The sequence below is a fragment of the Pseudomonas sp. AK-TSAG1-1 genome, assembly GCF_056821665.1.
Map to the genome: position 1 here is coordinate 966998 of NZ_CM165965.1, position 57671 is coordinate 1024668.

The 57671-nt window shown below is 59.8% G+C and carries 48 protein-coding genes (2 of these 48 running past the window's edge); 30 read left to right on the forward strand and 18 right to left on the reverse strand.

Annotated features, from left to right (window positions below; all coding sequences use genetic code 11):
* The 15 genes from AC1UK9_RS04330 to AC1UK9_RS04400 form a co-directional block, all read left to right on the forward strand.
* Nucleotides 1-658: the 3' portion of a PBSX family phage terminase large subunit gene (locus AC1UK9_RS04330; protein WP_482579565.1), read on the forward strand. Its footprint begins 650 nt before the window's first position; the window shows 658 of its 1308 coding nt (coding positions 651-1308); its start codon lies beyond the left edge, outside the window; it ends in the stop codon at nucleotides 656-658.
* Between the two features lie 3 nt (nucleotides 659-661).
* Nucleotides 662-2746: a portal protein gene (locus AC1UK9_RS04335; RefSeq protein ID WP_482579566.1), complete on the forward strand. Its 2085-nt coding sequence runs from the start codon at nucleotides 662-664 to the stop codon at nucleotides 2744-2746.
* A gap of 47 nt (nucleotides 2747-2793) precedes the next feature.
* Complete coding sequence (locus tag AC1UK9_RS04340; RefSeq protein WP_482579567.1) at nucleotides 2794-3555, forward strand: hypothetical protein; 762 nt, start codon at nucleotides 2794-2796, stop codon at nucleotides 3553-3555.
* 12 nt (nucleotides 3556-3567) lie between these two features.
* A complete protein-coding gene (locus AC1UK9_RS04345; RefSeq protein ID WP_482579568.1) occupies nucleotides 3568-4788 on the forward strand; it encodes a P22 phage major capsid protein family protein in 1221 nt (406 codons plus the stop codon).
* 63 nt (nucleotides 4789-4851) lie between these two features.
* Nucleotides 4852-5280, forward strand: coding sequence for a hypothetical protein (locus AC1UK9_RS04350; RefSeq protein ID WP_482579569.1), 429 nt, complete (start codon nucleotides 4852-4854; stop codon nucleotides 5278-5280).
* 6 nt (nucleotides 5281-5286) lie between these two features.
* Nucleotides 5287-5994, forward strand: a complete 708-nt coding sequence (locus tag AC1UK9_RS04355; RefSeq protein ID WP_482579570.1) for a hypothetical protein — start codon at nucleotides 5287-5289, stop codon at nucleotides 5992-5994.
* A 1-nt stretch (nucleotide 5995) separates the two neighbouring features.
* On the forward strand, nucleotides 5996-7408 hold the full coding sequence (locus AC1UK9_RS04360; RefSeq protein ID WP_482579571.1) for a hypothetical protein: 1413 nt from the start codon (nucleotides 5996-5998) through the stop codon (nucleotides 7406-7408).
* Entirely contained in the window at nucleotides 7405-8235 is an 831-nt protein-coding gene (locus tag AC1UK9_RS04365) for a hypothetical protein (protein ID WP_482579572.1), read from the forward strand. The genes AC1UK9_RS04360 and AC1UK9_RS04365 overlap by 4 nt, the downstream gene beginning before the upstream one ends.
* Before the next feature lie 4 nt (nucleotides 8236-8239).
* Nucleotides 8240-8572 (forward strand): hypothetical protein, encoded by a 333-nt coding sequence (locus AC1UK9_RS04370; protein ID WP_482579573.1) that lies wholly within the window; start codon nucleotides 8240-8242, stop codon nucleotides 8570-8572.
* 31 nt (nucleotides 8573-8603) lie between these two features.
* On the forward strand, nucleotides 8604-9158 hold the full coding sequence (locus AC1UK9_RS04375) for an aspartyl/asparaginyl beta-hydroxylase domain-containing protein (RefSeq protein WP_482579574.1): 555 nt from the start codon (nucleotides 8604-8606) through the stop codon (nucleotides 9156-9158).
* Nucleotides 9155-9610 carry a GNAT family N-acetyltransferase gene (locus tag AC1UK9_RS04380; RefSeq protein ID WP_482579575.1) on the forward strand — a complete coding sequence of 152 codons (456 nt, stop codon included), beginning with the start codon at nucleotides 9155-9157 and terminating at the stop codon, nucleotides 9608-9610. The genes AC1UK9_RS04375 and AC1UK9_RS04380 overlap by 4 nt, the downstream gene beginning before the upstream one ends.
* 3 nt (nucleotides 9611-9613) lie before the next feature.
* Nucleotides 9614-10351 (forward strand): hypothetical protein, encoded by a 738-nt coding sequence (locus AC1UK9_RS04385; RefSeq protein WP_482579576.1) that lies wholly within the window; start codon nucleotides 9614-9616, stop codon nucleotides 10349-10351.
* A gap of 16 nt (nucleotides 10352-10367) precedes the next feature.
* Nucleotides 10368-11840, forward strand: coding sequence for a hypothetical protein (locus AC1UK9_RS04390; protein ID WP_482579577.1), 1473 nt, complete (start codon nucleotides 10368-10370; stop codon nucleotides 11838-11840).
* Complete coding sequence (locus tag AC1UK9_RS04395) at nucleotides 11837-14374, forward strand: lytic transglycosylase domain-containing protein (protein WP_482579578.1); 2538 nt, start codon at nucleotides 11837-11839, stop codon at nucleotides 14372-14374. Before AC1UK9_RS04390 ends, AC1UK9_RS04395 begins: the two co-directional genes overlap by 4 nt.
* A 104-nt stretch (nucleotides 14375-14478) precedes the next feature.
* Entirely contained in the window at nucleotides 14479-16374 is a 1896-nt protein-coding gene (locus AC1UK9_RS04400) for a hypothetical protein (RefSeq protein WP_482579579.1), read from the forward strand.
* Here the strand turns inward: AC1UK9_RS04400 and AC1UK9_RS04405 are convergent, their stop codons facing one another.
* Entirely contained in the window at nucleotides 16375-16590 is a 216-nt protein-coding gene (locus AC1UK9_RS04405; RefSeq protein WP_482579580.1) for a hypothetical protein, read from the reverse strand.
* Between the two features lie 195 nt (nucleotides 16591-16785).
* The gene (locus tag AC1UK9_RS04410) at nucleotides 16786-17280 is read right to left on the reverse strand and encodes a hypothetical protein (protein ID WP_473014450.1); all 495 of its coding nucleotides are present in this window, start codon (nucleotides 17278-17280) and stop codon (nucleotides 16786-16788) included.
* Between the two features lie 276 nt (nucleotides 17281-17556).
* Here AC1UK9_RS04410 and AC1UK9_RS04415 point away from each other — a divergent pair, with 276 nt between their 5' ends.
* On the forward strand, nucleotides 17557-17856 hold the full coding sequence (locus tag AC1UK9_RS04415) for a DUF6388 family protein (protein ID WP_473014451.1): 300 nt from the start codon (nucleotides 17557-17559) through the stop codon (nucleotides 17854-17856).
* Between the two features lie 51 nt (nucleotides 17857-17907).
* On the opposite strand, the gene nadC is transcribed toward AC1UK9_RS04415, so the two are convergent.
* Nucleotides 17908-18756, reverse strand: a complete 849-nt coding sequence (gene nadC, locus AC1UK9_RS04420; RefSeq protein ID WP_025110448.1) for a carboxylating nicotinate-nucleotide diphosphorylase — start codon at nucleotides 18754-18756, stop codon at nucleotides 17908-17910.
* A 387-nt stretch (nucleotides 18757-19143) separates the two neighbouring features.
* Here nadC and AC1UK9_RS04425 point away from each other — a divergent pair, with 387 nt between their 5' ends.
* The 5 genes from AC1UK9_RS04425 (at nucleotide 19144) to AC1UK9_RS04445 (ending at nucleotide 25645) form a co-directional block, all read left to right on the forward strand.
* Complete coding sequence (locus AC1UK9_RS04425; RefSeq protein WP_482579581.1) at nucleotides 19144-21330, forward strand: DUF1631 domain-containing protein; 2187 nt, start codon at nucleotides 19144-19146, stop codon at nucleotides 21328-21330.
* Between the two features lie 64 nt (nucleotides 21331-21394).
* On the forward strand, nucleotides 21395-21955 hold the full coding sequence (gene ampD, locus AC1UK9_RS04430) for a 1,6-anhydro-N-acetylmuramyl-L-alanine amidase AmpD (RefSeq protein ID WP_473015964.1): 561 nt from the start codon (nucleotides 21395-21397) through the stop codon (nucleotides 21953-21955).
* Nucleotides 21952-22791, forward strand: coding sequence for a regulatory signaling modulator protein AmpE (gene ampE / locus AC1UK9_RS04435; RefSeq protein ID WP_482579582.1), 840 nt, complete (start codon nucleotides 21952-21954; stop codon nucleotides 22789-22791). Before ampD ends, ampE begins: the two co-directional genes overlap by 4 nt.
* Nucleotides 22792-24313: 1522 nt before the next feature.
* Complete coding sequence (locus AC1UK9_RS04440; protein ID WP_482580451.1) at nucleotides 24314-25018, forward strand: methyl-accepting chemotaxis protein; 705 nt, start codon at nucleotides 24314-24316, stop codon at nucleotides 25016-25018.
* Nucleotides 25019-25255: 237 nt separating this feature from the next.
* Nucleotides 25256-25645 (forward strand): hypothetical protein, encoded by a 390-nt coding sequence (locus tag AC1UK9_RS04445; RefSeq protein ID WP_025110443.1) that lies wholly within the window; start codon nucleotides 25256-25258, stop codon nucleotides 25643-25645.
* Here AC1UK9_RS04445 and AC1UK9_RS04450 read toward each other — a convergent pair whose 3' ends face one another.
* On the reverse strand, nucleotides 25646-26422 hold the full coding sequence (locus AC1UK9_RS04450) for a TatD family hydrolase (protein ID WP_482579583.1): 777 nt from the start codon (nucleotides 26420-26422) through the stop codon (nucleotides 25646-25648). It abuts the gene before it with no gap.
* A gap of 3 nt (nucleotides 26423-26425) precedes the next feature.
* On the reverse strand, nucleotides 26426-27421 hold the full coding sequence (gene cra / locus AC1UK9_RS04455; RefSeq protein ID WP_025110441.1) for a catabolite repressor/activator: 996 nt from the start codon (nucleotides 27419-27421) through the stop codon (nucleotides 26426-26428).
* A 306-nt stretch (nucleotides 27422-27727) separates the two neighbouring features.
* Between cra and ptsP the strand changes: the two genes are divergently transcribed.
* From ptsP to AC1UK9_RS04475, 4 genes are all read left to right on the forward strand, one after another.
* The gene (ptsP, locus tag AC1UK9_RS04460) at nucleotides 27728-30589 is read left to right on the forward strand and encodes a phosphoenolpyruvate--protein phosphotransferase (RefSeq protein WP_482579584.1); all 2862 of its coding nucleotides are present in this window, start codon (nucleotides 27728-27730) and stop codon (nucleotides 30587-30589) included.
* Entirely contained in the window at nucleotides 30589-31530 is a 942-nt protein-coding gene (pfkB, locus tag AC1UK9_RS04465) for a 1-phosphofructokinase (RefSeq protein WP_482579585.1), read from the forward strand. The genes ptsP and pfkB overlap by 1 nt, the downstream gene beginning before the upstream one ends.
* An 11-nt stretch (nucleotides 31531-31541) precedes the next feature.
* Nucleotides 31542-33275, forward strand: coding sequence for a PTS fructose-like transporter subunit IIB (locus AC1UK9_RS04470; RefSeq protein WP_482579586.1), 1734 nt, complete (start codon nucleotides 31542-31544; stop codon nucleotides 33273-33275).
* Between the two features lie 168 nt (nucleotides 33276-33443).
* Complete coding sequence (locus tag AC1UK9_RS04475; RefSeq protein ID WP_482579587.1) at nucleotides 33444-34985, forward strand: alkaline phosphatase D family protein; 1542 nt, start codon at nucleotides 33444-33446, stop codon at nucleotides 34983-34985.
* Nucleotides 34986-35112: 127 nt separating this feature from the next.
* Here AC1UK9_RS04475 and AC1UK9_RS04480 read toward each other — a convergent pair whose 3' ends face one another.
* Nucleotides 35113-37641 carry a PepSY domain-containing protein gene (locus AC1UK9_RS04480; protein WP_482579588.1) on the reverse strand — a complete coding sequence of 843 codons (2529 nt, stop codon included), beginning with the start codon at nucleotides 37639-37641 and terminating at the stop codon, nucleotides 35113-35115.
* A 251-nt stretch (nucleotides 37642-37892) separates the two neighbouring features.
* Entirely contained in the window at nucleotides 37893-40238 is a 2346-nt protein-coding gene (locus AC1UK9_RS04485; RefSeq protein WP_482579589.1) for a TonB-dependent receptor, read from the reverse strand.
* A gap of 206 nt (nucleotides 40239-40444) precedes the next feature.
* Between AC1UK9_RS04485 and AC1UK9_RS04490 the strand changes: the two genes are divergently transcribed.
* Together AC1UK9_RS04490 and AC1UK9_RS04495 are read left to right on the forward strand one after the other, a co-directional pair.
* A complete protein-coding gene (locus AC1UK9_RS04490; RefSeq protein WP_482579590.1) occupies nucleotides 40445-41125 on the forward strand; it encodes a Fe2+-dependent dioxygenase in 681 nt (226 codons plus the stop codon).
* The gene (locus AC1UK9_RS04495) at nucleotides 41122-41898 is read left to right on the forward strand and encodes a tetratricopeptide repeat protein (RefSeq protein WP_482579591.1); all 777 of its coding nucleotides are present in this window, start codon (nucleotides 41122-41124) and stop codon (nucleotides 41896-41898) included. The genes AC1UK9_RS04490 and AC1UK9_RS04495 overlap by 4 nt, the downstream gene beginning before the upstream one ends.
* A gap of 16 nt (nucleotides 41899-41914) precedes the next feature.
* On the opposite strand, the gene AC1UK9_RS04500 is transcribed toward AC1UK9_RS04495, so the two are convergent.
* From AC1UK9_RS04500 to AC1UK9_RS04530, 7 genes are all read right to left on the reverse strand, one after another.
* Complete coding sequence (locus AC1UK9_RS04500; protein WP_482579592.1) at nucleotides 41915-42916, reverse strand: alpha-xenorhabdolysin family binary toxin subunit B; 1002 nt, start codon at nucleotides 42914-42916, stop codon at nucleotides 41915-41917.
* A gap of 29 nt (nucleotides 42917-42945) precedes the next feature.
* Nucleotides 42946-44010 carry an alpha-xenorhabdolysin family binary toxin subunit A gene (locus AC1UK9_RS04505; protein WP_482579593.1) on the reverse strand — a complete coding sequence of 355 codons (1065 nt, stop codon included), beginning with the start codon at nucleotides 44008-44010 and terminating at the stop codon, nucleotides 42946-42948.
* 293 nt (nucleotides 44011-44303) lie between these two features.
* Nucleotides 44304-45467 (reverse strand): type III PLP-dependent enzyme, encoded by a 1164-nt coding sequence (locus AC1UK9_RS04510; RefSeq protein WP_025110430.1) that lies wholly within the window; start codon nucleotides 45465-45467, stop codon nucleotides 44304-44306.
* Between the two features lie 642 nt (nucleotides 45468-46109).
* The gene (locus tag AC1UK9_RS04515) at nucleotides 46110-47267 is read right to left on the reverse strand and encodes an osmoprotectant ABC transporter ATP-binding protein OsmV (protein WP_025110429.1); all 1158 of its coding nucleotides are present in this window, start codon (nucleotides 47265-47267) and stop codon (nucleotides 46110-46112) included.
* On the reverse strand, nucleotides 47264-47917 hold the full coding sequence (locus tag AC1UK9_RS04520; RefSeq protein ID WP_025110428.1) for an ABC transporter permease: 654 nt from the start codon (nucleotides 47915-47917) through the stop codon (nucleotides 47264-47266). The genes AC1UK9_RS04515 and AC1UK9_RS04520 overlap by 4 nt, the downstream gene beginning before the upstream one ends.
* 12 nt (nucleotides 47918-47929) lie before the next feature.
* Entirely contained in the window at nucleotides 47930-48823 is an 894-nt protein-coding gene (locus AC1UK9_RS04525; protein WP_473014465.1) for a glycine betaine ABC transporter substrate-binding protein, read from the reverse strand.
* Between the two features lie 21 nt (nucleotides 48824-48844).
* On the reverse strand, nucleotides 48845-49534 hold the full coding sequence (locus AC1UK9_RS04530) for an ABC transporter permease (RefSeq protein WP_172667905.1): 690 nt from the start codon (nucleotides 49532-49534) through the stop codon (nucleotides 48845-48847).
* 357 nt (nucleotides 49535-49891) lie between these two features.
* On the opposite strand from AC1UK9_RS04530, the gene AC1UK9_RS04535 reads away from it, so the two are divergent.
* The 3 genes from AC1UK9_RS04535 (at nucleotide 49892) to AC1UK9_RS04545 (ending at nucleotide 54362) form a co-directional block, all read left to right on the forward strand.
* On the forward strand, nucleotides 49892-51475 hold the full coding sequence (locus tag AC1UK9_RS04535) for a peptide chain release factor 3 (protein ID WP_025110426.1): 1584 nt from the start codon (nucleotides 49892-49894) through the stop codon (nucleotides 51473-51475).
* A gap of 1245 nt (nucleotides 51476-52720) precedes the next feature.
* Nucleotides 52721-53950, forward strand: coding sequence for an MFS transporter (locus tag AC1UK9_RS04540; RefSeq protein WP_482579594.1), 1230 nt, complete (start codon nucleotides 52721-52723; stop codon nucleotides 53948-53950).
* Between the two features lie 157 nt (nucleotides 53951-54107).
* The gene (locus tag AC1UK9_RS04545) at nucleotides 54108-54362 is read left to right on the forward strand and encodes a hypothetical protein (protein WP_025109500.1); all 255 of its coding nucleotides are present in this window, start codon (nucleotides 54108-54110) and stop codon (nucleotides 54360-54362) included.
* Between the two features lie 200 nt (nucleotides 54363-54562).
* Here AC1UK9_RS04545 and AC1UK9_RS04550 read toward each other — a convergent pair whose 3' ends face one another.
* The 4 genes in view from AC1UK9_RS04550 to AC1UK9_RS04565 are tightly spaced (at most 10 nt apart) and all read right to left on the reverse strand, a layout consistent with a single transcriptional unit that may run on beyond the window.
* Nucleotides 54563-55543 (reverse strand): peptide ABC transporter ATP-binding protein, encoded by a 981-nt coding sequence (locus AC1UK9_RS04550; protein WP_025109499.1) that lies wholly within the window; start codon nucleotides 55541-55543, stop codon nucleotides 54563-54565.
* On the reverse strand, nucleotides 55543-56511 hold the full coding sequence (locus AC1UK9_RS04555) for an ABC transporter ATP-binding protein (protein ID WP_025109498.1): 969 nt from the start codon (nucleotides 56509-56511) through the stop codon (nucleotides 55543-55545). The genes AC1UK9_RS04550 and AC1UK9_RS04555 overlap by 1 nt, the downstream gene beginning before the upstream one ends.
* 10 nt (nucleotides 56512-56521) lie before the next feature.
* The gene (locus AC1UK9_RS04560; RefSeq protein ID WP_003221608.1) at nucleotides 56522-57448 is read right to left on the reverse strand and encodes an ABC transporter permease subunit; all 927 of its coding nucleotides are present in this window, start codon (nucleotides 57446-57448) and stop codon (nucleotides 56522-56524) included.
* A gap of 10 nt (nucleotides 57449-57458) precedes the next feature.
* Nucleotides 57459-57671: the final stretch of an ABC transporter permease subunit gene (locus AC1UK9_RS04565; RefSeq protein ID WP_025109497.1), read on the reverse strand. It continues 798 nt past the right edge of the window; the window shows 213 of its 1011 coding nt (coding positions 799-1011); the start codon falls outside the window, past its right edge; it ends in the stop codon at nucleotides 57459-57461.

A 57671-nucleotide genomic window follows, 5' to 3' on the forward strand; every position in this document is an offset into this window, starting at 1 on the left:
CTGGGAAGGCGCCTACCGGGGCATCGTTCGCGGCGCTGTGTATGGCGACGAGATCAAGCGCTTGGACGCGTCTGACCGGGTAACCAACGTCCCGTATGACCGCACAAAGCCAGTTCTCACCGTGTGGGACCTGGGGCGCGCAGACAAGACAGCTATCTGGTTCGTCCAGCTCGTGCCGTTCGGCTTCGCGATCATCGATTACTACGAGATGTCCGGCAAAGCTCTCGACCACTTCATCAGGGAGCTGCAGACCCGCGCCTACGTCTACGGCGACTGCTGGTTGCCACATGACGCCGAGAACGAACTGCTTGTCTCCAGGCTGACCGTGGCCCAGCAGATGCGCGACGCGGGTTTCAAGGTGCGGATCGTCAAGAAGATCAAGGTCAGCGAGGGCATCAACGCCGCTCGCATGATCTTCGACCGCTGCTACTTCGACAGGGTGAAGACCGAGGAAGGCCTCGATGCCCTGCGCAGCTACAAGTACGAATACAACGAAGACACCAAAGAATTCAAGAAAGAGCCGCTGCACGACTGGGCGTCTCACGGAGCCGATGCGTTCCGATACCTGGCGGTTTCGATCTGCGAGCCCGCACCCAAGAAAGCCCCGATCAAACTCAAAGAGCGGACACGTTCCGGCTCCAACTCGTGGATGGGATAGCCCGTGTCCGACAAAACTGACGACGAAATCCTGATCGAGGCCAAGGCCCGGTATCAGCGTTGCGAGGACTTCGAGGCGGACTTCCGCAAGCTGTTCAACGATGACCTGAAGTTCTGCAATGCGGACTCGGACAACGGCTATCAGTGGCCGGACGCAATGCGCAAGCAGCGCAACGAAGACGCCCGGCCTTGCCTGACCATCAACAAGACCCGCCAGCACGCCCTGATGGTCATCAACGAGGCCAAAGAGAACAAGCCTTCGGTGAAGGTCAGCGCGGTGGGTGGTGACGCGAGCTACGAGTCCGCACAGGTGTACGAGGGCGTAATCCGCCACATCGAATACCAGTCGAACGCGGCAGATGCCTATGACACCGCGCTTGAGTTTCAGGTGAAGGGCGGAATCGGTTACTGGCGCGTGGTCACTGAATACGCCGGCAATGACTCGTTCGACCAAGAGATCTTCATCCGGCGCATCCGCAACCCTCTCTCCGTGCGTCTCGACCCGGACATCAAGGAGGCTGATGGCAGCGATGCGAAGTTCGGCTTCATCTTCGACGACATGAAGCGCGATGACTTCAAGCGCAAGTATCCGAAGCACAAGGACGACGTGGCTACCGGCACTTTCGGCGAGCACAACGGCTGGTGCACCGAGGACACCATCCGGGTCGCCGAGTACTACTACATCACCTACGAGAAAGATTGGCTGATCGCGCTGCCGATGCCGGCCGAGGATGGCGGCGAGCAGATCACCATGGTCACGCATTCGGAGCTGGTGAAGTCCATGCCTGACCTTGCGAAGGTGGTGATGGCCGACAAGGGCATCCAGCGCCGTGAGATCCAGGAGCAGCGCGTCGCCTGGTGCCTGATCGCCGGCGACAAGATCATCGACAAAAGCGAATGGCCGGGCACCACGGTGCCTATCGTGCGCGCCGTCGGCGAAGAGATGCTGATCGACGGCAAGCTCGACCGCAAAGGCCATGTGCGCAACTTGAAAGACCCCCAGCGCATGTACAACTACTGGTCGTCATCCGCTGTTGAGCATGTCGCGCTTCAGTCGAAGACGCCTTACATTGCCGGCGCGCGGGCAATTGAGGGTTACGAACCAATTTGGGAGACCGCCAACGTTGAAAACGCTAGCGTTCTGACTTTTAACGACATTGACGATCAGGGCAACCCGCTCGCCGCCCCAATTCGTCAAGAGCCTCCAGTCATGAGTGCCGCCTACATCCAAGGCATGCAGGTTGCCGCCGAAGAAATGAAGATGGTGAGCGGCCAGAACGACCCTTTGATGGGCGCCCCGTCGAACGAGATCTCCGGCGTTGCCATTGGCAAGCGCGCCAAGCAGTCCGACCGCTCGACCATGCACTACCGCGACAACCTCGCGAAGGCCGTGCGCTATACCGGCAAGATACTGATCGACATCATCCCGAAGATTTACGACACGCCGCGCGTGATCCGCATCCTTGCCGAGGACGGCAGCGACGACACCGTAAAGGTTGACCCGAACCTTCGCCAGCCGATGCAGGAGCAGCCGAAGCCCGGCGGCGAAGGCGTAGACCGTATCTTCAACCCAGCCATGGGCAAGTACGAAGTAGTCGCAGAGAGCGGCCCGAGCTACGCGACCAAGCGCGAAGAAGCCTTTGAAGCAATGTGTCAACTCGCCATTGGCGACCCGACCTTCATGCCGAATGCCGCTGACCTGTTCTACAAGGCTGCCGACTTCCCGCTGGCTGATGAGTTGGCTGAGCGCTTCAAGAATGTCATCCCGGCCAACATCCGTGGCGAAGGTCCGTCGCCCGAGCTACAGCAGGCCCAAGAGCAGATCCAGCAGCTCCAGGCGCAACTTGCCGCCGCGATGCAGGCCGCAGCCGACAACGACAAGAAAGCTGACGACAAGGACAAGGCCAACGAGATCAACGCATTCAAGGCCACCACAGACCGCATCAACGCACTGATGGACAAGCTGGGGCCGCTCGAGGCCTCGATTCTCGCCTCTCAAGCAGTGAGCGCGGCACTTTCTGACCCAACCCCAATTGATGCTCAGCCGGAACAGCCGGCGCCGCAGCCAATGCAACCACTCATGCAGTAAACCGACTCTGGGCGGCTCCCCAGTGCTTTCACTTGGAATCCAAGGCCATGTCAGACGAAGAAGTTCAGGTGCAGTCCACCCAACAGGATGTTGAAGAGACGCAGCCGGTCGTAGATGCATCGCAGGAATCGGCCACCAGCGAAACCGGGCAGCAAGCCTCCGACGAAACTACCAGCCAAGAGCAGGAAGGGAAGGATCCCAACGGTTGGGCGCTGAAGCGGATCGGCGAACTTACCCGTCAGCGACACGAGGCGGAAAGAAAAGCTCAAACCATGTCGGGCGAGGCCGAGCGCTATCGCCTGTTGGTCGAGCAAATGCGAAGCGGCGACACGGAACCCCAGCCACAGATGCCCGGTGAACAGCCGAACATCGATGAACTGGTCGACAAGCGCGCCAAGGAACTGGCCAGCCATCAGGCAGCCGCTGAGCGCGGTCGCTCGGTAGCCACCGTCGGCGCGCAGGAATACCCAGACTTCCAGCAAGCAGTCGTAACTCTGGATGCACTGGGCATTTCGCAGGAATCCGTTCAGTCGATCCTGGGGATGGATGACGCTCACAAGGTCCTGTACACCCTCGGGAAAAACCCGGAAGAAGCCGCCCGCATTCTTTCACTTCCAGCAATTCAGCAAGGCCGGGAACTGGAACGGCTCGCCCTCAAGGCAGGCCAGCCAGTTGCCAAGGCTGTGTCAAAAGCACCTGCGCCAATCACCCCTGTCGACGGCTCAACGACGGTCGAGACTGACCCGTCGAAGATGTCCATGGCCGAATGGGCGAAGTGGCGCGAAAAGAACTCAAAATCTCGTCAATAAGGAATCGCCACCATGGCCAACAGCTTACTCACCCCCAGCATGATCACGCGCGAAGCACTGCGCCTGTTCAAAAACAGCAACCTGTTCCTGCGCAATATCGACACCCAATACGACGACAGCTTTGCCAAGACCGGCGGCAAGATCGGCGATACCCTGCGTATCCGTCTGCCGAACGACTACACCGTTCGTTCCGGTCGTGTCGCGGTTGTACAGGACACCAATGAACGCCAGGTGCCGCTGACCGTTGCCACCCAGAAGGGTGTGGACATGGGCTTCAACTCGGCAGAGCTGGCCCTGTCCATCGACGACTTCAGCGAGCGCTTCATCCTGCCGGCGGTTAACGCACTGGCCGGCGGTGTTGCGGTCGATGTGATGCAGTCCGTTGAAAGCTTCTCCAACCTGACGTTCCAGGGCATGGCATCTGACGGTACCGGCACCATCGTCACCCCGACCTCCAGCACCTGGCTCGACGCAGGCGCTCGTCTGGACATGACCGGCACGCCGCGCATGAACGCTCGAGGCCGTCGCAAGACTATCCTCGATCCGCGCACCCAGGCGCGCACCGTTGACAGCCTGAAAGGCCTGTTCAACAACACCCAAAAGGTTGGCGATCAGTACAAGAGCGGTGAAATGGGCATGGACACCCTCGGTTTCGACTGGGGTATGGATCAGACCGTCATCAAGCACACCAACGGCACCTATTCGGCCGGCGCGGTGAACGGTGCAGGCCAGACCGGTTCGAGTCTGACCGTTACCGCGATTACCGGCACCTTCAACAAAGGTGACGTGATCACGATTGCCGGCGTATTCGGCACCAACCCGGTTACCAAGCAATCCACCGGCGAGCTGCGTCAGTTCACTCTCACCGCCAACGTTGGTGCTGGTGCAACCACGCTTCCGATCTATCCAGCCATTGCGGTGGGTAACGTCGCGTTCGGCACCGTGACCGCTTCGCCTGCAAACGGCGCGCTGATCACCCTGGTCGGCGGTGCTGGTGTGACTTTCCGCAAGAACTTCGCAATGGACCCGATGGCGCTGACCATGGCCACTGCCGACTTGCCGCTGCCGAAGAACATGGACATGGCGCACCGCGAGACATTCGACGGCATCTCCATGCGCTTCCTGCGCGGTTTCGACATCACCAACGACGTGTTCATCAGCCGTCTGGACATCCTCTACGGCTATGCCGCGCCGCGTCCAGAGTGGGGTATCGGCATCGCCGACATCCTGTAACCGGAAGCACAAACCTCAAGGGCCCAATTGGGCCCTTTTTTGTTCCCCAAGAGGTAAGAAACCATGGATTTCCCAAAGTGGAAGTACCACCGCACCGAGCCTGCGCGCACCGTTGAAACCGAAGATGAAGATCGTGCGCTGGGTGATGAGTGGGCAGACACACCGTTTCCGAAGGCGCAAGTTGAGCCCGGCCATAATGTGGGCGCGACCATGCTGCCAGAAGACCACCGCGAATCCTTCACCAAATGGCTCAGTGATGAAGACCTGGCCGACCAAGAGCCGGGCGTGCTGAATTTGCTGTTCAACGCCTTCACTGCGCGTGGTCGCCAAGGCGCTGTGGAGCAGTTCGTCGCTGAAGAGCCGACGGGCGATGCTGAAGCCGAGCGCCAGAAGCTGCTGGCCGAAGCCAAAAGCCTGGGCCTGGACCTGCACCACCGCACCGGCGCCGAAAAGATCCAGGCTGCAATCGACGCCAAGCTGGCCGAGGAGTAATCGGCCATGACGACCCCGGTAGAAATCATTAATCTCGCGCTCAAGCAGGTCGGGGTGCTCGGGGTCGGTCAAACCGCGTCAGCTGAAGACGTCACGGACTGTTTCGCAATTCTCAACATGATGATTGCCCAGTGGTCCGTTAAGCGGAACATCGTGCATCAGATCCTTGATGTACCGTGCGTCGCGACCGGCGCACAAACCTATACCGTGGGCGCCGGTTCTGACTTCAACACTCCGCGGCCATCGAAGATTTTTGGCGCTTACTGCCGGCAAATGAGCTCGCCGTCGCAGCCAGTCGATTACCAGCTTGAGGTGTTGCACTCCCAAACGGATTGGGGGCGCGTATCCACCAAGAGCATGGGGTCGATGCCATCTTTGGTCTATTACGACCCGCAGTTTCCAGTCGGCGTTCTCCATGTCTGGCCAGTTGCTACGAATGGTTACGAAATCCACATTCAGGTTCTGTCGCCAATCGCGCAGTTCGCCACGGCTTACGACGACATCCAACTCCCGAACGAGTACATGGAAGCGCTCATGTGGAATCTGTCCGGCCGCCTATATCCGATGTACGGCCTGCAGCCCAATCAGGTCGTCATCAAGCTGGCAGACGCCAGTCTGGCCACGCTGCGCCAAGCCAACAGCCAGATCGGCAAGCTCTACATGCCAGCAGCAGTAATCGGGCGCGGCGCCTACAACGTTTATTCGGATCGCTGACATGAAAGTACCGCTCATGACCGGGTCTTATCAGGCGCGCAGCCTGATTGCGGCCGCACAGCGCTGCGTCAATCTGTACCCAGAAAAAAACCCGGAAGGTGAAGAGTTCCCGGCAGCGCTTTATCCAACGCCTGGCCTTGTGAAGATCGCCGAGTCCACCCAAAAAGTCTGGCGCTGCCTGTATACCGCTACCGACGGCAAGCTGTTCGGTGTTGTCGGTCAGTCCGTGGTGCTGATCACTGACGATGAGGCGTTTTACGAGGTCGGCACCATCTCTTCGCTGGAGTCGCGCTGTTACATGCTGGACAACGGCGAGACGGTTGTCCTGGTTGACGGGACACCGAACGGTTACACCATCGACCTGACGTCGCTGACGTATGGGCCGATCCTCGACAGTTCGTTCTACGGCTCGAACCGCATTGATCTGGTGGACGGGTATTTCGTCTTCAACCGTCCCGATACAAAGCAGTGGTATATCTCGCTGATCAACCAGGTGGCATTTGACCCGCTGGACTTCGCCAGCAAGGCCGGCTCGCCTGATCTTCTGGTTGCAGCCATGGCCACACGCCGCAACGTCTTCCTGTTCGGCGAGCAAACCACAGAGATCTGGACGAACACCGGTGGGACCGATTTCACGTTCAGCCGGCTATCCGGGGCATTCATTCAATTCGGTTGCGCATCACACGACAGCCTCGTCCAGGCCGACGGATCGATCTACTGGCTCAGCAAGTCACCGCAAGGCGAATGCATGGTGTTGCGCACGGTGAACTATGACCGCGAGCGCATCAGCACCTTCGCGATAGAGAACGAGTTCCAGACCTACGAGCGTGTAGATGACGCCTTCGGCTACATCCACCAAATGAGCGGGCATTACTGGTATGTCCTGACCTTCCCGACGGCGAACAAGACCTGGGTCTATGACGCCGCCACCAATGAGTGGCACGAGCGCGCATCGCTGAAAGCGAATGGCGATCTAACCCGGCACCGGGCAAATGCCTATGCGAACTGGAAAGGGCGGCACATCGTCGGAGACTTTGAAACCGGTGCGCTTTACGAAATGCGGCTTGATGCTTACACCGACGACGGCGCCGAGGTTCTGCGCATCAAGTCCTTTCCGCACCTGGCTGACGATGGAAATCGCCTGATTTACCGAAAGTTTCAGGCTGCCATGCAGGTCGGTGACGCGTCCTATACGCAAGAGGCCGAACTGCGCCTGCGCTGGAGCGACACCAAAGGGGCGTCCTGGTCTACGCACATAAGCTCAACACTTGGTGCGCGGGGTGAATACCTGAAGGACTGTTTGTTCCTACGCCTCGGTACCGCGCGCAGCCGGGTGTTTGAACTGTCATGGTCTGCCGACTGCCCGACCGCGCTGAATGGCGCTTACATCCAAGTCGAGCGGTGCTCCTCATGAGTGTATCGACGAACGTTCCAGATGCTGGCACACCGATCTTTGATGCGCGAGGCTTCATCAATCCGGTTTGGCACCAGTTCTTCTTCGACTTGCTCCGCCGAACCGGTGGCGCGGTAGGTGTCGATGCTCAGGATCAGTCGGCGATTATTCAGGCGAACGCCAAGCGGCTTCGTGACACCGAGGCAATGGATTCTGCGACCGTTCAATCTCGCCCGATTCCCGAAGATCCTGAGCCGGTGCTTGCCATCAGCCATGGCATTCAGACAGACCCAATCCTTCATGACCCCGTAACCCAATTGGCCAATGGCTTCATGCAGGCGGCGGACAAAATCCGGTTGGATGCCCTGCGTAACACGCTGCCCCCTGCGACCATCATTGCAAGCGTCCCTGCCAACAACACGACCGCCGACGTCGCAATAAATCAGATCGTTGCTCCGGCTGGATCACTGCCGGTTGGCTCGGCCATAAGGGTCAGGTGTTACGTGCTGGTAGTAGCCGCTGCCGTGGCGCAGACGCTCAGCTTCTGGATAAAGATCGGCGCAACCAAGCTCATCATCAACACGGTGACGCCTCCCGGCGCGGGCATGGCAAGCACTGGGCTTCGGATTGATATGTCGATGACTGTTCGGGCCGGCACCCTTGGGCTGTTCACGAGCGAGGTGATTTCGCAAGGAAACCTCGTAACCCCGATCAATTCCATCGCAACCGGTGCAGCAGCCTTCGATCCTTCGATCTCAAACACCATCGTCTTCGGCATGAACTGGAGCATTGCCAACGCTGGTAACACCGCCTCCGCTCAAAGCTGCGTCATCGTCCAGGAGAATTGATTCGATGCTCAAGTATTCCGAGCTGGTAGCAAGCGCAACGCTTACCGGCGTTGCAGTATCGTATTACATGGCCCCCGGCTCTGTTCAGGTCGCAATCCACGCTGTGAGCGCGGCAAACCCAACCGGCGGCGCCGTGACGGTGAACATCTATCGCGTATCCACCGGTGGCGTTGCCTCGGCGGCAAACCGTATCGCATCACGCATCATCCCGGCCGGCGGCACAGCGTCGATCCCAGACGCGGTGAATCACAAGCTTGCTCCAGGCTCCCAAATCTTCGCTGACGGCGCCGGCTGCGCGCTGAACATCAGCGGCGTCGAATACACCCCAGGCACCTAAAAAGGCACAAACAATGCGGAATTTCCTGAAGATGGCTCACGGAGTTGACGTGATGCCGCTGATGCATGCGCTCGCCCGTAATCCAGCCCTGTGGCACGAAGACACCTACATGCGGGATTACCCGCAAGGGCCGTTCGGCGAGACCGATTCGGTGCTGCTGCGCTTCCCGGTCAAGTCCGTCAAGGAAACCCAGGCCGAGGTTGAAAACCACCTCAGCACCTATGACCAGCATGAGTGCATCGACTACCCAGCCTACGCCTCACTGCCAGAGGCGCGCCCGCTGATCATGAACCTGATGACCTACGTCGGCGGTACCCGTCTTGGTCGCTGCGTGATCAATCGGATCAAGCCCGGCGGCGTGATCTACCCCCACGCCGACACCCCGGCGCACGCCGAATACTGGGAGCGACATCACATCGTGATCCAGGCCGCACCGGGCGTTGATTTCCGCTGCGGTGATGAACATGTGCTGATGCTGCCCGGCGAGATCTGGTGGTTCAACAACTCGATCGAGCATGAGGTCATCAACAACAGCGGCATCGATCGTATTCACCTCGTCGTTGACATCAAGAGCAGCCGCCCATGATCACTGCACACATTGAAAGCTTCGCGGCGAGCATCGACGAGCTGAAGGAAGTCATCCCGCTTCATTACGAAGAGTTGGCGCTGAACAAGGACAAGGTACCGCTATCGCCGCAGTGGGAAATCTACCTTGCGCGGGAGCGTGCCGGTGAACTGCTGTTCGTCACCCTGCGCGATCAGGGGAAGCTGGCCGGCTACTTCATCGGCTTTATCGCCCCGGGCCTGCATTACTCGACCTGCCTCACCTGCACCATGGACATCTTCTACGTGAAGCCGGACGAGCGCGGCCAGGCCGCTGGCAAACAGCTTTTTGAGTTCACCGAAAAGGAACTGCGCCGGCGCGGCGTGGATCGCTTGTTCGTTGGCTCGAAGTGCCATATGGACGCCTCGTGGCTGTTTGAGCGCCTCGGGTACGAGCGCTGCGAAGTCACCTACACCTCTTGGCTTGGAGCATAAATCATGGTTGCAGCAGCGGTAGTGGGCAGCGCCGTCGTTGGCGGTGTCGCCTCGAACATGGCGGCGAGCAAGCAGGCCGGCGCCGCCAATAAAGCGGCGGAGATGTCGGCTGAAGCTGCTGCGCAGATGCGCGAAGACCTCAGCCCCTATAACGATCTTGGGCAGCAGGCTATCAACCCTCTGTGGGCGGCGATGGGCTACAACGTCGGAAAAGACGGAAAGCCGGTCATCAACCCTAATTCAACGCTTCAGCAGCAGTTCAACTTCGACGCGTCGAACCTGCAAAACACGCCTGGTTATCAGTTCGCTCTAGGACAGGGCCTGAAAAGCACAAATAACTCACTGGCGGCGCAGGGCCTCGGCCTGTCTGGCGCCCAAGCGAAAGGTTTGAGTCAGTATGCCACCGGCCTTGCGGACCAGACCTACGGCAACCAGTACAACCGTGCACTCAGCACCTACAACACGAACTATCAGGTAGCAGCGAACAACGTCAGCAACCTTCAGAACCTCGTGAACACCGGGCAGAACTCCGCCGCGCAGACCGGTCAAGCAGGACTTGCCTCGGCGAATAGTGCGGGCAACTACCTGACGCAGGCTGGCAATGCCCAAGCATCCGGGATCATGGGGGTGTCCAACGCTGCGAATGCCGGGACACAAAACTACATGCTCTACAACGCCCTGTATCCAAAAACGCCTCAATCGAGTTTTGGAGCAACCGCCGGCAATTACCTAACTTCCTAAGGTAGAGGTTTGAACAATGGCTATTGACGCAAGTATTGCGGTCGGCAAAGAGCCCGGAAGCCTTTTGAGCGCTCTGGCTGGCGTAACTCAGCTCCGAGGCGTTCAACAGCAGCAACAAGCAAATATTGCTGCATCTCAGGCTTATAAAGATGCGACAGATCCGACCACTGGACAGATCGATTACAACCGGCTGACTGCGGCGCTTTCGCAAGGGCCAGCAGCATACAACCTTCCGCAGATCCAAGCCCAGATCAACGAGGCTCGAAATTCGGCGCTGAATTACGACAAGGGCAAGCTTGAACTCGCGCAGAAGCGCACGGACCTGCTGTCTGGCGGCTTCGGCGGTCTGCTCGCCTCCGGCAACATCACGCCGCAGGCCGTAATGCAGATTGCCAGCCAGGGCATCAGGCAGGGGCTGTTCACACCCGAGGATGCCGTCAGCTTCACCGCCGATATGCCGACCGACCCCGCGCAGCTGCAGAACTGGGCAAAGCAGAAATACGTCGGCTTCAGCACCGATGCCGAACGCCTGAAGGCCCTGATGCCTCAAACCCAGACCATCAACACCGGCGCCCAGCAGATTGTCTCCGCTTTCGACCCACTGACCGGCGCGCCTACAGGGCAGAACACGGCATTCAACAACCAGATGTCGCCGGAAGCAGCTGCGCAACCGACGCAGGTGTTCGATCCAGCCACCGGCACTATGCGCAACGTCACCCGCCAGCAGTTCGCGGATATGGCGACCGGCGGTGGAACTGGCGCTGCACCGAATGCCCAAGGGCAGGGTGGCGGACTTGGAACTGGTCGCCTACAGCCAATCACCCAGGCACCTGGGCTGCAAGCTGCGCCAGCACTGGGCGCCGCTGAGGCTGCGCAGGCGGTAGGCAAGGGCTCGGCAGAGAACTCGCTCGCACTCCAATCTCAGTCCGAGAATGCTCCTCAAGCCATTTACCAGCTCCAGAATATGCGCACGGCTTTGTCTGACATCAACACCGGCCCCAATGCTGACTGGCAGGGCAAAGCGCAAGCGCTCGCGCTTCAGGTCGCTCCGGGAATCTCGGAAAAGCTGGGCATTGACCCTCACAAGGTGGCCAGCCTTGAAGAGTTCAAAAAGTTCTCCACGCAGCTGGCGCAAAGCGTTGCCGGCTCGCTTGGCGAAGGCACTGACAGCAAGCTTGCTTCGGCAGTGGCTGCCAACCCGAACAGCAGCCTTTCCAAGTTGGGCAACCAACAGATCATTGATGTCCTGATCGCCACTCAGCGTGGGATTCAGGCCAAGAATCAGGCTTGGCAGAACAGTGGCCTGCCACCGGAGCAGTACAACAAGTTCTCCACCACCTGGAACAAGGAGATTGATCCTCGGGTTTTCGCCGCGCAGGACATGGATCAAAACGCTCGCTACAAGATGCTCGACAGCCTAAGCCCCAAAGAGCAGGCCGCGTTCAAGGCTTCATGGGTCAAGGCCCGTAACGCCGGGTTCGTACAGTGAGCCAGTGGGATGGCCTTGTCCAGCAGGCCGCACAGCGCTGGAACGTCGATCCCAAGCTGATCGCCTCGGTCATTCAGGTGGAAAGCTCGGGCAACCCCAATGCTGTTTCTGAGGTCGGCGCCGTCGGCCTCGGTCAGCACATGCCAGCCACTGCAAAATCCCTTGGCATCGATCCGAAAGATCCCGCTCAGTCGATCGATGGCATCGCGAAGCTGTTGGATGAAAACCTGCGCCGCTACGGCAGCCCAGAACAGGCAATCCTTGCTTATCACGGCGGCACCGACCAGTCCAATTGGGGGCCAAAAACTCAGGATTACCTGAGGAAGATCTCCGGCCAATATGGAGCAAGTCAAGTGGCGAAAACATCACCGAAGGACGATGAGTTTGAAGCCAGCTTTGGCACTCGTCCGCAATCAGCAGCCGCGCCGGAAGTCGCCGGCGATGCCTTTGAAGCATCGTTTGGCCCGCGACCAGATACCGCACAAGCGATTCAGGCAAGTGCACCTGTAGACGCACAACCTGTGAATGTTGCAAATGCTCAGCCTGTCGGGGAACAACCAGGTCTATTGAGTCGCGGCGCGGATATGGCATGGAACGGTCTACAGGCACTGGGTGAGCAAGGGTTGAAGAACGCCAATGCTGTTGGGCGCGGGATCAGTGATGCTTTTGACGCCCCATCAGAGTGGCTTGCCTCTGGCGCCGAAGCCTCTGGATTGACTGGGTTGCTGGCGAAGGGCGGGATCAACATGCCCTCGACTCAGCAGCAGAAGGAAATCAATGCCAAGTCACGCGCCGATTATGAGGCGCGTAACCCCGATTCCGGTGTGGGCGAATTCCTCAGCCGCATGGGCGGTAATGCAATCGGCGTGATGGTTCCCGTGGCTGGCGTAGAGGCCGGCCTGACCCAAGTTGGCGGGAAGCTCAGCGCTGCGCTGGGCAATCCTGAAGCGCTCGCAACTGCCGGAAAGTTCCTGAGCGGGCAGGGCGGACTGGCTTCGAAGACTGCCTACAGCTCAGCTCAGGGTGGCGCCGGCGGAGCGATCCTCTCAGGCGGGCAGCCCGGCACCGATACTGGTGATCAGGCGGCGCTGGGTGCAGCGCTTGGCGCTCTTGTGCCGGGTGGTGCCGCAGCAATCCGATATGTCGGTAACGCCGGGCAAGCACTCACCGCCCCGTTTACCGCTTCGGGACGAGCTGGCATTGCCGAAAGGGCAATTCAGGCTGAGGCCGCGAAAGACCCGCTGAATCAGGCCCAGAACATCATTGGCCAAAATTCTGTTCCCGCGCTCACTGGTACCGCCGACGACGCGCTCGGTCGTGCGGCAGCAAATGGCCGAATTTACGCGAACTTCAGCGAGATCGTCCCGGGCTCCACGCCAACACTGGCGCAGGCCACCGGTAACGCGGGGGTAGCCGCCCTTGAGCGTGCAGCTATGAGCCGGGCTCCCAATCAGTTCGCCGAGCGGCAGCTGTCGAACTATGCCGCGCGCAACGCATACCTCGGTGAGATCAAAGGCACCCCGGAGACATTGTCGACGGCAATTGCTCAACGTGATGCACAGGCGCTGCCATATCTGCGTGACGCACTTGAGAATGCCCGCCCGGCCAACGCCAACCCAGTGGTGAGCGAGATCGATTCGATCCTTGCCGGGCGCGCCGGCCAGCGTGACGAAGTCGTGAAAGCACTGGGGCGCGTGAAGGACAAGCTCGACCTGGGCGAAGGCCAAGGCGTGCAGTCCAGCGTTGAGCAGCTTTATGGCATCCGCCAAAGCATCAACGACCAGCTCGCCACAGTCGCCGGTCGCGATAACTCGGCTGCGCAATTGGCTTCGAAGGAATTGATCCAGGTGCGCGACAAGCTCGACGATTCCATTCAGGCCGCCGCGCCGGGGTTCAAAGAGTTTCTGAAGACGTACAGCGAACTATCCCGCCCGGTAGATGCGCAGCGATACCTGCAAGGCCTTGATCTGACCGACCAGACCAGCCAGAGAATCACCCTAAATAAGGTGAAGAACGCGCTCACCCGGATCGAGAAGCAACGGGCCGCACCAGGTGCAAATGAAGCCAAATCGATCAGCGATGATCAACTCTCCATGCTTCGAAACCTGCAGGCGGATCTGCAGCGTGAGGCACACAGTTCGCGCGGCATGTCGATCGGCTCCAACACGTTCCAGAACTTCGCGACCAATCAACTCATCGACTCGATGTTGCCCGGGAAAGCCGGGGCCATCGCGCCGGTTACACCGAGCGCCATAGGGGGAGCCCTTGGTTATGCGCTTGGCGGAAATCTTGGCGCCGGGATCGGTGCGGTTGGCGCGCAGCAAGCCGCCGGGATCGCTGGCCGGGCAATGAATGCCCAAGGCCCAGAGATTGAAGCGCGCTTGATTGATTACCTGCTGAATCCGAAGGGCGCCGATATCCTCCGGAAAGGATCAGTCAACCCTGGTCCCCTTGACGTCCTTCTCCGTCGCGGAGGCTCTACTCCCGCGAGCGCTATCAACTCCGGGTCTTCTGGCAGCAGCAACAACCGATAGCCAGAAAAACCAAAACCCCGCTTTAGACCAATCGGTCACCACATGAAACGCCTTGATGCAAATCAGGGTGATGGATTCCATTCGTCCTCCAGGAAGTAAAACATATGAGCGGATTGCTAATGCAAAACGGGAAACAGTCGTTTTCCGATGCAAACGGGCGCCCATTGGTTAATGGCAAGGTGTTCTTTTATGTCATTGCTACCAATACACTTAAGGACACTTGGCAAGATAGCGCCCAGACCGTTCTAAATACCAATCCTGTGATTCTTGATGCAAGGGGTGAGGCGTCTATCTATGGCTCTGGTGCATATCGGCAAGTTCTTAAAACTGCCGATGATGTGTTGATCTGGGATCAGATTATCCCAGATTCTCAGCAGAACACCGCCGCAAATATCAGCATTTCAGACTTCAACGGAGTAACGCGTAGTCTACAGCAGATCACCAGCGCTTTCGGCGGGGTGATGGTTGGTTACAAAGCCCCGTTTGTGGGTTCTGTCCTCCAACCGCTCGATGACAAACTTTCGCAAACCTGCCACATCGATGACTTCCCTGATACTCCGGCGGCCACATGGCTGGAGCGAGCAATCGCCGGAACGCCGGCAGGCTGGACGCTCCAACTTGGTCCGGGGCCATATATCGGCAAGCCTGGGGGCGCCTACACCCGCGATAACATCACAATTCGTGGCGTTGGCCGTCCTACTCCTGATGCTGGCCGGCTGGTTATGTCTGGCGGCACGGTCATTCGTGGGACCTTCCATATCAATGGCCGAAACCTGCGCGTTTACGACCTTGGTGTGGATTGTGGTAATCAGGCGTGCCTTGATCTGAATGGTGGTACCGCGATGGACGGTTTTGTGATCAGCAAAACCGGTTCGCCACAGACCAATGTTATCGTGAAAGAAGTTTCCGCACTGTGCAAATCGCCAACTGATCTTGTGCATGCGATTCTTCTGGAAAATATCATCGGCTATGAATACGACCAACTTCATGGCTATCAGGGATTTGTTGGCGTTGTAAACAAATGCCAGAATGGGTACATGGGTAACTGTTATGGATATAAGAATTCTCAAAGCGGAATTCAAATAAAGTCCAACAGTTACGCAATTCAAGGACGCACCGATTTAGGATTTCTGTCAGCAGATGACGAAGGCCTATCTTTGCCTGGAACTGTCGGTGTTTTCGTCTATGCCGAAGATGCGCAACTACAACAAATCTATGGCGGTGTCATCAAGACTAAAGGTTTCGATGCGGGGCTTGGGTTCTTCTGCACATCAACCAACCCAATCAACGATGTGAACCTGATCAGCGTCAATGCCGAAAACCCTCTGTCGTTCGGCGTGACTTCTGACGGCCCTATTTTGCAAGCATCGATTGCCACGGTTGAGGTCACCGGGTCGGCAAGCGGTCGCTCAATTCGGATCTCTGCAGACAACCTTGGGTTTCATTTTGGCGAAATATTTACGAGCTGCCTGATCGCGTTCAACCTGGACGATTCGATTCAGCTTGGCGGCGTGTTTACTGCCGGCAAGATCGTCGCGACTCAGGCCTACAACATCGGGGTACCCACCGGAGTCTCCATCTCTCCAAGCGGAACAAACCCTCGCGGGTGGAGAATCGGGACTTACATTGCAAGGCTTTCAGTGAACACCGGAGCAGGATCGAACTATCGCGGCGGATGGGGCACCGCGAACGGTGACGCGGCGCGATGCTGGGTTGAGGGCGGCGCAGTTCGATTCCGTGGTTCTGTAACCATTCCGGCAGCCGCATCGCGCCCAGGCGCCGAGCAATTCTATCAGGCAAACCCGATGATCTCTCCGCTGACTCCAGCGTTGCGACAGTTCAACATGACAGTATTTACAAGCTCGGCGGTGGCGTGCAATACAACCATTGGTCAGATCAATCCATCCGGGGTTGTGACCGCGCCATATTTGAGCAGCACGACGCACTTCCCGACCGCCGCTGTATATGCAACTTTTGATGCGAGCTGGCCATTGGACTGATTAGATCTGATTGTTCAACCATTCCTCGGCCGCATCATCGGCGGCAATCGCGGCTTCCTGCTGATCCAGGTAGGCTGCGTGCTTTTTCCAGCCAAGCCACTGGCCCTGCGTTTCCGGTTTTTCGTATTCGTCAGGGTTGATGGTGCTGTGTCGAAGATCCTCACCGGTGATACCGGAGTGGGTTTCGAATTGGCGGCGGAGGGCGAGAGGATGCATGGTGACTTCCATGTATAGTGGTTGCAGGTCATTTGTGGGTGGCAACGTATCACTCTGATATCGACGAGTCGAGACGCCCAGCAAGAGTAAAAAAGTACACTGAATAGTCCATCAGAAACATTTCTGTTCCATAAAGCCCAGTGATCGTTAGCTAAAGCTGGTTAAATTCGATTCCTGTCTCGGGCACCATTTCCCTTATTTCACCTTGCGGCTCAGGTCCTCGACGGTACGTTTGAGCTGATCCATGGCGCGATCCTGATCGTTGATTTTCTGCTTCAGGCTGGAAATTTCGCTGCTGGCGGAATTCGAACTCGAGCCGCTGTTGCGCTTGAGGTCTTCGACCTGGCGTCCGAGAGTATCCAGTTGACGGTCCTGATCCTTGACCTTGTTCTTCAGGTCGTCGATTTCCTTGCTGCTGGAGTTCGAATTCGAACCGCTGCTGCGTTTGAGGTCTTCAATCTGGCGTGACTGGTCGCGGACGGTATCGCGGATCTTTTGCAGTTCATCGATGCTGATATCACTTTTGATGACCACATCCTTGCCGTAATCGTTGTGAATCAGCGAAACCTTGTCGCCATAGGACGAACTGCTGGAGCTCAGTTCAAGCGCCATGGCGCTTGCCGGTAGCAGCAGAGCGGCGAGCAAGGTACTGGCAGACACGACGGAACAAATCTTCGAAAAGCTGCGCATCACTGGTTTTCCTTGTGAACAGCGAGGGTGAGTGCCGAAGTGGCACAACGCTATGACTTGGAATCCGGATTTATGTTCCGCAGGTCAACTTTTTGTGCGAGAGATGTAAAGAGCCGTGTAATTCGTCATGCAAACGTCCTATATTCGATGCCTGCATGAGCATCGCTTAGCAGTTTTCAGATGATCCCGAATGGTTCCGAAGGCCGGACAATCCGCGTCAGAGAGATCCTTGATGATCCAGATCCATCTTCCATTCTTACGATCAGCGAGAACGCCATGACCGAATTAACTCAAGAACAACGCCACGAACAAGCGCTGGAAAAGTACAAGCTCGATGCGCCCCAACTGCTGGAAGAGATCAAGGATCTCAGTCCCGATGATCAGAAAGACCAGATCCAGTGGGCGTTCGAAGACGAAGCCGAAGCCCAGGGCCTGCAACCATGGGAGTTGACGCTCAAGTACACCAGCACCCCTGAAGAGTTCGAGGCGCAGCGTCTGATACTGCACAAGGAGGCGGCCGAAGTATTGGGTGTCGAGTGGGAAGAGTACTGCGAGATGAACAATCTGGTGGTCTGAAACAAAAACGCCAGCCTCAACCGGGCTGGCGTTTTTTATTGCGTGACGGCCTCAGAGGCTCAGGCGCATCGACAGGTCCACCGCCTTCACATCCTTGGTCATCGCGCCAATCGAGATGTAATCCACCCCGGTTTCGGCGATCGGCAACAGCGTGCTTTCGTTGATCCCGCCGCTGGCCTCCAGTTTGGCCTTGCCGCCGTTCAGGCGTACGGCTTCGCGCATGTCGTCCAGGCTCAATTCATCGAGCATGATGATGTCGGCACCGGCAGCCAGCGCTTCCTTCAGCTCTTGCAGGCTTTCCACTTCGACTTCCACCGGTTTGCCCGGCGCGATCTTGTGCGCGGCGGCGATGGCCTGCGCGATGCCACCGCTGGCGGCAATGTGGTTTTCCTTGATCAGGAACGCGTCGTAGAGGCCGATGCGGTGGTTGTGGCAACCGCCGCAGGTCACTGCGTATTTCTGCGCCAGACGCAGGCCCGGCAGGGTCTTGCGGGTATCCAGCAACTTGACCTGAGTCTGCGCCACGAAGTCTGCCAGGTACTGCGCACGCGTTGCCACGCCGGACAGCAGTTGCAGGAAGTTCAGCGCACTGCGCTCGCCGGTCAGCAGCGAACGGGCCGGACCTTCCAGATGAAACAGCGGCTGGTTGGGTTTGACCCGTTCACCGTCACGCACCTGCCAATGCACCGCAACACGCGGATCGAGTTGACGAAAAACAGTGTCGACCCAGGCCGTACCGCAGATGACGGCGTCATCGCGGGTGATGATGGTGGCTTTGGCCAGACGTTCGGCGGGGATCAGTTGCGCGGTTATGTCGCCGCTGCCGACGTCTTCGAGCAACGCACGGCGCACGTTGGCTTCGATTTCGGCGGTCAAATCGGCGAGACGTAGATTCGGCATAACGGGCTCCACAAACTAAGTGCGCCGATTATAGGGGTATGGCAGGAGCCAACCCAAGGCGAGAACGCGCGTGCGTGACTGCATCTGGTCGATTTTCCGTGAGCAATGCAGCGTTATTTGTGGTCACTGGAAGGTGTTGCAGGCATAGGGGAAACCCTGACGCCTCTGGCGCCCAGGGCAGGTTTTGCAAGATAATCCGCCTTGCATTTGACGTCATAGGTTTGACGTCTACGATGGCCAGTAACATTGAGACCTGTGGGGGCGGGCTTGCTCGCGAATGCGGCGTGGCATTCACCAATAGTGTTGCTGACAGATCGATTTCGCGAGCAAGCCCGCTCTCACAGGGATTTGTGTCGACCAGTAGAATCACCGTTTCAGGAGGCTTGGATGCACAAAGACGGGAATGTAGTGCCTTTGCACAAGGCCGCTACCGATCAGGCGAATCACTCGCCGCTCGCCCGCCTGCCTGTGATTCTGCTTCAGGTCCGCGACAAGGCTGCCCAGCAACTGCGTCATGGTTTGCAGGAGTTGTTCGATAACGCCGACGACACCCTGTTCGAGATGGCCGACCGGGCGCGCAACGACGTCGAACAGAACATCTTTTTCGAAGCCATGCGCGACCTGCGCCTGAAGCGTAAAAACATCGAGCGCGGTTTTCTCGAGCAATTCTTCGAAGCCTTTGTCGGCCTCATTCAATACGACGTCGGACAGCCCGCACTGCCCGATACGCTGATGTTCGAGGAATCGGCACCGCGTACCGACGACATGGAGCGCAGCGTGGCGGTCGAGACCATGGTCGGCCGGGTGCTCAAGCGTGACCGCTTTGCCCTCGATCAACTGACGGCGCGGCTTAACGCGCTGCTCGGCAAACACATCGACGATCAGCACAACCCGCTCGGCCCGATGATGCTCTGCGAGTATTTTCTGCAGGCCGGTCGTAACCTGGGCGTGGAGATCAAGGTCAAGCTGATCCTGCTCAAGCTGTTCGAGCGCTATGTGCTGGCCGACACCGAGCAGTTGTACGCCGAGGCCAATCAATTGCTGATCGCTACCGGCGTGTTGCCCGAGCTGCAGCCGCCTCCGGCGCGGCGGGCTATCGAGCGTGCTGCGGCCAGTATCAGCAGCGAAGAAAGCGATGAGCCTGCGCCCGCCGACGAAGGTGTGCAGGAAGTCTTCGCCGCGTTGCAGGAGCTGCTCTTGCATGTGCGTGGCAGCGTCGCGCCGACCCTGGAGCCGAGCGTTGCGACGCAACCGATCAGCACCCGCGACCTGCTGCGCCTGCTTTCGCACCTGCAGCAATATGTCCCGGCGCTGACGGCGCAGGACGACTTCGATCTGCGCAATCAGCTTGAGCAGTTGCTGACGCGGGTCAGCGTCAGGAGCGGCAAGTCGCGCATCGTCGACGGCGCCGACGAGGACGTGATAAATCTGATTGCGATGGTCTTCGATTGCATCCTCGAGGACCGCAACCTGCCTGATTCGCTCAAGGCATTGATCGCCCGTCTGCAGATTCCAATGCTCAAGGTGGCGGTGCTCGACAAAAGCTTTTTCAGCCGCAGCAGCCATCCGGCGCGACGCCTGCTCAATGAAATCGCCGATGCGGCCATGAGCTGGGGCGACTGCAGCGGTGAGGCGCGAGACAGCCTGTACCTGCGCATCGAGCAAGTGGTGCAGCGCTTGCTGAGCGATTTTGTCGACGATCCGGCGATTTTCTCCGAATTGCTCGCCGACTTCCTGGCCTTCACCGGCGATGAGCGTCGACGCAGTGAATTGCTTGAGCAGCGTTTGCGTGATGCCGAAGAGGGCCGGGCGAAAACCGAACTGGCGCGCCAGCGAGTCGAACAGGCGTTGAATCAGGTGCTGCTGGGTAAAATCCTGCCGCCGGCGGTGGTGACGTTCGCGCGCGATGCCTGGAGCAAGGTGTTGCTGCTGACGTGCCTCAAGCATGGCGATCAGTCCGCTGAATGGCAGGCAGATGTGCAGACCATGGAGCACTTGATCTGGAGCGTTCAACGGCATGACGAGGCGGACGCGGGCCTGCGTTTGCTGGCGCTGGTGCCGGGGTTGCTCAAGTCACTGCGTGACGGCCTGAGCAGTTCGGCGTTCGATCCGTTTGCCACCAGCGAATTTTTCAGCGAGCTCGAAGCGTTGCATGTGCGGGTACTTGAACCCGCTGCCGAGCAGGCCCCGACCGACGCAGCGACGTTGGTCGAGGTATCGCAGCACATTGTCCTGCGAACCGCCGACGAAGGCTCGAGCAGCCTGAATCCGACAGGCCTTGCCCATGATGACGCTGGGCTGCGTCAAGTGGAGCAATTGCGCCTGGGCAGTTGGGTCGCGTTCCAGGAGGACGACGAGCACAGTCTGCGCTGCAAGCTGGCGGCCATCATTGAAACCACCGGCAAATACGTATTCGTCGACCGCACCGGGATGAAAGTGCTGGAGCGCAGCCGCGTCGACCTGGCCATGGAGTTCCGCCGCGGCGCGGTGCGGGCGCTGGACGACACCTTGCTGTTCGACCGGGCGCTGGAGTCGGTGCTTGGCAATCTGCGGCGACTCAATCGCGGCAAGTGATCGCGCGCCGGGGGCCGATCACGGCATACTGGGCGTCAACACAGTCGGCGTTGAAGGAATCGGTATGCAGTTGGATCCCGCTAGCGGGTGGTGTCACGGGGTGCAGGTCTGCCCATCGCCCAACTTCAATGAACGCCCTGCGGGCGAAATTTCCCTGTTGGTGATCCACAACATCAGCCTGCCGCCGGCGCAGTTCGCCACCGGCAAGGTGCAGGAATTTTTCCAGAACCGTCTGGATGTCACCGAGCATCCGTACTTTGCAGGGATCGCCGACTTGCGCGTCTCCGCGCATTTTCTGATCGAACGTGACGGCAAGGTCACCCAGTTTGTCTCCTGTCTTGAACGGGCGTGGCATGCTGGCGTGTCGATTTTCGAAGGCCGCGAAACCTGTAACGATTTTTCCGTGGGCATTGAGCTCGAAGGCACCGATGATCTGCCATTTACCGATGCGCAGTATCAAGCGTTGACCACGCTGACCCGTCAGCTGCAAGGCGCATTTCCGGCTATCACCGGCGCTCGTATCTGCGGGCACAGCGACATCGCACCCGGGCGCAAGACCGATCCTGGCCCGGCATTCGACTGGGCGCGTTACCGCGCAGCCCTGGCACAAGAGGAAGGACAATGAGTTTTCTGGTGTTACTGCTGGCGGTCTGGATCGAGAAATTCTCGGCCCTGCGCCATCGGGTTCAACGCGATGGCGGATGGATCCGCGAACTGCACAAACTCGAAACCAGCGAGCGTTTGGCCAAGCGGCCATGGCTGGTGCTGACCATTCTGGTGTTGCTGCCGGTGGCGCTGCTCGCCTTGCTGCTGCTGGTCCTGGAGCCGGTTGCTTACGGTTTGCTGGCCTTGCCGGTGCACGTGCTGGTGGTGATTTACGCCCTAGGCCGGGGTGATCTGCTGGGTGGGCTTGGGCCGTTTCGTGATGCTTGGCGCCGCGAAGACCTGCAAGCCGCCGCGCATGTGGCCAAGCGTGATCTGGATATCTGCGCCGACAGCGGCGAGCAGTTGCTGGATCGGGTCCAGGGTCATCTGCTGTGGGAGGCCTATCAGAGCTTCTTCGCGGTGATTTTCTGGTATTTCGTGCTCGGTCCGGTGGCGGCGCTGGCTTATCGCTTGCTGGCGCTGGCACAAGAGTACGGCCAGAATCCGGCGCTGGTGGAAAGAGCGGGGCAGCTGCGCCACGCCTTCGACTGGGTGCCGGTGCGCTTGCTCGCTGCCAGTCTGGCTCTGGTCGGCAACTTCGTTGCGGTCAGCCGGGTGATGTTGCATGAGCTGCTGAACTGGAACATCAGTGCTGCGCAACTGATCAACAAGGTCGGGCTGGCCGCCGGTGAGATCCCGCCGCCAGTGGTCGGGCCTGAAGGCATCAACACCCTCGATTGCCTGTGGGAACTGCTGCTGCGCGCGGCAGTGTTGTGGTATGCCGGATTTGCCTTGTGGACAGTGCTGGTTCACTGATTCCTTCAATGAAGTGCATTGTGCAGAGGGGCTTGCCCCCTCTGCGCAGGTGTATGGCCCGCGCCGCGTAGCCGTTAACCTTAAGTTACAAAACCTCCCCTCGATTTGAGCTATACAGAGACAGCGCCCGATAGTGGCTATCTGCTGTCGTCCTGCGCCTGCCAATAAAAACAAGAAAAGCCAAGGGAGACTTCCAGTGAAGAGCTTGCTCTATCCCGCCGTCTCGCTGATGAACCGTCTGAGCTTCGGCATGAAGTTCAGCCTGATCAGCGTGCTGTTCCTGGTGCCAATGCTGGTGACCAATTTCTATCTGGTGCGCGATTCCTATCGCGAATTCCAGGGCACCCGGGTCGAGTTGCAGAGCCTCGATCTGTTGGGCAGCAGCCTGACCCTGCGCCGGGATCTGGAAACCCTCAATAACCGGGTGCAGATCAACGTCATCCTCGGCCAGTCCGGCAAGGCCGACGATCTCGAGTCGCAGATCAACAGCCTGGAACAAACCGTCCTTTCACGTCTGCAAAGCCTGAAGGCGACGACCGAGGATCCCGAGCAGATCAAGGTTTTTGACGGCAAACGCGATGAAATGATCAGCGCGTTCAAGGCCCAGCAGGCGGAAAACTCGCTGCAAAGCAAAAGCGCTATGATCGGCAAGCTGCTCGGCAACGCGCAGATCTTCAGCCAGATCATCGCCAGTCAAGCCGGTCTGAGCCGTGACAATCAGGGCGACATCCGTCAGCTCAGCGAGCTGGTCACCACCATTACCCCCGCTGTGACCCAGACTCTCGGTGAAGGCCGGGCCATCGGTTCCTATTCGTTGGGCCAGGGCTTTCTCAACAGTTCGTCGAGCACCCGGTTTGACGAGTTGCTGGCACAGATCGAAAAGCTCCAGGCCGAATACGCGCTGAAACTGCAGGATGCCCTCGATTCCAGCAAAGCTGCGCGCGCAGGCCTCAGTGCGCAGGCCGACAGCAGCAAGGCTTCGCTCAAACAGGCCAGTGAACTGTTTGAAGAGAAAGTCGTGGTGGCTGAAACCCTCGATACTCCATGGCAAGCGTTCTACGACCAGGTCACCGGGCTGATGGAGAAGACTTATCAGCTCAATGACGCGACCCTGAAGTTTCTCGATACTCAACTGCAGCAGCGCCTGGCGCAGAACCGCACGCACATGGTCCTGCAGGCCGTGGCGTTGTCGGTGGTGTTCGTGCTGATTTTCTATCTCTACGGTGGTTTCTACGCGTCGACCCGCACCACGCTCAAGCGTCTGGGCGCCATGATGGACAAGGTCGCGGCCGGTGACATGACGGTCAATTTCGTCGCCCACAGTCGTGATGAACTGGGCGAGTTGGGCGAGGTGTTCAACGGCACCGTGAGAAAGATCCACGATCTGATCGAGCGGGTCGGCCACACCGTGGGTGAAGTCGAGCGTCAGGCCGGGCAGGTGGAGAACGTCTCCGCGCAAAGCAATCAGGCCGTGGCCGGACAGCGCACGCAGATCGAGCAAGTGGCCACCGCGATGAACCAGATGTCGGCGACCTCGCTGGAAGTGGCGCGCAGCGCGGCGGCAGCGGTGAGCAGCGCGCACAGCGTCAATGACGAAACCATCAGTGGCCGCACACTGGTGGAATCGCAGCAGGGCAGCATTGCCGCGCTCGCCAGCGAGATCGATCAGTCAGTGCTGGTGATCAACCAGTTAGCCAGTGACAGCCAGTCGATCAGCCGTGTATTGGAAGTGATCAAGAGCATCGCCGAGCAAACCAACCTGCTGGCGCTCAATGCGGCCATCGAAGCGGCCCGCGCCGGTGAGCAGGGCCGGGGGTTCGCTGTGGTGGCGGACGAGGTGCGTACCCTGGCCAAGCGCACCCAGCAATCGACTGAAGAAATCGAGCAGATGATCGCCAAGCTGCACGGTGGCGTCGGTGCTGCGGTCAAGGCCATGGGCGTCAGCCATCAGATGGCCAACGGCACGGTCGGGCAGTCGGAAAAGGTTCAGCAGGCGCTGGAAAATATCCTGGGTGCGGTGGGCATGATCGTCGATCAGAACCAGCAGATCGCCGCTGCCGTTGAGCAACAGACCGCTGTGGCGCACGATATCGACCAGAACATCGTCGAGATCAACCGCGCCGGCGAGCGTACGGCCCATGGCGCGCATCAGACTGAGGACGCCAGCCGGGCGCTGTCGGCGCAGGTGGTGGAGCTCAAGCAACTGATCAGCGCCTTCCGCGTCTGAGTTGCCTCCTGTGGGAGCGAGCCTGCTCGCGAATGCGATCTGTCGCAGGCACCGTTGTCGGCCGATACACCGCTATTGCGAGCAGGCTCACGCCTGCAAGGGCGGTAATGTCAGAACATTTTGTAATGCTTTGATACTTACGCTTGTAAGCCAAATCCTGTTTTCTTTCGGCGGCTGGCGTTTCGTCATTAATGAGCCAGTATCCCAGTTCCGATGATTGCGTCGAGGAGGCCGCTCATGTCCGTTGCAACCCTGGGAGTCCAGGGCCGTTGTGCTCATTGCCAGACCACGCAACTGCTCAAACCGTGGCAACTCAATGCCATTGCAATCAATGAACCGTTCACCTGCGCGCACTGCCAGAAAAGCCTGGAGCTGCGCTGCCCGAAACAGATCAAGCGCTTCAAGTCCCTCGATTCGCTGGGACTGTTGCGCTTCAGTGCGTCGGTAACGGTGTGCACCGCGTTACTGGTGGCGCTGGTCATGGAGTGGATCGGATTGCTCAGCGTGACTGAACAGCTGAATGCCTCGCTGATCGTGCTTTTCGTGTACTTCGCGCTGCTGCGTTTTGTTCACCATCGCCAGCACATGACCTTGGTCCTCGACACCGCCAAGGCCCACGCCGACTGATTACCAGCCGAACACTTCGCCGCAGTTGGCCGTGCTGGCTGCCGCCAGTTGCTCTGCACTGATATTCATCAACTCGGCCAGTGCCGCGCAGATCGCCGGCAAGTGAGCGGGGCTGTTGCGCTGGCCAGGGAACATCGCCGGAGCCATGTCCGGCGAGTCGGTTTCCAGCACGATCGAATCCAGCGGCAGATCCACTAATACCCGATGCATGCGCAGCGCTTGTGGCCAGGTCGGCGCACCGCCCAAGCCCAGTTTGAAACCGAGTCTGATGTATTCCCGTGCCTCTTCACGGCTGCCGGCGAAGGCGTGGATGATGCCGGCGCGTTTGAGTTTGTAGCGCTTGAGTGTGGCGATCACCGCGGCGTGGCTGCGGCGTACGTGGATCAGCGCTGGCAGATCGAAATCCGCCGCCAGTTGCAGCTGCGCGTCGAACAGCGCCTGCTGGCGCTCGCGGTCGAGGGTTTCGATGAAGTAATCCAGGCCGATCTCGCCCACCGCACACAACTGCCGATGGCCGCGCAGGCGGGTCAACCAGTCGCCCAGCGTGGTCAGATCCTGCGCACGATGCTGATTGAGGTACACCGGGTGCAGACCGAATGCCGCGTACAACTCGGCATCGCTCTGCACGAGATCCCACACCCGTTGCCAGTTGCCCTCATAGACCCCCAGCACCACCATCCGCCGCACCCCCAGGGCGCGGCTTTCGACGAGCAACGCCGAGCGATCGGCATCGAAGTCGGGGAAGTCGAGGTGGGTGTGGCTGTCGATCAGCTCCACGGCTCAGTCCCGGTGAATGCGCTGCTTGAACGTACGGGCGATGGCCTGCACGCCAGGTTTGTATTCGGATTGCTCGACGGCGGCCAGCGCCAGTTCCAGCGCCTTGTCGGCGATCAACTGGTGCTGCTGGGCCATGGCGTTGACCGGCAACGGCAGGAAGTCCAGCAACTGCGTGTCACCGAAGGTGCCGAGACGCAGCGGCCGGGATTTGAGCGGGAAATCATGCAGCGCATCGAACACACCCTGCAGCAACACGTAGGAGGTGGTCACCAGTGCGTCCGGCAAATGCCCCAGACGCTGCAGGAGTTCTTCCATCAACTGCTTGCCGCATTCACGGCTGAAGGACTCGGCGTGTTCGACCAGCACTTCGCCTTTGAAGTCGACGAGGGCCTGTTTGAACCCGGCTGCACGTTCCTGGCTGATGCTCAGTTCCGGGCGCGCGCCCAGCAGCACGATCTGCTTGGGCTGCGGGTCGAGCAGGCTCTGGGTCAGGTGCAGGCTGGCTTCGCGGTCATCGCTGATCACCGAGCAGAAATGCTCAGGCTCCATGACCCGGTCGATGGCGATGATCGGCAAGCCCTTGGCCTGCAACTGGCGGTAGCTGTCATCACCGGCCGGCAGGCAACTGGCAACGATCAGCGCATCGCAACGGCGGGCGCGGAACAGTTGCAGCAACTGGCGTTCGCTGTCCGGGGCATCATCGGAGCTGGCGATCAGCAACTGATAGCCGCGCGCACGTGCGCCTTGCTCCAGCAGTTTGGCGATTCGCGCGTAACTGGGGTTTTCCAGATCCGGCAGAATAAAGCCTAACGTGCGCGTGTGCCGACTGCGCAGTCCGGCCGCTTGCGGGTTGGGTGTGAAGCCGTGCTGTTCGACGACCGCACGCACCCGCTCGACCGTGGCGTTGCTGATGCGCTGCTGTTCGGCCTTGCCGTTGATGACGTAGCTGGCGGTGGTCACGGACACTCCGGCCAACCGCGCGATATCACTGAGTTTCAACCCGGTATTTCCTTGTTTTTTCGAGCTAGCCCCGACATTTTCGCCAATCCTACCCGATTAGGGCAGACGACTATTGTCGCAGCGCATCCGACAAGTTGGACTTCAAGGATGAGACATTATCGAGTAACGTGCCGATCAATCTAGATTAAACGTTTCAGCAAGCGTATTTTCTACGTTTTAGACGCCTTTGGCCGGTTCTGCCGTGAAACCGCCAAAACTGCCCCTGAAAAGGATGGCCCACAGCGCCTAAGCTGCAAACAATTCAAAACAATACCTGGCGTCATCAGGCGCCAAAAAGGAGATCGCATGCTCGAGCTCACTATAGAGCAGATATCCATGGGCCAGTCGGCTGTGGATAAACCCGCCGCCCTGCAATTGCTCGCCAATCATCTGGTGGCCGATGGTCTGGTTGCCGATGGCTACCTCGCCGGCTTGCAGGCCCGGGAAGCCCAGGGCTCGACCTTTCTCGGTCAAGGTATTGCCATCCCCCACGGCACTCCGGAAACCCGTGATCAGGTATTCGCCACCGGCGTGCGCCTGATGCAGTTTCCCGAGGGCGTGGATTGGGGGGATGGGCAGATCGTTTATCTGGCGATCGGCATCGCGGCCAAATCCGACGAACACCTGCGCCTGCTGCAACTGCTGACCCGCGCCCTCGGCGAGACCGATCTGGGCCAGGCCCTGCGTCGCGCCAGCTCCCCTGAGGCACTGCTGAAACTGCTGCAAGGCGCACCGCAGGAGTTGGCGCTCGATGCGCAGATGATTGGCCTCGGTGTGTCGGCTGACGATTTCGAAGAGCTGGTCTGGCGTGGCGCGCGTCTGTTGCGTCAGGCCGATTGTGTGAGCAACGGCTTTGCCGCTGTGTTGCAGCAAGTCGAAGCGTTGCCGCTGGGCGATGGCCTGTGGTGGCTGCACAGCGAGCAGACCGTGAAGCGTCCGGGCCTGGCGTTCGTCACCCCGGACAAACCGATGCGCTACCTCGGCCAGCCGCTCAGCGGTCTGTTCTGCCTGGCCAGTCTCGGTGAAGCGCATCAGGCGCTGCTCGAACGTCTGTGCGCGTTGCTGATTGAAGGTCGCGGCCATGAATTGGGCCGCGCCACCAGCAGCCGCAAAGTCCTCGAAGTGCTCGGCGGTGAACTGCCGGCCGACTGGCCGAGCGCCCGTATTGCACTGGCCAACGCGCACGGTCTGCACGCGCGCCCGGCGAAGATCCTCGCGCAACTGGCGAAGAGTTTTGACGGCGAAATTCGCCTGCGCATCGTCGACGGCCAGGACAGCGCCGTGTCGGTGAAGAGCCTGAGCAAGCTGCTCAGCCTCGGTGCCCGTCGTGGTCAGGTGTTGGAATTGATCGCCGAACCGAGCATCGCCGCCGACGCCTTGCCGGCCCTGCTGGCCGCTATCGAAGAAGGCCTCGGTGAAGAAGTCGAGCCGTTGCCAGCGGTGAGCCAGCCGCGCGAAGTCATTGCCGATATCGCCGAAGTGCTGGTCGCCCCGGCGTCCGGCGCGCAGTTGCAGGCGATTCCTGCCGCGCCGGGCATCGCTATCGGGCCTGCGCATATTCAGGTGCAGCAAACCCTCGATTATCCGTTGCGCGGCGACTCCGCCGCCATCGAACGCGAGCGCCTCAAGCAAGCGCTGAGCGATGTGCGCAGCGACATTCAGGGTTTGATCGAACGCAGTAAAGCCAAAGCCATCCGCGAGATTTTCATCACCCATCAGGAAATGCTCGACGACCCGGAGCTCACCGACGAAGTCGACACTCGCCTCAAGCAGGGCGAGAGCGCCGAAGCCGCGTGGATGGCGGTGATCGAGGCAGCGGCCAGACAACAGGAATCGCTGCAGGACGCGTTGCTCGCTGAACGGGCGGCAGACCTGCGTGACATCGGTCGCCGGGTGCTGGCGCAACTCTGCGGTGTGCAGACGCCGAGCGAACCGGAGCAACCGTACATTCTGGTGATGGACGAAGTCGGGCCATCGGACGTTGCACGGCTCGATCCGGCGCGTGTGGCGGGGATTCTTACCGCTCGTGGTGGCGCCACGGCGCACAGTGCAATCGTCGCGCGTGCCCTCGGGATTCCGGCGCTGGTGGGCGCCGGCGCGGCGGTGTTACTGCTGAAGTCGGGCACGCCGTTGCTGCTCGACGGCCAGCGCGGTCGCCTGCACGTCGACGCCGATGCCGCGACCCTGCAGCGCGCCGCCGAAGAACGCGACACCCGCGAGCAGCGCCTCAAGGCTGCCGCCGAACAACGTCATCAACCGGCGCACACCACTGACGGTCACGCCGTTGAGGTGTTCGCCAACATCGGTGAAAGCGCCGGTGTCACCGCGGCGGTGGAGCAGGGCGCCGAAGGCATTGGTCTGCTGCGCACCGAGCTGATTTTCATGGCGCACCCGCAGGCGCCGGACGAAGCGACTCAGGAAGCCGAATACCGCCGCGTCCTTGACGGCCTCGCCGGGCGGCCGCTGGTGGTGCGTACGCTGGATGTGGGCGGCGACAAGCCGCTGCCGTATTGGCCGATCGCCAAGGAAGAAAACCCGTTCCTCGGTGTGCGCGGCATTCGCCTCACGTTGCAGCGTCCGCAGATCATGGAGGCGCAACTGCGCGCCTTGCTGCGTTCGGCGGACAACCGTCCATTGCGCATCATGTTCCCCATGGTCGGCAGCGTTGAAGAGTGGCGTCAGGCCCGCGACATGACTGAGCGTCTGCGTGTGGAAATTCCGGTCGCTGATCTGCAACTGGGGATCATGATCGAAGTGCCTTCCGCCGCGTTGCTGGCGCCGGTACTGGCCAAGGAAGTCGACTTCTTCAGCGTCGGTACCAACGACCTGACCCAATACACCCTGGCCATCGATCGGGGGCACCCGACGCTCTCGGCTCAGGCCGATGGCCTGCACCCGGCGGTGCTGCAACTGATCGACATCACCGTGCGCGCCGCGCATGCACATGGCAAATGGGTCGGCGTGTGCGGCGAACTGGCGGCGGACCCGCTGGCAGTGCCGGTGCTGGTCGGCCTCGGCGTCGATGAGCTGAGTGTGTCCGGGCGCAGCATCGCCGAGGTCAAGGCACGCATCCGCGAACTCAGCCTGACCCAGGCGCAAACCCTTGCTCAACAAGCCCTCACCGTGGGCAGCGCGAACGAAGTGCGTGCATTAGTGGAGGCCCTGTAATGGCCAAGATTCTCACCCTGACCCTCAACCCGGCGCTGGACCTCACGGTCGAGCTGCCACGTCTGGAGGCCGGTCAGGTCAACCGCAGCGACGAGATGCACACCCATGCCGCCGGCAAGGGCGTGAACGTTGCGCAGGTGTTGGCTGACCTCGGGCATCAACTGACGGTCAGTGGCTTTCTCGGCGAAGACAATCTGCAGGCGTTCGAAACCCTGTTCGCCCGGCGCGGCTTTGTCGACGCGTTCATCCGTGTGCCGGGGGAGACGCGCAGCAACATCAAAGTCGCCGAGCGCGACGGCCGCATCACCGACATCAACGGCCCGGGGCCAATGGTCGACGCGGCGGCGCAGCAGGCGTTGCTCGAGCGTCTGGTACAGATTGCACCGGGGCATGACGCGGTGGTGGTCGCCGGCAGTTTGCCGCGTGGCGTCACGGCGCAGTGGTTGCGCGAACTGATCGAACGGCTGAACGGGCTCGGCATGAAAGTCGCCCTCGACAGCAGCGGTGAAGCCTTGCGCGCAGCCATTGAAGCGCGCCCGTGGCTGATCAAGCCGAACACCGAAGAACTCGCCGATGCGCTCGATTGCGATGTGGTTTCGCACGCCGCCGAAGCGCAGGCAGCGGCGTGCCTGCATGCCAAGGGTATCGAGCATGTGGTGATTTCCCACGGCGCTGACGGTGTGAACTGGTTCAGCGTCGGTTCGGCGCTGCATGCCACGCCGCCCAAGGTCGCGGTCGCCAGTACGGTGGGTGCCGGTGACTCGTTGCTGGCCGGCATGCTCCACGGTTTGCTCAGTGCCGACACGCCCGAGCAAACCTTGCGCAGCGCCACGGCGATTGCCGCGATGGCGGTGACGCAGATTGGTTTCGGCATCAACGACGCCGCGCAACTGGCGCAGCTCGAACAGGGCGTACGCGTGCGTCCCCTGACAGAACAATAAGAGGGTTTGTCATGAAGTTAGCCATTGTCACGGCCTGCCCGAACGGCATGGTCACCAGTGTGCTGTGCGCCCGTCTGCTCGACGCCGCGGCTCAGCGTCAGGGCTGGAGCACCAGCGTCGAGGTGGTGGATGCGGCGCACCCTGAACGTGAACTGTCAGCCGCCACCATCGCCGCGGCGGAGTGGGTGTTGCTGGTGACCACCGGCGACGTCGACATGACGCGTTTTGTCGGCAAGCGGGTGTTCCGTATTGCCCCGGCGCAGGCGCTGCAGGACATCGACGCGGTGCTGCGCCGTGGTGCTGAAGAGGCGCAAGTATACGTTGCCACCAACGCCGCCCCGGCAGCCGCTGCACAACGTGCGCCGCGCATCGTTGCGATCACTGCGTGCCCGACCGGTGTCGCCCACACCTTCATGGCCGCCGAAGCGTTGCAGCAAACCGCCAAGCGTCTGGGCTATGAACTGCACGTCGAAACCCAAGGCTCGGTCGGCGCGAAAACCCCGCTCAGCGCGACGGCGATTGCCGAGGCCGATGTGGTGTTGCTGGCGGCGGATATCGAAGTCGCCACCGAACGTTTCGCCGGCAAGAAAATCTATCGCTGCGGCACCAGCATTGCGTTGAAGCAGTCTGAAGCGACGCTGAAAAAAGCCCTCGCCGAAGCTCAGGTGGAGAGCGCGGCGAATGACGGCAAGGCGCCGGCCAGGCAAGAGAAAACCGGGGTCTACAAACACCTGCTGACCGGGGTGTCGTTCATGCTGCCGATGGTGGTGGCCGGTGGTTTGATGATCGCGTTGTCGTTCGTCTTCGGCATTACCGCGTTCAAGGAAGAGGGCACGCTGGCGGCGGCGCTGATGCAGATCGGCGGCGAGACTGCGTTCAAGCTGATGGTGCCGTTGTTGGCCGGTTACATTGCCTACTCGATTGCGGACCGTCCGGGCCTGGCGCCGGGGATGATCGGCGGCTTGCTCGCGAGCACGTTGGGCGCCGGCTTCATCGGCGGTATCGTCGCCGGGTTTATCGCCGGGTATGCGGCCAGGCTGATCAGTCGTTACGTGGCATTGCCGCAGAGCCTCGAAGCGCTGAAACCGATCCTGATCATCCCGTTGTTCGCCAGCCTGATCACCGGGCTGGTGATGATTTACGTGGTGGGCAAACCGGTCGCCGGCATGCTCGCGGCGCTCACGCATTTCCTCGACAGCATGGGCACCACTAACGCGATCCTGCTCGGCGTGTTGCTCGGCGGCATGATGTGCGTCGACCTCGGCGGGCCGATCAACAAGGCGGCGTATGCGTTCTCGGTGGGGCTACTGGCGTCGCAGAGTTACGCGCCGATGGCCGCGACCATGGCCGCCGGGATGGTGCCGCCGATCGGGCTGGGCATCGCCACCTTCATCGCCCGGCGCAAGTTCGCCCAGACCGAGCGCGAGGCCGGTAAAGCGGCGCTGGTGCTGGGACTGTGCTTCATCTCCGAAGGGGCGATTCCGTTTGCCGCCAAAGACCCGTTGCGGGTGATCCCGGCGAGCATCGCCGGTGGTGCGTTGACCGGGGCGTTGTCGATGTACTTCGGCTGCAAACTGATGGCGCCACACGGTGGTCTGTTTGTGCTGGCGATTCCGAATGCGATCAATCATGCGTTGTTGTATCTGCTGGCGATTGTGGCGGGGAGTCTGTTGACGGCGGTGGTTTACGCGACAGTCAAACGCCCGGAAGCCGTGGAACTGGCGATGGAACCTGCCAAAGCCTGACACCGATCCTCTGTGGGAGCGGGCTTGCTCGCGAAAGCGGTATGTCAGTCAAAGAAATATCGACTGACACGACGCCTTCGCGAGCAAGCCCGCTCCCACAGGGGGAGGCGTTGTCATGCCGGATTCATCATCCCGTGCTTAAGTTTTCCTTTTTTCAGGGAGAACACCATGAGCGATTTCAATCCGGGTCGGCGGCGCGTCATGCAAGTGGTCGGTGCCGGTCTGTTGATGCCGGGGCTGGCGCCGGCGGTGATCGCGTCGGTCAAGGATCGACCACAACTGACTGACGGCGTGCAGTCCGGCGACCTGCAAGGCGACCGCGCGATGATCTGGAGCCGCAGCGACCGTCCTGCGCGGATGGTGGTCGAGTGGGACACCCGCAGCCAGTTTCGCCACCCGCGCCGTGTGGTCTCGCCACTGGCCGATGCGCGCACGGATTTCACCGCACGGGTTGAACTCACTGGGCTGCCCGCCGATCAGGCGATTTTCTATCGGGTGTATTTCAAGGACGCACAAACCGGCGTCGCCAGCGAACCGTGGCTCGGTCACTTGCGCAGCGCACCGACCGCGCGGCGCAACATCCGCTTTGTGTGGAGCGGTGACACCGTTGGCCAGGGCTTCGGCATCAACCCGGACATCGGCGGCATGCGCATCTACGAATCCATGCGCCTGCGCCTGCCGGACTTCTTTATCCACAGCGGCGACACCATCTACGCTGACGGCCCGGTGCCGGCGCAGTTGACCACCGAAGGTGGTCGCGTGTGGCGCAACCTCACCACCGAAGCCAAGAGCAAAGTCGCCCAGACGCTGGACGACTATCGCGGCAACTACCGCTACAACCTGATGGACGAAAACATCCGCCGCTTCAACGCCGAAGTGCCGCAGATCTGGCAGTGGGACGACCACGAAGTGGTCAACAACTGGTCGCCGGGCAAACAACTCGACGAGCGTTATCAGGAAAAAGATATCCACACCCTGGTTGGCCGTGCGCGCAAAGCCTGGCTCGAATATTCGCCAATGCGCCTGCAGGCGGCCGACGGTGGCGGGCGGATTTATCGCAAGCTCAGCTATGGGCCGATGCTCGACGTATTCGTGCTCGACATGCGCAGCTATCGCGGCGCCAATGACGACAATCTCGGCGCGGCGAAACCGTTCCTGGGGCGTGAGCAACTGGATTGGCTCAAGCGTGGGCTGAAGCACTCCAAGGCGCAGTGGAAGGTCATCGCCGCCGACATGCCGATCGGCCTCGGTGTGCCGGACGGTGAAGTCAGTCCGGGCGTGGCGCGTTGGGAAGCAGTGGCCAACGGCGATCCCGGCCCGGCTCAGGGGCGTGAACTGGAAGTTGCCGAGCTGCTCGGTTTTCTGCGGGCGCAGCAAGTGCGCAATTTCGTGTTCCTCACCGCCGACGTGCATTACTGCGCGGCGCATCACTACCACCCGGATCGTGCGGCGTTTCAGGATTTCGAACCGTTCTGGGAGTTTGTCGCCGGGCCGTTGAATGCCGGGAGCTTCGGCCCCAATCCGCTGGACAAGACCTTTGGCCCGGAAGTGGTGTTCCAGAAGGCACCGCCAACGCAGAACGCCTCACCGTTTGCCGGCTTTCAGTTTTTTGGCGAGGTGAATATTGAGGGGCAGAGCGGGGAGATGAGCGTGGTGTTGCGGGATTTGAATGGGGTGAGCGTGTTTGAACAGAAGTTGCAACCGGTGTGATTTAACCGGCACTGCAACTTCCTTGTGGGAGCGGGCTTGCTCGCGAAGACGTCATGTCAGTCGACATCGACTCCGCTGACAGACCGCGTTCGCGAGCAAGCCCGCTCCCTCAGGAAGGTGAGTAATCTCAGTAAACGTCGCGGCGGTAACGGCCCTGTTCGATCAGGCGTTCGACTTCGGCGGTGCCGAGGATGTCGTTGAGCACCTGATCCACGCCGGCGGCCATGCCCTGAAGGCTACCGCAGATGTAGATCACCGCACCGTCAGCCAGCCATTGCTTCAGCTCGTCAGCGGATTCGCGCAGGCGATCCTGCACGTAAATCTTCTGCGCCTGATCCCGTGAAAACGCCAGGTCCAGTCGGGCCAGATCGCCATTGATCAACCACTCTTCCAGCTCTGCCCGGCAGAGGAAGTCGTGTTGACGATTACGTTCGCCGAACAGCAGCCAGTGGCGCTGCTGGCCGTCGGCGATGCGCGCCTTGAGCAGGCTGCGCAACCCGGCAAGACCGGTGCCGTTACCCAGCAGAATCATCGGCACTGGTTGGTTCGGCAGGTGGAAGCCACTGTTGCGGCGCACGCGCAGGCTGATGCTGCCGCCGACCGGGGCGTGCTCGGTCAGCCAGCCGGAACCGATGCCCAGGCTGCCATCGCTGTGTTGTTCCTGACGCACGATCAGCTCCAGCACTCCGTCAGCGGCGATCGACGCAATCGAGTACTCGCGCATCGCCAGCGGCACCATCGCATCGACCAGCGCCTGCGCGTGCAGGCCGACCAGATGGGCGCGGTGCTCCGGCAACTGACGCGAGGCGAGGGCGACTTCCAGCGGCTCTTCGAGGCCGTTGATCTTCACGCTGGTTTCGCCACGAATGCCGAGGCCGTCGAGGAAATGCTCGACCGCCCATGCGCAATTGCGCGGCAGTACTTCCACCAGATCGCCGGCCAGCCAGCTGCTGGTGCTCGGTGCGCTCAGGCCCAACAGGTAAACCGGCGAACCACTGCTGTCGGGGTTCAGCCGTTCGCGGCGCACCAACGTCCAGTTTTCGTAACTCGGCGCTTGCCAGGTGTCGACTGGCGTTTGCCCGGTGAGCAGCCCGAGTTGAGTCTGCCAGTGACGCAGGGCATACGGGTCGCCGCTGTCGACTTCGACCGGGGCGAAGAGGGTCTTGCCGCCGTGCTCGCTCAACCATTGATGCAGGCGTCGGGCGAAGCCGCAGAAGTGCGAATACTGACGGTCACCCAGACCCAGTACCGCGTAGTTCAGGCCATCGAGGCTCGCGGCGTTGCGCAGGACTTTGCGTTCGAAGCCGCGAGCGCTGTCCGGTGCTTCACCGTCGCCGAAGGTGCTGACCACGAACAGCGCGTTGTTCGATTCACACAGATCCTGCGCGCTGACATCCGCCAATGGCTGCACCTTGACCGGCAACCCGGCGGCCTGCAATTGTCCGGCAGTCTGCCACGCCAGTTGCTCGGCGAAACCGCTCTGGCTGGCGAAACCGATCAGCCATCCAGGTGCATTGCCAGCCGGTTGTTCGAGGCCTTTGCGCGCGTCCTGAATCTGCTTTTTCTTGCGCCGACGATCCAGATACAGCAACCAGCCGGTGATGAAAAACAGCGGCATGCACAAGGCGGCGAGGGTGACGATGATCCGTCCGGCGAGCCCGAAATAGCTGCCGACGTGCAGCGCGTAAATGCTGGTCAGCAACTGCGCCTTGAAGCTCTTGTCGGCGTAGCGATCGACACGTTTGACGATGCCGGTGACCGGGTCGAGGGTGATCTGGTTCAAGGCGCGCTCATGCGGTGAGCTGTCGAGCAGGTAGAACACGGTCGCCGGTTGCCCGGCCACTGGCGGCATACGGATGTTGTAGGCCGACAGGCCCGGGCCGGCCGCGCTGTAGATGCTGCTCCACATTGCCGCGTAGTCGGCGGTTGGTGCCGGGCCTTCCGGCGCCGGGCCGCGACCGCCGCGCACGCGCTCGTTTTGCGGCGCATCGGAAAGCAGTTTGGTCAGGCCTTTGTTGTACCACTCGTACGACCAGGACAATCCGGTCAATGCCAGCAGCAGATACACCAGCAGGCACCAGGTGCCGGCCACCGAGTGCAAATCCCAGTTGAAGCTGCGGCCCTTTTTCTTCCCGTCGAGGGTCAGCCACACGCGCCAGCTGTTCCACTGTCGTGGCCAGCGCAGGTACAGCCCGGAGAGGCAGAAGAACAACAGGGTCAGGGTGCACGCGCCGGTGATGTTTCGCCCGGTATCGCCCATGGCGAGGAAGCGGTGCAGTTGCAACATCAGGCCGAAGAAATCCTGGCCTACGGCGTCGCCCATGAACTCGCCGGTGTACGGATCGAAATAGCGCATCTCGCCACGGCGCTCGCCTTTGGGCGGGGTGAAGTAGACGCGCGCAGCATTGCCGCTGTCAGTCTCGACCCAGAGCATCGAGACCTTTTTGCCGGAGGTTGCTTCGATGTGCTCTACCAGCTCGACTGGAGGCAGGACGCCGGCGACCTGTTTTTCCACCTGCAATACCGACGGGTTCAGCGCCCGCAGAATTTCGTCCTGAAACGAATAGGCGGCACCGGTAATGCCCATCAGGGCCAGCACCAGCCCGGCAGTGATGCCAAAAAACCAGTGCAGCTGGAACAGGGTTTTCTTCAACACGTCGCTCGCCTTGTCCGTTCGAAAATATGTCATCACGGCGCGCATTATGCCGTGGGTTGTCGAGAGCTTCTTTGATTACGCACAAAGGCCCCGTTCAAATGAATGAACGGGGCCATGGTCTCGCGACGCATGCCTTTGTAGGAGTGAGCCTGCTCGCGATAGCGGTGGATCAGTCAATCCATTCGCTGGTTGACACGACCTCATCGCGAGCAGGCTCACTCCTACAGGTTCTCGCACATTTACAACATCGGTCAGAAGTGGAAGTTGGTGCTCAACAGCGCCGTACGGCCCGCCGCCTGATTGGCGAAGTGGGTCGCGAAGGCTTTGTCGTAGTAGGTTTCGTTGGTCAGGTTCTGCACGTTGAGTTGCAGGTCGACGTTCTTGGTCAGCTTGTAGGCCGCCATGGCGTCGTAACGCACATACGAGTCGACCATGGTGGTGTTGGCCACGCTGCCGAACACGTCATCGACATAGAACGCACCGCCACCGATGGTCAGCTTCGGCGTGACCTGGTAGGTGGTCCACAGGCTGGCGCTGTTTTTCGGTGTGTTAGGCAGCTCGTTGCCGTTGTTGGCTTTGTTGGCCGGCAAGTCACCACCGTCCACTTGCTCGCTGTCCATGTAGGCGTAACCGGCGAACACCTGCCACTTGTCGGTGAGCTTGCCGCTGGCCGACAGCTCGATACCTTGCACGCGGGTCTTGCCGACGTTTTCGTACGAGGTGGTATCGACTTGAACGCGCGCGTTGTCTTTCTCGGTGCGGAAGATGTCGGCGGTCAGCGACAGGCGATCATTGAGCAAATCCCACTTGGTACCGATTTCGTAGTTTTTGGTGGTTTCCGGCTCCATGTCGCTGCTCAGCAGGTTGCCGCTGCGATCGGTGGTGCCGCCCAACGGGTTGCCGTCCATGCCTTCACCCAGGGTGCTGCCCGGTGGTGTGGCGGAGGTGGCATACGAGGCGTAGATGCTGCCGTTTGGCGCCGGCTTGTAGACCACGCCGAACTGGCCGGTGACGAACTCGCTGGTGTCCTTGCCTTTCGATTCAATACCTTTGGTCACGACGGTCGCGCCGGAGCCATCGTAGGTACGGTATTTGGTGTCGAAGTGGTCATAGCGCAGGCCCATGTTCACCAGCCACTGATCGGACAACTCCAGGGTGTCGAACGCATACAGGGCGTAGGTATTGGCCTTGGTGTCGGTACCGGCGTAGTTGCGCGAGATTGCGCCGTTCCAAGGGTCACCCGGGTTCGGATTCGACAGCGAGGTGCAGTTGTAGCCGCTGGACGCGCCGATCATCGACGGGGTGCAGTTGCTGCTGGAGTTGCCAGCCGAGCGCGGCGTCGTGTCAGTGTTGACGTTGTACGAAGATTTCTGGCTTTCCTCGTAGGTGTATTCGACACCGGTGGAGAAGCTGTTCTTGAAGCCGGCGACGTAGAAGTTGCCGAACAGGTCAGTCTGGTTGGTGGTGGTCTCGGTGTTGCTCACTCGAGTATTCGCACGACGCCAGACGCTGCCGTTGTTGACGTTACCCTTGCTGTCGTCCGGCTGGGTCAGGATGTAGTCCTGCATGCTGGTGCCGTGGCGCAGGGTGTTCTTGATGGTCAGCGAGTCGCTCAGGTCGTGTTCGATGGCGAAGGTCGCGGTGTCGGTGCGGCCCTTGCGGAAGTCGCGACCGTCCAGTCCATAGAAGTTGCTGTGATCGCCACCCGAGTACGGTTTGTCCGGGTTGGACTTGGTGCGTGCAGCCGAACCACCGGCCGGAATGGTGTACGGAATGCCCGAGTCCGGGGTGTCGTTGCTTTCGAGATGGTAGTAATCGAGATTGACGCGGGTGTCGGTGCCAAGGCCGAACGCCAAGGACGGGGCGATACCCCAGCGGTCATAGTCGACGCTGTCACGCCCGGCGACGTTGCTCTCGTGGCTCATCAGGTTCAGACGGCCGGCAGCGGTGTCGCTGAACTGGTAGTTGCCGTCCAGGGTGTAGCGCTGAGTCTGGTCGGAGCCCCAGGTGAAGCCGCCGTCGAAGGAGTTGCCCAGGTGCGCTTTCTTGCTCACCAGGTTGATGCTGCCACCGGCCGCGCCGCGACCGCCGATAGCCGAGTTCGGGCCTTTGCTGACTTCGATGTTTTCCACGGCGAAGATTTCGCGGCTCTGCGAACCGGTGTCACGCACGCCGTCGAGGTAGGTGTCGCCCTGGGCGTCGAAACCACGGATGAACGGACGGTCACCCTGCGGGTTGCCACCTTCACCGGCGCCAAAAGTGATGCCCGGTACGGTGCGCAGCGCGTCCTGCATGTTCAGGGCGCCAGTGTCTTTCAAAACTTGTTGCGGGATCACGGTCACCGAGCGCGGCGTGTCGACCAGCGGTGCGGTGTACTTGGGCGAGGAGGCTTTTTCGACCTGGTAGGACGTCGAGTCCTGGGCTTGGCCGGTGATGGCGGTAGCGTCCAGGGCGATGGCATTGCCGGAGGCTTTGCTGTCGGTCTTCTCGGCGGCGAACACCATCTGGCCAGCGGAACCGGCGGTGATTGCCACACCGATGGCGGAAGCGAGCAGACGTGGTGAACTGACCGGTAATTGTGCGTGTTGACGTGCCATTTTTATTCCCTCCCCAAGGATTTGAGGGGGCGGAATATAGGGTAAACAGGTATTCGTATCAATTGCGAAACATTGCTATCCGTACTGAATTTACATTCTTTACAATTTAACCTTACGGTTTTTGCCAGTTCATTCGTCTAGCGGGTTTTACACAGCCAATAAGAATCAATACCATTGCCGCCTCTTTGCCATCAGGTGACTTCGACATGCTGCTGCACATCCCCGCTCTGTTCGAGAAAGACGAAGTGCGGCGCATCCGCGAGGCTCTGGAACAGGCCGACTGGGCCGATGGCAAGATCACGGCCGGGTTTCAATCGGCCAAGGCCAAGCACAACCTGCAGTTGCCGGAGGGCCATCCACTGGCCAAGGAAATTGGTGCGGCGATGCTCGAACGGCTGTGGAAAAACCCGCAGTTCATGTCCGCTGCACTGCCGCACAAAGTGTTCCCGCCGTTACTCAACTGCTACACGGCCGGTGGCAGTTTCGACTTTCACATCGATAATGCGGTGCGCCAGCCCAAGGGCAGTATCGAGCGGGTGCGCACCGATCTGTCGGCCACGCTGTTTTTCAGCGAGCCTGCGGATTACGACGGTGGCGAGCTGGAAATCCAGGACACCTTTGGCACCCAGCGAGTGAAGCTGCCCGCCGGCGACATGGTGCTGTACCCGGGCAGCAGCCTGCACAAGGTCAACGCCGTCACCCGCGGTGCGCGCTATGCGTCGTTCTTCTGGACGCAAAGCCTGGTACGCGAAGACAGCCAGCGTGCGCTGCTGTTCGAAATGGACGGGGCGATCCAGCAACTGACGCAAGACATGCCCGATCACCCGTCGCTGATCCGCCTCACCGGCACCTATCACAATCTGTTGCGGCGCTGGGTCGAGGTATGAGCTACCAACTGCGGCGCGAAGAAGTGCTCGACGGCACGCAGCTCAGCGCCATGCTCGAAGAAAGCCCGGCCCGTGCCGCGCAGGCGATTCTGCTCGCGGCCGGCCAGGGCATTGTCGAAGCGCAGGCGCTGCTCGGACAAATTCTGCTCGACGGCCGCGGCATCGCCCAGGATCTGCCGCTGGCGCTGCGCTGGTTCGGCATCGCTGCCGGGCATGGGCATCTGATGGCGCGCAATATGCTCGGCCGTTGTCATGAACATGGATGGGGTTGTGTGGCGGATGCCACGATTGCCGCGCAGCATTATCGAATCGCTGCGGACAGCGGGTTTGACTGGTCGATGTACAACCTGGCGAATCTGTTGGCCACCGGACGCGGTGTGTCTGAGGACCAGGCTCAGGCACTTGCTCTGTATCGGCGCGCCGCTGAAGTCGGGCACGCCAAATCGATGAATCTGCTCGGCCGTTATCTGGAAGAGGGGCGGGCGTGCCCGATGGATCGGACCGCGGCGCACGACTGGTATCGACGGTCGGCTGAGGGCGGGGACTTTCGCGGGCAGTTCAGTCATGCAGCAATCCTGGCCGAAACGGGGCGAATCGAAGAAGCATTGCAATGGCTTGCCAAGGCGCTGGTGATCGGCAATGTGAAGTTCTTGCAGGTCAGCAGCGAGTCGCTGCTCGCGTCCCCGCACCGGCAGATACGCGCCATGGGCGCCGAGTACCATCAGCGACTGTCTGCCCTCGGCGGCGAGGTTCCTACCCTTCATTGGCAATGAAGGGCAGGGGCAGCGATCAGCCTCGTAACCAGCGTCCCTGCAGTGGGATCAGGTAATTGCGCAACGCCTGGCTGTGTTCAAGCATTCGCTCGCCACACAGCAGGACGTCTTCGTTCGGTGTAGCCCTGACTGCGCCGAGGAACGCTGACAGTGCATCGGTCAATTTTCCGGTTTCGCTGACATACGCTTGCTGGTGTGGCACGACCTTCTGCGTATCGTTCAACTGACGGCTCTTGTCGTCGTTGTCCTGCCGTTGTTTTGCCAGGGAAGCCACGCGCTCCTCGCGCTGAGCAAGGCGCATCTGGATGATTTGTCGCGCCCGGATCAGGTCCTTGTATTTGATCAACTCGTTGGCTTCGTCCAGAAACTTGTTGGCGACAATCAGTCCTGCTTCCAGTGCCGCGGCTTCAGGGGTTTTTGGCTTGTTGCCAATCATCGCCTTCAGTTGTTCGAGCAAAGGCTTGATTCGATCAATGAATGTCAGTTTTTCAAACTGTGTAATCGCCAGATTCAGAACCGCTTCGTCGTCTTTCAGTTGAGCCAGCGGGATGTTCTCGGCGCTGTATTCCCGATCCAGAGTTATTTTAGCGGTGGCCAGTTCTTCGAGCCTGAAGCGGTTGTTGCTGATGGTGATGCTCTGCACACCGAACACGTCGTTATGCAGCGACAAGTGCAGCCTGGTCATTTGTTCGGTGCACAACTTGATCAGTTGCGTGACGATTTTCGAATACCGCTCGCGTGCGTTTTCAACCTGACCGTTCGACGCATCTACTTTCAGACTGGCCAGGGCTTGCAGGTTTTCACTCAGGTCGTCGGCATCCAGGGCTGTAATTGCCGAGTTGATGGTGTTGGCCACCGTTAGATCCAGGTCACTGACGGCAGCATTCAGACTGATCAATTCATCGCTCAGGGCTTTGATATAGAGATTGGCGGAGCCGATGATCGCTTGATAACGAATCGCCTCGCGACTTTCTTTTATACGGCCGAGGTCCGGCTGAGCATAGTTGGCGTTTGCCATGTTAAATTTCTCTCGAATGAAGGGGGTTATTAATTGAATGCGCTGATAAGTTGGTTCGAGTTGTTCTGGACAGTTTTCCAGTTTTTAAGAACAACCTTGAAGCTGGAAACAAAACTTCTGAGGCTCAGGAATTCGGTCATGCCCATGACTTTATTTTCCGAGGCGCTGATGTAGTCCGTGATGGAGATCCAGAGCGTCTCCAGTTGCGAGGTACTCTGGAGAGCGCCCTCTACATAGATCGACATGCTGCTCAATCCGGCCTGAAACTCCATGAGCGTGCCGGCGAGAATGCTTTTCTGCTTGACCTGCTCAGTCAACAAATCTCGTTGATCAATCAGTGGGCGTAAATGTATTGCTTGTTGACGTTCCAGGTGCTGGTACCAAACCGATCCAACGCCGTTGTGAATACTGATAAACCCAAGGAAATGCTCGAAAAAATTGGGATTGGTCTCCCTGGTCTTTTCATCGATACGTTGCTGAGCGAGATCGATGGCGACATTCAGCTCGGTAAGCTGTCGATTGATTTGTTCATCATTGGCCAACTTAAGTTTTGCGCCAAGCTTGGTGGAAACCTTGTCGTTGAGATCAGTCCTAAAGTATTTAAGCCGCTCGCTGACGTCCTGGCTGCTGAGTTTTTTCTCGCCGATCGATCGTGCGATGAACGCCAGCGATTCCTGGATGGAGCCGAAGCGGCTCTTCTCGGTCTTGCCGATCTCCAGTGGCGGGAGACTGTTTATTTCCTCCTCGGTCAGCGAGTCGATAGTGCCCAGATAATTTATGTAGCCCGGCATCGTCACGATCGCATCGATGATGTCCTGACCGAAACTTTCCAGATCTTCCGAGAAAGTTGCGAGGCTACCGGCCACACGCTTCATCGAATATTCGATTTCTGTCCAGGCGCTGGCATTGTTAATAATTGTGTGATTGAGCTCGACTATATCAAATAGCTCAAGGCCGATAATTCCGGTGTGTTTTGTTTTTAATTGTTTTTCTACATCCTCTATGCTGCGCGGCAATGATTTGGCGGAGGTGATATAGTTTTTTATTTTTCGGATGTCGTCTTTGGTGATAAGCGGATTTGGACTCGGTTGCACTTTCAGTTCCTTTGGGGTTGTGTTTGAGTCCTTAGGTTAAAACTATTCATGCTTTCGGGTATATGTGTTGAGTGTGACTTGTTGTTTATTATTTGTTATTTTTTGGAATGTTTTGAATGAAAGGCTTGCGTGTATTTTCTTTTTGTATTTAGTGGCTTGATGTGGCTGTTTATTGCAGTAAGTTGGCGGGTGGCGTTGATTGATTCGCGCCCGGGATGATCATGTAGATAAATAATCGTGGCGCAAATAAAAAAGGCCCATGGAAACATGGGCCTTTTTTCAATCGGTGCGGGTTACACGTAATACGATTTCAGCGGCGGGAAGCCATTGAACTCCACGGCGCTGTAACTGGTGGTGTAGGCACCGGTCGACAGCCAGTACAGACGATCACCGATCGCCAGGTTCAGTGGCAGGCCGTACTTGTAGTTTTCGTACATGATGTCGGCGCTGTCGCAGGTTGGGCCGGCGATCACCACTTCTTCCATCTCGCCTTTCTTCTCGGTCCAGATCGGGAACTTGATCGCTTCGTCCATGGTTTCGATCAGGCCGGAGAACTTGCCCACATCGGTGTACACCCAACGCTCGACGGCGGTGCGCGATTTACGTGCAACCAGTACCACTTCGCTGACCAGGATGCCGGCGTTGGCGATCAGCGAACGGCCCGGTTCCAGAATGATTTCCGGCAGGTCATCACCGAAGTCTTCTTTCAGGAAACGGATGATTTCTTCGGCGTAGGTTTCCAGGCTGTTGGTGCGGGTGATGTAGTTGGCCGGGAAGCCGCCGCCCATGTTGATCAGCTTCAGGTGAATGCCGTCTTCTTCTTTCAGGCGTTCGAAGATCACTTTGACCTTGGCGATCGCCGCGTCCCAGACGCTGATATCGCGCTGCTGCGAGCCCACGTGGAACGAGATGCCGTACGGCACCAGGCCGAGGTCGCGAGCGAGGATCAGCAGGTCCATGGCCATGTCGGTCTGGCAACCGAACTTGCGCGACAGTGGCCAGTCGGCGGTGGTCGAACCTTCGGTGAGGATGCGTACATAGACTTTGGAACCCGGCGCTGCCTTGGCGATGTTGCGCAGGTCGGCTTCGGAGTCGGTGGAGAACAGACGCACGCCCTTCTCGTAGAAGTAGCGGATGTCCTTGGATTTCTTGATGGTGTTGCCGTAGCTGATACGGTCGGCGCTGACGCCGCGATCCATCACTTTGTCCAGCTCATAGATGGAGGCGATGTCGAAGCTCGAACCTTTCTCTTTGAGCAGGTCGATGATCTCGACGGCCGGGTTGGCCTTGACCGCGTAGTAGACCTTGGCGAATTCGAAACCGGCGCGCAGGTCATCGTAGGCCTGGGCGATCATCGCGGTGTCGATCACCACGAACGGGGTTTCCTGTTTGTCGGCAAACGCCTTCATTTTGTCGAATGTAGCGCGCGCGAAATAGTCTTCGACCTGGATCGACATACTTGGGACTCCTAGTGGCAAACGTCGTTAATCAATGGGTGCAAATGAACGTCCTCCGTATCCCCACTTTGGTTCGCCTACTTCCCAAGGCATGTCGCCGAAAGCAAAAAGGCCATGGGAAATGTAGCTTTCTTTCCCTTGGCCTTGCTGTCTCGTCGTCAGTACTTGAGCCGGATGGATCGTTTCCAGCATGGACGTTCGGCGCGAACTTTAGGACGTGAGGGGCCTGAGATCAACTAAAAATGTCGCGTTTTTGCACGCTTCTGACGTGCGTCGCGGATATCACTCTTTGTAGCCGACCGAGATGACGGGCAGATGTTCCCAGAGATTTTTAAAGTGTTAAAAATACCTGCACGTTCGCGGCTTTTGCCGGCTAACTCGTGGGTAAGTGTGATGGCATCAACATCGGCGACGTTGGCGGCGAGACGAGGGTGTGAGGGGGATTTTGGCTGTTTGGGAAGGTCTGTTTGCAGAGGTTCTGCGGACGCTGCTGTTGAGATTTTTTTCCGCCCTGCGAATGACCATAAAATTACACAATTCCTGTGGGAGCGAGCCTGCTCGCGAAAGCATTCTCACAGCCAGCATCATTGCTGACTGATATTGCGCATTCGCGAGCAGGCTCGCTCCCACGGTTTTGCGTTTTTACGCGACCACGGCCTCAGCCGGCGAGACGATATTGGTCTTCATCCCGCGCGAACGCCCTGAACTTAGATAAGCCGCAATCGATTCCTGCGTCACCTCGCCGAGGAACACCCGCTCGGCATCCATCACCGGCAGCCACGAACGATTGAACTCGTACATGCGCGACAGCAGGATGCGCAAATGCTCGTCGTACGCCGCCGTGGCGTTGAATTCGCGCAGGAATTGCGCACAAGTCCCGGTCTGACGGTGCAGGTCGCGACGACGCACGTAACCCAGCGCCTTGTTCTCGGCGCAGGTAACCACCACGTAGCGGCGGTCATGCTCGTCCATCAACTCCAGCGCATCGGCCACCGGGGTGTCCGGACTGACCGATGGCGCGTTGTCGGCGGCGTCTTCGGCTTTCACCAGCAGCAGGCGTTTGAGGGTGCTGTCCTGGCCAACGAAGTTGCTGACAAAGTCGTCCGCCGGATGCGCGAGCAGGGTGTCGGGGTGATCGATCTGCAACAGTTTGCCGGCGCGGAAAATCGCGATCTTGTCGCCCAGCTTGATCGCTTCGTCGATGTCGTGGCTGACCATGATCACGGTCTTGTTCAGCGCGCGCTGCATCTCGAAGAATTCGTTCTGGATCATCTCGCGGTTGATCGGATCGACCGCGCCGAACGGCTCATCCATCAACAATAGCGGCGCATCCGCCGCCAGTGCGCGAATCACGCCGATGCGCTGTTGCTGGCCGCCGGACAGTTCACGCGGGTAGCGGTGCAGATACTGCTTGGGTTCCAGTTTGATCATGCTCATCAATTCGCGAGCACGGTCGTGGCACTTCTGTTTGTCCCAGCCGAGCAGTTTCGGCACGACGACGATGTTCTCTTCGATGGTCATGTTGGGGAACAGACCGATCTGCTGGATCACGTAGCCGATGTTGCGGCGCAGGGTCACTTCGTCGAGATCAGTGGTGTCTTCGCCGTTGATGAGGATCTTGCCCGAAGTCGGTTTGATCAGGCGGTTGATCATTTTCAGCGTGGTGCTTTTGCCGCAACCCGATGGCCCGAGGAACACACAGATTTCGCCTTCATTGACGGTCAGGCTTACCGAGTCCACGGCTTTGACATCTTTGCCGTTGCTTTGGAAAGTTTTGCTGAGGTTTTGAAGTTCGATCATTTGAGGAGTCCTTTTGGAGTCAGCGTACGTTGCAGCCACTGCAGGAGAAGGTCGGCGAAGATCGCCAGAAGACTGACCAGCAGCGCGCCGACGATGAGCATCGACATGTCGCTGCGGCTGATGGAGGCGAGGATCAGCACGCCGAGGCCGCCGGCGCCGATGGTCGCGGCGATGGTCATTACGCCGATGTTCATCACCACGGCGGTGCGCACGCCAGCGAGGATCACTGGCACCGCAATCGGCAGCTCCACCATGCGCAGGCGCTGGCCGAAGGTCATGCCAATACCGCGTGCGGCTTCACGGATGCCCGGTTCGACGCCGGTCAGGGCGAGGTAGGTGTTGCGCATGATCGGCAGCAGCGAATAGAGGAACACTGCGGTGATCGCCGGCATCGGCCCCAGGCCCTGGCCGAACTTTGAATAGAACGGCAGCAGCAGGCCGAACAGCGCAATCGACGGCACGGTCAGCAGCACCGTGGCGCTGGCCTGCAAAGGCCCGGCGAGGGCCGGAAACCGGGTCATCAGAATGCCCAGCGGCACACCGATGAGGATCGCCAGCGTCACTGCGATGCCGACCAGGGTGATGTGCTGCCAGGTCAGGTGCATCACCTGCTGCCAGTCGAGGTGGGAAAAGGCGTTCAGAAATTCCATGACTTTTCCTCCTTAGTTGAGTGGATGCTGACGCAGGAAATCGGCGGCCACTTTCGATGGGCTCTCATGATCGACATCGACCCGGGCGTTGAGCTGGCGCATGGTTTCGTCGTCGAACAGTCCGGCCAGCGGTTTGAGTTGCTCGGCCAGTTGCGGGTGCGCATCCAGATACGCCTGACGCACCACCGGCGCGGCGGTGTAGTCGGGGAAGTAGTGCTTGTCGTCGTCGAGCAGTTTCAGGCCGAAGGCGTTGAGACGACCGTCAGTGGTGTAGACCAGACCGGCAAACACCTGGCCGTTGCGCAGCGCGGTGTAGACCAGCCCCGCGTCCATCTGGCGGATGTTCTTGCGGGTCAGGTTCATGCCGTAGAGATCGACCATGCCGACCAGCCCGTCAGAGCGGTTGGCGAACTCGGTGTCCAAAGCCACCAGATGATTGGTCTTGGCCTCGGCGCGCAGGACTTCGTTCAACTGACTGATGTTGGTGATCTGCGGATATTCCTCGGCGACGTTTTTCGGCAGCGCGAGGGCGTAGGTATTGCTGAATTTCGACGGGGTCAGCCAGACCAGGCCTTTTTTCGCGTCGAGTTGTTTGACCCGGGCGTAGGACTGTTCGCTGTCGAGTTTTTCGGTGACATGGTTGTAGGCCACCAGCGATACGCCGGTGTATTCCCAGAGCATGTCCAGTTGCCCGCTTTCGTGGGCGCTGCGGGCAAGGTTGCTGCCCAGCCCGCCGGTGATCTGCGCGTCGTAGCCTTTGCTGCGCAGGTATTGCGCGGTGATTTCCGCGAGCAGGGTCTGCTCGGTGAACACCCGGGCGCCGAGGCGGATCACGGGCTTCTCGGCGGCTTGCGCCAATCCTGCAAACAGCAGGACGCAGCCTAGGATCAAGCTAAGTCGTTTCATATTCATTCCTTCGCAAAAGCCTTAAGACGGGCGCAGACCGCGTTCCAGCCAGAGACGGCTGGCGAGGGTGACCACGCCATCGAGCAGCAGGGCCAGCAGTGCGGTGCACGCAGCGCCGAGCAGCAGTTGCGGCTGATTGTTCAGGGCGATGCCAGGGAAGATCAGGCTGCCGAGGCTGTTGGCACCGATCAGGAACGCCAGTGGCGCAGTCCCGACGTTGATCGCCAGCGCCACACGCACACCACCAACGATGATCGGCACGGCGTTGGGCAATTCGACTTTCCACAGCACCTGGCGCGGGGTCATGCCGATGCCGACGGCCGCTTCTTTCAGCGAGCCCTGCACGTTTTTCAGGCCTTCGTAGGTGTTGCGCACAATCGGCAACAGGGAGGCGAGGAACAGAGCGAAGATCGCCGGGCCACTGCCGATGCCGAGAATGCCCAGGGCAATCGCGAGCACGGCCAACGGTGGCACGGTGTTGCCGATATTGAAGATCTGCATGAAGCGTTCGGCACGTCCGACCATGGTCGGGCGACTGAGGAAGATGCCAGCGGGGATGCCCACGACAAGGGCGGCCAGCATTGAAGCGAGGACGAGAATCAGATGAGCTTGCAGGTAAAACAACAAATCGTCGCGGTAGTGTTCGATCGTGTTGATGCCGATCCAGTGGACCAGCAGGGCCAGGAGCGCGATCACCACCGCACCTCCCATCAGCCCTTTGCCATAGCGGATAGCCACAGGCGGACTCCTTTTTTTATAGTCGGCGAGCGCAGTCCCGTGTGGCATGCCGTACATGGCTGCCGGGAGAGTCGTTCGCGAAAAGTAGCCGTTTTTCAGAGCCGGCAAAGCGGTCTGAAAGCGAGCCATGAGCGCAGCCTCGTCAGGCTAACTTGCTGATTTTTCAGCCCCTGACGAAATGTCGTAACAGGGGATGGACGTCTCCGTGCTTTAAAAGGTTCCCATCCGGGGCAGCATTTGGCCACCCTTAATGTGCTCAACGGTTCGGTTATTGCATCGACTTGGGCTATAATCGCGGCCCTTTTTTGAATCACCGCCAGGCGATTTCCCATGACCAACCAGGCCGCCGAAGTCGCGAAACGCCGCACTTTCGCCATTATTTCCCACCCCGATGCCGGTAAAACCACGATCACCGAAAAGCTCCTGTTGATGGGCAAGGCGATTGCGGTGGCCGGTACGGTGAAATCCCGTAAATCCGATCGCCATGCGACATCCGACTGGATGGAGATGGAGAAGCAACGGGGTATTTCCATTACCACGTCGGTCATGCAGTTCCCGTATCGCGAACACATGATCAACCTGCTCGACACCCCGGGCCACGAAGACTTCTCCGAAGATACTTACCGCACCCTGACGGCGGTGGACTCGGCACTGATGGTCCTCGACGGCGGTAAAGGTGTAGAGCCGCGTACCATTGCGCTGATGGACGTCTGCCGTCTGCGTGACACGCCAATTGTCAGCTTCATCAACAAACTCGACCGCGACATCCGCGACCCGATCGAACTGCTCGACGAGATCGAAGCCGTCCTGAAGATCAAGGCGGCGCCGATCACCTGGCCGATCGGTTGCTACCGCGATTTCAAGGGCGTGTACCACCTGGCCGACGACTACATCATTGTCTACACCGCCGGTCACGGTCACGAACGCACCGAAACCAAGATCATCGAGAAGCTCGACTCGGACGAGGCGCGTGCGCACCTGGGCGACGAGTACGACCGTTTCCTCGAACAGCTGGAACTGGTGCAGGGCGCCTGCCACGAGTTCAACCAGCAGGAGTTCCTCGACGGTCAACTGACCCCGGTGTTCTTCGGTACTGCACTGGGCAACTTCGGTGTCGACCACGTGCTTGACGCGGTAGTGGACTGGGCACCGCGCCCGCTGGCCCGTGTCGCCAACGAGCGTACCGTCGAGCCGGTCGAAGAGAAGTTTTCGGGCTTCATCTTCAAGATCCAGGCGAACATGGACCCGAAACACCGTGACCGTATCGCCTTCATGCGCATTTGCTCCGGCAAGTACGAAAAAGGCATGAAGATGCGCCACGTGCGCACCGGCAAGGACGTGCGCATCGGCGACGCCCTGACGTTCTTCTCCTCCGAGCGTGAGCAACTGGAAGAGGCGTACGCCGGTGACATCATCGGTCTGCACAACCACGGCACGATCCAGATCGGCGACACCTTCAGCGAAGGCGAAGTCCTCGGCTTCACCGGTATCCCGCACTTCGCCCCTGAACTGTTCCGCCGCGTGCGCCTGCGTGATCCGCTGAAGTCCAAGCAACTGCGTCAGGGCCTGCAGCAACTGGCTGAAGAGGGCGCCACTCAGGTGTTCTTCCCGGAACGCAGCAACGACATCATCCTCGGCGCCGTCGGTGTGCTGCAGTTCGATGTGGTCGCCAGCCGCTTGAAAGAGGAATACAAGGTCGAGTGCTCGTATGAGCCGATCACTGTGTACTCTGCGCGCTGGATTGAATGCGCTGACAAGAAGAAGCTTGAGGAATTCTCTAACAAGGCTGTGGAGAACCTGGCGTTGGATGGTGGTGGTCACCTGACCTATCTTGCGCCGACGCGGGTTAACCTGGCGTTGATGGAGGAGCGTTGGCCGGATGTGAAGTTCCGTGCGACGCGTGAGCATCATTAAGCGTTGAGGTGTTTTGTCTGAAGCCCCTGAGGTGTATGCCTTGGGGGTTTTTTTTGGGCTGTTTGTCTTGGCGGCCTTTGGGCCGACCATGTTCTTGGGGGGTGGGGGTATATCCGTTTCTGTGGGTGGGGCGGGTGGCGGTTCCGCTCTTACAGCGGGTCACTTTTTCAGACGCCAAAAAGTAACCAAAAGGCTGGGCCCCGGCGTTCGGCCCTCGCTTAGGCTCGGGTTCCTTCGTTACGGGGTTCATCCGGGGGCATCGTCTACGGTTTGCTTCGCTGCACCTCCTCTCGATGTGTTTGGCTGCGCCAAACGGTCGCTGCGCTCCCACCCCCGGATAAATCCCTCCACTCAGCCTGCCGAAGGGGCCTTGCAGATCAAGATCAAGAGCTGCAGCCGAGCTTGCGCTCATCCTGTTGAGTGGGGCGGCTTTGCCGCATGGAGGCGGCCTGACAGCCGACCAATCCCCTACTGAACACACCCATTCCCACTGTGGGAGCGAGCCTGCTCGCGAAGGCGGCCTACGAGCCGACCAATCCCCACCTGAACACACCCAATCCAATTGTAGGAGTGAGCCTGCTCGCGATGGCGGCCTACGAGCCGACCAATCCCCACCTGAACACACCCAAATCCAATTGTGGGAGCTGGCCTGCCAGCGAAGGCGGCCCAACAGCCGACCAATCCCCACCTGAACACACCCAATCCAACTGTGGGAGCTGGCCTGCCAGCGAAGGCGGCCTGAGAACCGACCAACCCCCAACTGAACACACCCACTCCAACTGTAGGAGTGAGCCTGCTCGCGATGGCGGCCTACGAGCCGACCACCCCCCACCTGAACACACCCAATCCAACTGTGGGAGCTGGCCTGCCAGCGAAGGCGGCCCGACAGCCGACCAATCCCCAACTGAACACACCCGTTCCCACTGTGGGAGCGAGCCTGCTCGCGATGGCGGCCTACGAGCCGACCAATCCCCACCTGAACACACCCAATCCAATTGTAGGAGTGAGCCTGCTCACGAAAGCCGCCCAACAGCCAGCCATTTTCCAACTGAGAGCTCTCAATCGAATTGAGCGACCGAAGGCTACGATGTTTTGATCTTCAAAAGATCGCAGCCTGCGCCAGCTCCTACAGGGGCTTGTAGGGCGGCTCTGTTTTTTGTGTTTACGATGTTCTTGAGCGCGACAACCGGGTCGCTGACCGTTAGTGTTCCAGGTCCACGCAAGTCGCTTTGAGAGGTCAATGGAATGACGCGCAACCTCGTCCATCTGCTTCGCCCCAACGGCTATTTCAGTCTGATGGCCTGGGTGCTCGCGGCGTTGCTGTTCATCAATCGGCTGAGCAGCATGGTCAAGCTGTTCATGGCGTTGTATCTGCGTCAGGAGCTGGGACTGGCGATTGAGACGGTTGGCTGGCTGTTGTCGGCTTACGGTGCGGGGTTGTTGGTCGGTTCGATGCTCGGCGGGCTGCTCAGTGACCATGTGCGGACGGCGCGGCTGACGGCGGCGCTGTTTTTCGTTTCCGTGTGGGTGCTGATTCTGCTCGGGCTGGTGACGCAGGTGCCGCTGTTGGCCGGGTTGCTGTTGCTCAGCGGCACCGTCGATGGCGCGATTCGTACGTTGCACCAGCGCTTGATCATGGAGTACTGCGAGCCTGCGCAGCGCCCGCGCGCTCAAGCCTTGAGCCGGGTGGCGCGTAACCTTGGCATGGCCGCCGCCGGTATTGCCGGCGGGGTGTTGGCGCAGACGGATTTCCGCTGGGTGTTTTTTGCCAGTGCGGCGATGACGCTGTTGGCGTTGCTCTGGTTTGTGCGTACTACCTGGCGCCGCGCGGTACTCGCGCCCGATGAGGTTCCCGAGGCTGGCACTGGCGTGCCGTTGCGCGACACGGCGTTTCTCTGGCTACTGGCGGCGGCGGTGTTGCTCGGGATGGCCTTCGATACCGTCTACAGCACGCTAGGCAATTATCTACGCGACTACTACCACTTGAGCACCGAGGCCATCGGCTGGCAGTTCGGGCTCAATGCGATGCTGGTGGTGGCGCTGCAAATTCCACTGACGCACTGGGGCGAGCGTTGGGGCTTGCGTCGGCAATTGCTGGCGGGTTGTGTGTTGCTGGCCGTCGGGTTGGGAATGTTGCCGTTTGGCTCTGGATTGTTTTATGTGTGTTTGTCGACGGTGATCTGGACATTGGGTGAAGCTTTTTTCATGCCGCCGATGAATGTACTGGTCATGCAACACGCGCAGGGCGGTAAAAGCGGCCAGTATTTTGGCCTGTTTTTCATGAGCTGGAGTGCGAGCGCATTGCTGTCGCCGGTGTTGAGTGGTCAGCTGTATGGGCACTTCGGCGGCCACAGCGTGTGGTTTGCCAGTGCGACGCTGGCGCTGATGACCTTGCCGTTGGTCTACCTTGCGACACGCTCATCAACCCGGGCCAAGGTGCTTGCTGCCCGCAAAGGCGTGACCTCGCTTAGCTGATTCGGTTATAGCGATTATTCACAAGTGATCTGCCAAACCGGGGCATTTCCGGGGGCTCGTTAGCGTCCTATCTGGTGAACCGGGCTGATCGGAACTAGATTTCATTCAGCGCCGGATCGGCACCCCAGGCTACAACCACGAAAGGATGGAATCAGCTATGAGCATTTTTCAACGCATTGTGCTGTTGCTTAAGGTTTTGGTGATGCTGTCACTGGGTACGTCTGCAGCCTGGGCGAGTACCGCCAGTCCTCAGCAGGGTTTCAATGCAGCGCATGGGCACGGTGGTGTGATCGTGCTGGCCAAGTCCGAATCCGAACCAGGTGATCAGGATCAGGGTGGCAGCAAGGACGATGATGATTCGACCACTGACGAGCCAGACACCGACGATGATGATGGCGACAGCCAGTCGTAAATCGCAGGCAAAAGAAAACCCCTTCTTCCCCCGACTGATGCGCAATCGAGGGCGAAGGGGCTTGGTTAACGCTTTGGCTACAACTCAAGTCTCTTGTGGGAGGGGGCTTGCTCCCGGAAGCGGTGAATCAGTCACGTTCATCTTCGACTGTCACACCGCATTCGCGAGCAAGCCCGCTCCCACAATTTCGTCCGCCGTTATCAGGCGGCGCCGTCGAGGAACTGTTCGGCGTAGTGGCAAGCCACCTGCCGGCTGTCGAGCTGGCGCAATGCCGGCTCTTCAGTGCTGCAACGCTCGGTGGCATACGGGCAGCGCTTGTGGAACGCGCAGCCAGCTGGCGGATTGAGCGGGTTAGGCAGTTCGCCGACGATCTTGATTTTCGGTTTGTTCGGGTCCGGGTGAATGGTCGGAGTCGCCGACAGCAGCGCCTGGGTGTAAGGGTGCAACGGACGTTCGTAGATGTCGTTTTTCGGACCCAATTCCACCGGGCGACCGAGGTACATCACCATCACGTCATCCGCCACGTGTTGCACCACCGCGAGGTTGTGCGAAATGAACACGTAAGCGGTGTTGAACTCTTGCTGCAGATCCATGAACAGGTTCAGCACCTGCGCCTGAATCGACACGTCCAGCGCCGAGGTCGGTTCATCCGCCACCAGCACTTTGGGTTGCAGCATCATCGCCCGGGCCAGGGCGATACGCTGGCGCTGACCACCGGAGAACATGTGCGGATAGCGCTGGTAGTGCTCGGGACGCAGGCCGACCTGTTTCATCATCGCCTGAACTTTCTCGCGACGTTCGGTGGCCGACAGGTTGGTGTTGATCAGCAGCGGCTCGGCCAGTTGATCACCGATTTTCTGCCGTGGGTTCAACGACGCGTACGGGCTCTGGAACACCATCTGCACGTCTTTGCGCAGTTGCTTGCGCTGGGCCTTGTCGGCACCGGCGACTTCCTGGCCGGCGATTTTCAGCGAACCGGACGATGGCTCCTCGATCAGGGTCAGGGCACGGGCCAGGGTGGATTTGCCGCAGCCTGATTCGCCTACAACCGCGAGGGTCTTGCCGGCTTCCAGCTCGAACGACACGCCGTTGAGGGCGCGCACGGTCGCGTGGCCCTTGAACAGGCCACGGGAGACTTCGTAGTGACGGGTCAGGTCGCGGGCGGTAAGTACGACGGCCATTACGCCACCTCCTGGTTCAGCGGGTAGAAGCAGCGGGCGAGGCTGTTGGCTTTCGGATCCAGGCCTGGACGCTGCGCGCGGCAGCTGTCCTGCACGTATGGGCAGCGCGGCGACAGCAGGCAACCCTGCGGACGGTCGTAACGGCCCGGAACGATGCCCGGCAAGGTCGACAGGCGTGAGGCGCCCAGGCTGTGCTCGGGAATCGCCTTGAGCAGCGCTTCGCTGTACGGGTGCGCCGGGATGTCGAACAGTTGCGGTACCTGACCGACTTCTACGGCTTGGCCGGCGTACATCACGCACACGCGCTGGGCGGTTTCAGCCACGACCGCGAGGTCGTGAGTGATCAGCACCAGGCCCATGTTCTGTTCTTTCTGCAACGCCAGCAGCAGATCCATGATCTGTGCCTGAATCGTCACGTCGAGTGCGGTGGTCGGTTCGTCGGCGATCAGCAGTTTCGGTTCGCCGGCAATCGCCATGGCAATTGCCACACGCTGGCTCATGCCGCCGGACAGTTGGTGCGGGTAAGCATCCATACGGCTGGCAGCGCCCGGGATTTCAACTTTTTCCAGCAGTTCGATCGCACGTTTGCGCGCTTGCTTGCCGGACATTTTCAGGTGCAGGCGCAGCACTTCCTCGATCTGGAAACCGACGGTGTAGCTTGGGTTGAGCGCGGTCATCGGGTCCTGGAAGACCATCGACAGGTCTTTGCCGACGATCTGCCGACGCTGGCGATTGCTCAGCTTGAGCATGTCCTTGCCGTCGAAGCTGAGCGAGTCAGCGGTGACGATGCCGGGATGCTCGATCAGCCCCATCAGCGCCATCATGGTCACGGATTTACCCGAACCCGACTCGCCAACGATGGCGAGTACTTCGCCTTTGTCGACCTTCAGGTCGAGGCCATCGACCACCGGGGTCGCGTTCTTGTCGCCGAAGCGGACGTTGAGATTCTTGATTTCTAGCAGTGACATGGGAATCTCCTCAGGCGGCGTTCTTGAGTTTCGGGTCCAGCGCATCGCGCAGACCGTCGCCCATCAAGTTGATTGCCAGCACGCTGAGCAAAATGGTCAGACCCGGCAGGCTCACTACCCACCAGGCGCGTTCGATGTAGTCGCGGGCCGAGGCCAGCATGGTGCCCCACTCAGGGGTTGGCGGTTGTACGCCAAGGCCGAGGAAGCCCAGCGCCGCAGCGTCGAGAATCGCCGAAGAGAAGCTCAGAGTCGCCTGTACGATCAGTGGTGCCATGCAGTTGGGCAGCACGGTGATGAACATCAGGCGTGGCAGACCGGCACCGGCCAGGCGCGCGGCGGTCACGTAGTCGCGGTTCAGTTCGCCCATCACGGCGGCACGGGTCAGACGCACGTAGGACGGCAGCGATACCACGGCAATGGCGATCACGGTGTTGATCAGGCCTGGGCCAAGGATGGCGACGATCGCCACGGCCAGCAGCAGCGACGGCAGGGCCAGCATGATGTCCATCAGACGCATGATGGTCGGGCCGATCATTTTCGGGAAGAAACCGGCGAACAGACCCAGCAGGATCCCCGGGATCAGCGACATCACCACCGACGACAGACCGATCAGCAGCGACAGGCGCGAACCCTGGATCAGGCGCGACAGCAGGTCGCGACCCAGTTCATCGGTGCCGAGCAGGAACTGCATCTGCCCGCCTTCGAGCCATGCCGGTGGCGTCAGCAGGAAGTCACGGTATTGCTCGCTCGGGTTATGCGGCGCGACCCACGGCGCGAAGATCGCGCAGAAAATCACCAGCAGCATGAACAACAGGCCGGCAACCGCGCCCTTGTTCTTGGAGAAGGCTTGCCAGAATTCTTTGTACGGCGACGGGTACAGCAGGCTTTGATCCGCGCTCGGGGCGGAAGTGGCTACTGAGGATGTTGGAGTGCTCATGATATGGACCTCAGCGCTGATGACGGATGCGTGGGTTGGCAAAGCCGTAGAGGATGTCCACTACGAAGTTGACCAGAATCACCAGGCAGGCGATTAACAGGATGCCGTTTTGTACGACCGGGTAGTCCCGGGCGCCAATGGCTTCGATCAGCCATTTACCGATGCCGGGCCAGGAGAAGATGGTTTCGGTCAGGACCGCGCCGGCCAGCAGTGTGCCGACTTG

What these genes read in the sequence shown, in the direction of transcription:
- AC1UK9_RS04340 (WP_482579567.1), top strand. Translation starts at nt 2,794, where the DNA reads ATGTCAGACGAAGAAGTTCAGGTGCAGTCCACCCAACAGGATGTTGAA.
- AC1UK9_RS04345 (WP_482579568.1), top strand. Translation starts at nt 3,568, where the DNA reads ATGGCCAACAGCTTACTCACCCCCAGCATGATCACGCGCGAAGCACTG.
- AC1UK9_RS04350 (WP_482579569.1), top strand. Translation starts at nt 4,852, where the DNA reads ATGGATTTCCCAAAGTGGAAGTACCACCGCACCGAGCCTGCGCGCACC.
- AC1UK9_RS04355 (WP_482579570.1), top strand. Translation starts at nt 5,287, where the DNA reads ATGACGACCCCGGTAGAAATCATTAATCTCGCGCTCAAGCAGGTCGGG.
- AC1UK9_RS04360 (WP_482579571.1), top strand. Translation starts at nt 5,996, where the DNA reads ATGAAAGTACCGCTCATGACCGGGTCTTATCAGGCGCGCAGCCTGATT.
- AC1UK9_RS04365 (WP_482579572.1), top strand. Translation starts at nt 7,405, where the DNA reads ATGAGTGTATCGACGAACGTTCCAGATGCTGGCACACCGATCTTTGAT.
- AC1UK9_RS04370 (WP_482579573.1), top strand. Translation starts at nt 8,240, where the DNA reads ATGCTCAAGTATTCCGAGCTGGTAGCAAGCGCAACGCTTACCGGCGTT.
- AC1UK9_RS04375 (WP_482579574.1), top strand. Translation starts at nt 8,604, where the DNA reads ATGGCTCACGGAGTTGACGTGATGCCGCTGATGCATGCGCTCGCCCGT.
- AC1UK9_RS04380 (WP_482579575.1), top strand. Translation starts at nt 9,155, where the DNA reads ATGATCACTGCACACATTGAAAGCTTCGCGGCGAGCATCGACGAGCTG.
- AC1UK9_RS04385 (WP_482579576.1), top strand. Translation starts at nt 9,614, where the DNA reads ATGGTTGCAGCAGCGGTAGTGGGCAGCGCCGTCGTTGGCGGTGTCGCC.
- AC1UK9_RS04390 (WP_482579577.1), top strand. Translation starts at nt 10,368, where the DNA reads ATGGCTATTGACGCAAGTATTGCGGTCGGCAAAGAGCCCGGAAGCCTT.
- AC1UK9_RS04400 (WP_482579579.1), top strand. Translation starts at nt 14,479, where the DNA reads ATGAGCGGATTGCTAATGCAAAACGGGAAACAGTCGTTTTCCGATGCA.
- AC1UK9_RS04405 (WP_482579580.1), bottom strand. Translation starts at nt 16,590, where the DNA reads ATGCATCCTCTCGCCCTCCGCCGCCAATTCGAAACCCACTCCGGTATC.
- AC1UK9_RS04410 (WP_473014450.1), bottom strand. Translation starts at nt 17,280, where the DNA reads ATGCGCAGCTTTTCGAAGATTTGTTCCGTCGTGTCTGCCAGTACCTTG.
- AC1UK9_RS04415 (WP_473014451.1), top strand. Translation starts at nt 17,557, where the DNA reads ATGACCGAATTAACTCAAGAACAACGCCACGAACAAGCGCTGGAAAAG.
- nadC (WP_025110448.1), bottom strand. Translation starts at nt 18,756, where the DNA reads ATGCCGAATCTACGTCTCGCCGATTTGACCGCCGAAATCGAAGCCAAC.
- AC1UK9_RS04425 (WP_482579581.1), top strand. Translation starts at nt 19,144, where the DNA reads ATGCACAAAGACGGGAATGTAGTGCCTTTGCACAAGGCCGCTACCGAT.
- ampD (WP_473015964.1), top strand. Translation starts at nt 21,395, where the DNA reads ATGCAGTTGGATCCCGCTAGCGGGTGGTGTCACGGGGTGCAGGTCTGC.
- ampE (WP_482579582.1), top strand. Translation starts at nt 21,952, where the DNA reads ATGAGTTTTCTGGTGTTACTGCTGGCGGTCTGGATCGAGAAATTCTCG.
- AC1UK9_RS04440 (WP_482580451.1), top strand. Translation starts at nt 24,314, where the DNA reads ATGTCGGCGACCTCGCTGGAAGTGGCGCGCAGCGCGGCGGCAGCGGTG.
- AC1UK9_RS04445 (WP_025110443.1), top strand. Translation starts at nt 25,256, where the DNA reads ATGTCCGTTGCAACCCTGGGAGTCCAGGGCCGTTGTGCTCATTGCCAG.
- ptsP (WP_482579584.1), top strand. Translation starts at nt 27,728, where the DNA reads ATGCTCGAGCTCACTATAGAGCAGATATCCATGGGCCAGTCGGCTGTG.
- pfkB (WP_482579585.1), top strand. Translation starts at nt 30,589, where the DNA reads ATGGCCAAGATTCTCACCCTGACCCTCAACCCGGCGCTGGACCTCACG.
- AC1UK9_RS04470 (WP_482579586.1), top strand. Translation starts at nt 31,542, where the DNA reads ATGAAGTTAGCCATTGTCACGGCCTGCCCGAACGGCATGGTCACCAGT.
- AC1UK9_RS04475 (WP_482579587.1), top strand. Translation starts at nt 33,444, where the DNA reads ATGAGCGATTTCAATCCGGGTCGGCGGCGCGTCATGCAAGTGGTCGGT.
- AC1UK9_RS04485 (WP_482579589.1), bottom strand. Translation starts at nt 40,238, where the DNA reads ATGGCACGTCAACACGCACAATTACCGGTCAGTTCACCACGTCTGCTC.
- AC1UK9_RS04490 (WP_482579590.1), top strand. Translation starts at nt 40,445, where the DNA reads ATGCTGCTGCACATCCCCGCTCTGTTCGAGAAAGACGAAGTGCGGCGC.
- AC1UK9_RS04495 (WP_482579591.1), top strand. Translation starts at nt 41,122, where the DNA reads ATGAGCTACCAACTGCGGCGCGAAGAAGTGCTCGACGGCACGCAGCTC.
- AC1UK9_RS04500 (WP_482579592.1), bottom strand. Translation starts at nt 42,916, where the DNA reads ATGGCAAACGCCAACTATGCTCAGCCGGACCTCGGCCGTATAAAAGAA.
- AC1UK9_RS04510 (WP_025110430.1), bottom strand. Translation starts at nt 45,467, where the DNA reads ATGTCGATCCAGGTCGAAGACTATTTCGCGCGCGCTACATTCGACAAA.
- AC1UK9_RS04515 (WP_025110429.1), bottom strand. Translation starts at nt 47,267, where the DNA reads ATGATCGAACTTCAAAACCTCAGCAAAACTTTCCAAAGCAACGGCAAA.
- AC1UK9_RS04520 (WP_025110428.1), bottom strand. Translation starts at nt 47,917, where the DNA reads ATGGAATTTCTGAACGCCTTTTCCCACCTCGACTGGCAGCAGGTGATG.
- AC1UK9_RS04525 (WP_473014465.1), bottom strand. Translation starts at nt 48,823, where the DNA reads ATGAAACGACTTAGCTTGATCCTAGGCTGCGTCCTGCTGTTTGCAGGA.
- AC1UK9_RS04530 (WP_172667905.1), bottom strand. Translation starts at nt 49,534, where the DNA reads ATGGGAGGTGCGGTGGTGATCGCGCTCCTGGCCCTGCTGGTCCACTGG.
- AC1UK9_RS04535 (WP_025110426.1), top strand. Translation starts at nt 49,892, where the DNA reads ATGACCAACCAGGCCGCCGAAGTCGCGAAACGCCGCACTTTCGCCATT.
- AC1UK9_RS04540 (WP_482579594.1), top strand. Translation starts at nt 52,721, where the DNA reads ATGACGCGCAACCTCGTCCATCTGCTTCGCCCCAACGGCTATTTCAGT.
- AC1UK9_RS04545 (WP_025109500.1), top strand. Translation starts at nt 54,108, where the DNA reads ATGAGCATTTTTCAACGCATTGTGCTGTTGCTTAAGGTTTTGGTGATG.
- AC1UK9_RS04550 (WP_025109499.1), bottom strand. Translation starts at nt 55,543, where the DNA reads ATGGCCGTCGTACTTACCGCCCGCGACCTGACCCGTCACTACGAAGTC.
- AC1UK9_RS04555 (WP_025109498.1), bottom strand. Translation starts at nt 56,511, where the DNA reads ATGTCACTGCTAGAAATCAAGAATCTCAACGTCCGCTTCGGCGACAAG.
- AC1UK9_RS04560 (WP_003221608.1), bottom strand. Translation starts at nt 57,448, where the DNA reads ATGAGCACTCCAACATCCTCAGTAGCCACTTCCGCCCCGAGCGCGGAT.